At 42.7% G+C, this 57,671-nt stretch carries 49 protein-coding genes (1 of these 49 running past the window's edge); 29 read left to right on the forward strand and 20 right to left on the reverse strand.

The window, feature by feature from the left end; genetic code table 11:
* Positions 1-61: 61 nt before the first annotated feature.
* Positions 62-190, forward strand: a complete 129-nt coding sequence (locus tag F6K52_RS04480) for a hypothetical protein (RefSeq protein WP_293074630.1) — start codon at positions 62-64, stop codon at positions 188-190.
* Between the two features lie 7 nt (positions 191-197).
* Here F6K52_RS04480 and F6K52_RS04485 read toward each other — a convergent pair whose 3' ends face one another.
* Positions 198-1,268: a glycosyltransferase gene (locus F6K52_RS04485; RefSeq protein ID WP_293074632.1), complete on the reverse strand. Its 1,071-nt coding sequence runs from the start codon at positions 1,266-1,268 to the stop codon at positions 198-200.
* Between the two features lie 528 nt (positions 1,269-1,796).
* On the opposite strand from F6K52_RS04485, the gene F6K52_RS04490 reads away from it, so the two are divergent.
* Positions 1,797-2,867, forward strand: coding sequence for a glycosyltransferase family 2 protein (locus F6K52_RS04490; RefSeq protein WP_293074634.1), 1,071 nt, complete (start codon positions 1,797-1,799; stop codon positions 2,865-2,867).
* Between the two features lie 13 nt (positions 2,868-2,880).
* Entirely contained in the window at positions 2,881-5,541 is a 2,661-nt protein-coding gene (locus tag F6K52_RS04495; protein WP_293074636.1) for a glycosyltransferase, read from the forward strand.
* On the opposite strand, the gene F6K52_RS04500 is transcribed toward F6K52_RS04495, so the two are convergent.
* Entirely contained in the window at positions 5,495-5,641 is a 147-nt protein-coding gene (locus F6K52_RS04500; RefSeq protein ID WP_293074638.1) for a hypothetical protein, read from the reverse strand. The two genes, F6K52_RS04495 and F6K52_RS04500, sit on opposite strands and share 47 nt — an antisense overlap.
* Positions 5,642-5,974: 333 nt before the next feature.
* On the opposite strand from F6K52_RS04500, the gene F6K52_RS04505 reads away from it, so the two are divergent.
* From F6K52_RS04505 to F6K52_RS04520, 4 genes are all read left to right on the forward strand, one after another.
* On the forward strand, positions 5,975-6,784 hold the full coding sequence (locus F6K52_RS04505) for an ABC transporter permease (RefSeq protein ID WP_293074640.1): 810 nt from the start codon (positions 5,975-5,977) through the stop codon (positions 6,782-6,784).
* Positions 6,785-8,038: an ABC transporter ATP-binding protein gene (locus F6K52_RS04510; RefSeq protein ID WP_293074642.1), complete on the forward strand. Its 1,254-nt coding sequence runs from the start codon at positions 6,785-6,787 to the stop codon at positions 8,036-8,038.
* On the forward strand, positions 8,019-10,070 hold the full coding sequence (locus F6K52_RS04515) for a serine hydrolase domain-containing protein (RefSeq protein ID WP_293074644.1): 2,052 nt from the start codon (positions 8,019-8,021) through the stop codon (positions 10,068-10,070). The genes F6K52_RS04510 and F6K52_RS04515 overlap by 20 nt, the downstream gene beginning before the upstream one ends.
* A gap of 207 nt (positions 10,071-10,277) precedes the next feature.
* A complete protein-coding gene (locus F6K52_RS04520; protein ID WP_293074646.1) occupies positions 10,278-11,096 on the forward strand; it encodes an FkbM family methyltransferase in 819 nt (272 codons plus the stop codon).
* Between the two features lie 259 nt (positions 11,097-11,355).
* On the opposite strand, the gene hpnH is transcribed toward F6K52_RS04520, so the two are convergent.
* The 3 genes from hpnH to F6K52_RS04535 form a co-directional block, all read right to left on the reverse strand.
* Positions 11,356-12,375 (reverse strand): adenosyl-hopene transferase HpnH, encoded by a 1,020-nt coding sequence (gene hpnH / locus F6K52_RS04525; protein WP_293074648.1) that lies wholly within the window; start codon positions 12,373-12,375, stop codon positions 11,356-11,358.
* Between the two features lie 403 nt (positions 12,376-12,778).
* Entirely contained in the window at positions 12,779-13,750 is a 972-nt protein-coding gene (hpnA, locus tag F6K52_RS04530) for a hopanoid-associated sugar epimerase (RefSeq protein ID WP_293074650.1), read from the reverse strand.
* Positions 13,751-13,779: 29 nt separating this feature from the next.
* Positions 13,780-16,905: an efflux RND transporter permease subunit gene (locus tag F6K52_RS04535; RefSeq protein ID WP_293074652.1), complete on the reverse strand. Its 3,126-nt coding sequence runs from the start codon at positions 16,903-16,905 to the stop codon at positions 13,780-13,782.
* Between the two features lie 154 nt (positions 16,906-17,059).
* Here F6K52_RS04535 and F6K52_RS04540 point away from each other — a divergent pair, with 154 nt between their 5' ends.
* The gene (locus F6K52_RS04540; RefSeq protein WP_293074654.1) at positions 17,060-17,635 is read left to right on the forward strand and encodes a hypothetical protein; all 576 of its coding nucleotides are present in this window, start codon (positions 17,060-17,062) and stop codon (positions 17,633-17,635) included.
* 8 nt (positions 17,636-17,643) lie between these two features.
* On the opposite strand, the gene aat is transcribed toward F6K52_RS04540, so the two are convergent.
* A complete protein-coding gene (gene aat / locus F6K52_RS04545; protein WP_293074656.1) occupies positions 17,644-18,231 on the reverse strand; it encodes a leucyl/phenylalanyl-tRNA--protein transferase in 588 nt (195 codons plus the stop codon).
* 325 nt (positions 18,232-18,556) lie between these two features.
* Between aat and F6K52_RS04550 the strand changes: the two genes are divergently transcribed.
* Complete coding sequence (locus F6K52_RS04550; RefSeq protein WP_293074659.1) at positions 18,557-18,985, forward strand: TerB family tellurite resistance protein; 429 nt, start codon at positions 18,557-18,559, stop codon at positions 18,983-18,985.
* Positions 18,986-19,380: 395 nt separating this feature from the next.
* Positions 19,381-20,631, forward strand: coding sequence for an S-layer homology domain-containing protein (locus F6K52_RS04555; protein ID WP_293074661.1), 1,251 nt, complete (start codon positions 19,381-19,383; stop codon positions 20,629-20,631).
* 104 nt (positions 20,632-20,735) lie between these two features.
* Here F6K52_RS04555 and F6K52_RS04560 read toward each other — a convergent pair whose 3' ends face one another.
* The gene (locus tag F6K52_RS04560) at positions 20,736-22,157 is read right to left on the reverse strand and encodes an ATP-binding protein (protein ID WP_293074664.1); all 1,422 of its coding nucleotides are present in this window, start codon (positions 22,155-22,157) and stop codon (positions 20,736-20,738) included.
* Positions 22,158-22,618: 461 nt separating this feature from the next.
* Here F6K52_RS04560 and F6K52_RS04565 point away from each other — a divergent pair, with 461 nt between their 5' ends.
* A complete protein-coding gene (locus F6K52_RS04565; protein ID WP_070392821.1) occupies positions 22,619-22,936 on the forward strand; it encodes a DUF3155 domain-containing protein in 318 nt (105 codons plus the stop codon).
* A gap of 134 nt (positions 22,937-23,070) precedes the next feature.
* On the opposite strand, the gene F6K52_RS04570 is transcribed toward F6K52_RS04565, so the two are convergent.
* Together F6K52_RS04570 and F6K52_RS04575 are read right to left on the reverse strand one after the other, a co-directional pair.
* On the reverse strand, positions 23,071-23,619 hold the full coding sequence (locus F6K52_RS04570) for a cofactor assembly of complex C subunit B (protein WP_293074667.1): 549 nt from the start codon (positions 23,617-23,619) through the stop codon (positions 23,071-23,073).
* Between the two features lie 250 nt (positions 23,620-23,869).
* Positions 23,870-24,271, reverse strand: a complete 402-nt coding sequence (locus tag F6K52_RS04575; RefSeq protein WP_070396653.1) for a PadR family transcriptional regulator — start codon at positions 24,269-24,271, stop codon at positions 23,870-23,872.
* Between the two features lie 729 nt (positions 24,272-25,000).
* On the opposite strand from F6K52_RS04575, the gene F6K52_RS04580 reads away from it, so the two are divergent.
* From F6K52_RS04580 to rpsN, 6 genes are all read left to right on the forward strand, one after another.
* Positions 25,001-25,570 carry a DUF3611 family protein gene (locus F6K52_RS04580; RefSeq protein WP_293074669.1) on the forward strand — a complete coding sequence of 190 codons (570 nt, stop codon included), beginning with the start codon at positions 25,001-25,003 and terminating at the stop codon, positions 25,568-25,570.
* A gap of 278 nt (positions 25,571-25,848) precedes the next feature.
* Positions 25,849-27,132 carry a serine--tRNA ligase gene (gene serS, locus F6K52_RS04585; protein ID WP_293074671.1) on the forward strand — a complete coding sequence of 428 codons (1,284 nt, stop codon included), beginning with the start codon at positions 25,849-25,851 and terminating at the stop codon, positions 27,130-27,132.
* A gap of 85 nt (positions 27,133-27,217) precedes the next feature.
* Positions 27,218-28,309, forward strand: a complete 1,092-nt coding sequence (gene rseP, locus F6K52_RS04590) for an RIP metalloprotease RseP (RefSeq protein WP_293074673.1) — start codon at positions 27,218-27,220, stop codon at positions 28,307-28,309.
* A gap of 248 nt (positions 28,310-28,557) precedes the next feature.
* A complete protein-coding gene (locus tag F6K52_RS36910) occupies positions 28,558-28,647 on the forward strand; it encodes a PT domain-containing protein (protein WP_364416060.1) in 90 nt (29 codons plus the stop codon).
* Entirely contained in the window at positions 28,631-29,326 is a 696-nt protein-coding gene (gene nth, locus F6K52_RS04595; RefSeq protein ID WP_293074675.1) for an endonuclease III, read from the forward strand. The genes F6K52_RS36910 and nth overlap by 17 nt, the downstream gene beginning before the upstream one ends.
* A gap of 58 nt (positions 29,327-29,384) precedes the next feature.
* Entirely contained in the window at positions 29,385-29,687 is a 303-nt protein-coding gene (rpsN, locus tag F6K52_RS04600) for a 30S ribosomal protein S14 (RefSeq protein ID WP_293074677.1), read from the forward strand.
* 221 nt (positions 29,688-29,908) lie between these two features.
* Here rpsN and F6K52_RS04605 read toward each other — a convergent pair whose 3' ends face one another.
* From F6K52_RS04605 to F6K52_RS04615, 3 genes are all read right to left on the reverse strand, one after another.
* On the reverse strand, positions 29,909-30,244 hold the full coding sequence (locus tag F6K52_RS04605; protein ID WP_293074679.1) for a hypothetical protein: 336 nt from the start codon (positions 30,242-30,244) through the stop codon (positions 29,909-29,911).
* A 138-nt stretch (positions 30,245-30,382) separates the two neighbouring features.
* Positions 30,383-32,077, reverse strand: coding sequence for a cyclic nucleotide-binding domain-containing protein (locus tag F6K52_RS04610; protein WP_293074681.1), 1,695 nt, complete (start codon positions 32,075-32,077; stop codon positions 30,383-30,385).
* A 423-nt stretch (positions 32,078-32,500) separates the two neighbouring features.
* Complete coding sequence (locus F6K52_RS04615) at positions 32,501-32,650, reverse strand: hypothetical protein (RefSeq protein WP_293074683.1); 150 nt, start codon at positions 32,648-32,650, stop codon at positions 32,501-32,503.
* A 501-nt stretch (positions 32,651-33,151) separates the two neighbouring features.
* Between F6K52_RS04615 and F6K52_RS04620 the strand changes: the two genes are divergently transcribed.
* On the forward strand, positions 33,152-34,408 hold the full coding sequence (locus F6K52_RS04620; protein ID WP_293074685.1) for a transposase: 1,257 nt from the start codon (positions 33,152-33,154) through the stop codon (positions 34,406-34,408).
* 53 nt (positions 34,409-34,461) lie between these two features.
* Here F6K52_RS04620 and F6K52_RS04625 read toward each other — a convergent pair whose 3' ends face one another.
* From F6K52_RS04625 to pgl, 3 genes are all read right to left on the reverse strand, one after another.
* Complete coding sequence (locus F6K52_RS04625) at positions 34,462-34,923, reverse strand: FHA domain-containing protein (RefSeq protein ID WP_293074687.1); 462 nt, start codon at positions 34,921-34,923, stop codon at positions 34,462-34,464.
* A gap of 870 nt (positions 34,924-35,793) precedes the next feature.
* Entirely contained in the window at positions 35,794-36,681 is an 888-nt protein-coding gene (locus F6K52_RS04630; RefSeq protein ID WP_293074688.1) for an FHA domain-containing protein, read from the reverse strand.
* A 588-nt stretch (positions 36,682-37,269) separates the two neighbouring features.
* A complete protein-coding gene (gene pgl / locus F6K52_RS04635) occupies positions 37,270-37,992 on the reverse strand; it encodes a 6-phosphogluconolactonase (RefSeq protein ID WP_293074690.1) in 723 nt (240 codons plus the stop codon).
* A 395-nt stretch (positions 37,993-38,387) separates the two neighbouring features.
* On the opposite strand from pgl, the gene F6K52_RS04640 reads away from it, so the two are divergent.
* The 5 genes from F6K52_RS04640 to ftsY all read left to right on the forward strand — a co-directional run bounded on the left by F6K52_RS04640 (position 38,388) and on the right by ftsY (position 44,648).
* The gene (locus tag F6K52_RS04640; protein WP_293074692.1) at positions 38,388-39,206 is read left to right on the forward strand and encodes an HpsJ family protein; all 819 of its coding nucleotides are present in this window, start codon (positions 38,388-38,390) and stop codon (positions 39,204-39,206) included.
* Between the two features lie 52 nt (positions 39,207-39,258).
* Positions 39,259-40,167 carry a glycosyltransferase family 2 protein gene (locus F6K52_RS04645; RefSeq protein WP_293074733.1) on the forward strand — a complete coding sequence of 303 codons (909 nt, stop codon included), beginning with the start codon at positions 39,259-39,261 and terminating at the stop codon, positions 40,165-40,167.
* A 1,014-nt stretch (positions 40,168-41,181) separates the two neighbouring features.
* Entirely contained in the window at positions 41,182-41,910 is a 729-nt protein-coding gene (locus tag F6K52_RS04650; RefSeq protein WP_293074694.1) for a DUF502 domain-containing protein, read from the forward strand.
* A gap of 40 nt (positions 41,911-41,950) precedes the next feature.
* Positions 41,951-42,580, forward strand: coding sequence for a transcription antitermination factor NusB (nusB, locus tag F6K52_RS04655; RefSeq protein WP_293074696.1), 630 nt, complete (start codon positions 41,951-41,953; stop codon positions 42,578-42,580).
* Positions 42,581-42,803: 223 nt separating this feature from the next.
* Positions 42,804-44,648, forward strand: a complete 1,845-nt coding sequence (gene ftsY / locus F6K52_RS04660; RefSeq protein ID WP_293074698.1) for a signal recognition particle-docking protein FtsY — start codon at positions 42,804-42,806, stop codon at positions 44,646-44,648.
* Positions 44,649-44,993: 345 nt separating this feature from the next.
* Here ftsY and F6K52_RS04665 read toward each other — a convergent pair whose 3' ends face one another.
* Positions 44,994-45,416 (reverse strand): helix-turn-helix domain-containing protein, encoded by a 423-nt coding sequence (locus F6K52_RS04665; RefSeq protein WP_293074700.1) that lies wholly within the window; start codon positions 45,414-45,416, stop codon positions 44,994-44,996.
* Between the two features lie 1,038 nt (positions 45,417-46,454).
* Between F6K52_RS04665 and F6K52_RS04670 the strand changes: the two genes are divergently transcribed.
* Positions 46,455-47,387 (forward strand): hypothetical protein, encoded by a 933-nt coding sequence (locus tag F6K52_RS04670; protein WP_293074702.1) that lies wholly within the window; start codon positions 46,455-46,457, stop codon positions 47,385-47,387.
* A 366-nt stretch (positions 47,388-47,753) separates the two neighbouring features.
* A complete protein-coding gene (locus F6K52_RS04675; protein ID WP_293074704.1) occupies positions 47,754-49,979 on the forward strand; it encodes a CHAT domain-containing protein in 2,226 nt (741 codons plus the stop codon).
* A gap of 126 nt (positions 49,980-50,105) precedes the next feature.
* On the opposite strand, the gene F6K52_RS04680 is transcribed toward F6K52_RS04675, so the two are convergent.
* From F6K52_RS04680 to F6K52_RS04690, 3 genes are all read right to left on the reverse strand, one after another.
* Entirely contained in the window at positions 50,106-50,465 is a 360-nt protein-coding gene (locus F6K52_RS04680) for a hypothetical protein (protein ID WP_293074706.1), read from the reverse strand.
* A 1,037-nt stretch (positions 50,466-51,502) separates the two neighbouring features.
* On the reverse strand, positions 51,503-52,024 hold the full coding sequence (locus F6K52_RS04685) for a hypothetical protein (RefSeq protein ID WP_293074708.1): 522 nt from the start codon (positions 52,022-52,024) through the stop codon (positions 51,503-51,505).
* A 559-nt stretch (positions 52,025-52,583) separates the two neighbouring features.
* Positions 52,584-53,006 carry a helix-turn-helix domain-containing protein gene (locus tag F6K52_RS04690; RefSeq protein WP_293074711.1) on the reverse strand — a complete coding sequence of 141 codons (423 nt, stop codon included), beginning with the start codon at positions 53,004-53,006 and terminating at the stop codon, positions 52,584-52,586.
* Positions 53,007-53,061: 55 nt separating this feature from the next.
* Here F6K52_RS04690 and F6K52_RS04695 point away from each other — a divergent pair, with 55 nt between their 5' ends.
* The gene (locus tag F6K52_RS04695) at positions 53,062-53,214 is read left to right on the forward strand and encodes a hypothetical protein (RefSeq protein WP_293074714.1); all 153 of its coding nucleotides are present in this window, start codon (positions 53,062-53,064) and stop codon (positions 53,212-53,214) included.
* A 304-nt stretch (positions 53,215-53,518) separates the two neighbouring features.
* On the opposite strand, the gene F6K52_RS04700 is transcribed toward F6K52_RS04695, so the two are convergent.
* The gene (locus F6K52_RS04700; protein WP_293074717.1) at positions 53,519-54,865 is read right to left on the reverse strand and encodes a transposase; all 1,347 of its coding nucleotides are present in this window, start codon (positions 54,863-54,865) and stop codon (positions 53,519-53,521) included.
* A gap of 393 nt (positions 54,866-55,258) precedes the next feature.
* Here F6K52_RS04700 and F6K52_RS36915 point away from each other — a divergent pair, with 393 nt between their 5' ends.
* The 3 genes from F6K52_RS36915 to F6K52_RS04715 form a co-directional block, all read left to right on the forward strand.
* Positions 55,259-55,417 carry a hypothetical protein gene (locus tag F6K52_RS36915; RefSeq protein ID WP_364416053.1) on the forward strand — a complete coding sequence of 53 codons (159 nt, stop codon included), beginning with the start codon at positions 55,259-55,261 and terminating at the stop codon, positions 55,415-55,417.
* A gap of 225 nt (positions 55,418-55,642) precedes the next feature.
* The gene (locus tag F6K52_RS04710; RefSeq protein ID WP_293074720.1) at positions 55,643-56,269 is read left to right on the forward strand and encodes a type I restriction endonuclease; all 627 of its coding nucleotides are present in this window, start codon (positions 55,643-55,645) and stop codon (positions 56,267-56,269) included.
* A gap of 761 nt (positions 56,270-57,030) precedes the next feature.
* On the forward strand, positions 57,031-57,671 hold the 5' portion of the coding sequence (locus F6K52_RS04715; RefSeq protein ID WP_293074725.1) for a GAF domain-containing protein. It continues 382 nt past the right edge of the window; the window shows 641 of its 1,023 coding nt (coding positions 1-641); the start codon lies at positions 57,031-57,033; the stop codon falls past the right edge of the window.

The raw sequence follows: 57,671 nt of genomic DNA on the forward strand, positions 1-57,671 counted from the left end.
CCTTGTTTAAGGGGGGCTAGGGGGGATCTATTTACCTAATTACAAAGGTGACATGCTCCCCTTGCCTCTTCTCTCTTACCTGCTCCCTGCTCCCTGCTCCCTGCTCCCTGCTCCCTGCTCCCTGCTCCCTGCTCCCTGCTCCCTAACACCTAAATATTTGTACCTCAAAAGTCTTAACTTGCTATTATAATCAGGATTTAATACTGATTATAACCTGAGAGATTAGGCAAGCCTATCAGAGGTTTTAGGTACTTTTTAAACCAATGACGAACTATACCAATGGCAAACGCAAGTCCGCTGTAAAAGTAATACAGCCAGTGCCATGGAACGGTTCGTATAGTGAATAGTAGACCACGCTTTTTATAAAAGAATTGGTAGACAGGTCTGTTGAGTACTAGCAGGGCGAGACTAAACACACAGGTAGCAATAGCAATCAGAGCACTAGACCACCAATAAGTTGTAACTAAAGCACCTAGTAGAGCATAGACCAACACCACACTAATACGACTAGATAGTTTTAGGTTCAAGTCACTGATAAACTCACGACAGTTTTCTGGACTTGCGTCGCGAACCTTAAGAATTATGGCAGTCCAGGGCAAGGCGCGGTAGAAAAAGTCAGCTCTAAGCAGAGAAATTATGCCCCAGCGCTTGAGATGTTTCACCCGTAGAGTCTTACACAGCTTAATTCTGTAACCTTTTTCCTTGAGTCGATAGCCTAACTCAATGTCTTCAATACAAGGTTGACGATAATTTTCCTCAAAGCCACCCATGGCAAGAAAGATGTCACGACGGATTGCGCCACAGGCACCCCAAAAGGTAGATGCTTCTTCAGATGCAGTTTGGTGAGTGTAGTGATGGAGTAAATTTTTGTACTGGGAAAGGAAATTAGCAGCACCGGGAGCATCGTCATAAGAACCAATTAAAGCGGTTAAATTAGGTTCATTGTTAAAGATTTTCACCACTTGACTAATAGTATCCGGATAGATTGCTACATCAGCATCTATAAAAAACAGGATATCGCTCTGTGCTTCTTTCGCTCCCAGGTTTCGGGCTTTAGCGGGACCCCCTGCTGTGGGTAATCGAATTACCGTGGCTCCAAAATCTTCGGCTAGACGCCATGAGCCATCAGTATCGCCATCAGCTACTACAATCACTTGATCGGGAGGGGGTTCAGCTTGAGATAGTCTGGCAAGACATTGGTGAAAGTCTTCGCCTCCGTTGTATACGGGGATGATGACGGAGATAGTGAGTTTAGCAGAGTCAACCATTCTTTAGAGAATTTACCTTCAATTACTAATTGATATTTTGAGATTAAATTCTTACTCTGCATCTCAATAATACCCTCGGATATTATAACATCATTTGAAACAAAAATATCAGTTTATAATAAATTTAAATAACTTCTTGAGGGGCTTTAACAAAACTACCGAATAATCACCAATAGAGATTTTATTTTCAAAAAGTCCTGAATTGACTGAGTAACTCTGTACTTGTAATAGAGGTTGTGTCTACAGGTTGATCAGTCAGCAATCCGCTATCAGCAGTCAGAGGATAATCCTATTTGATATAGCTAAATGCTGATAGCTAAATTAAAAGCTCAGTTTATCGGGAGCATGTCAAATTTGTAATTAGGTACATAGATCCCCCCTAACCCCCCTTAAAAAAGGGGGGAATTAGATTGAAAAGTCCCCCTTATTAAGCGGGATAATGGGGGATCTGAATCAGGGATTAACAAAACTGACATGCACCCCAGTTTATCCCTGTGGAAAGTATAACTATAAAATTTAAATCACCAAATGTCGGTTGTTAAAACAGTTGATAGCTTACCACTGGTTTCAGTGATTATCCCTGCCTATAATACAGAGCAATTTATTGAAATCACATTACAGTCTGTTCTTTCTCAGACCTATAAAAACCTGGAAGTGATAGTGGTAGATGACGGTTCTCAAGACCGCACTGCTGAGATTGTTCAATCTATTGCGGAGGAAGATCAGCGTGTTATATTACTACAACAACCAAATTTAGGGGTGGCTGCTGCTCGTAATTTAGGGATTAAAAACGCGAAGGGAGATTATATTGCTCCCCTGGATGCTGATGATATTTGGTATCCGCAAAATTTAGAAAAGCAAGTTAAACGCTTCTTGGCAACCGATCCAGCGGTAGGGTTAGTTTATGCTTGGTCGGCGGATATTGATGCCGAAAATTCACTGACTGGAGATTTCCGTGCCTCAACTATAGAGGGAAAAGTTTATAAAACTTTGGTATGTCATAATTTTTTAGGCAATGCTAGTGCATCTGTAATTCGCGCTTCTTGTTTTGAAACCGTCGGTGGCTACAACTGTCAATTGAAAGCACAACAGGCTCAGGGGTGTGAGGATTGGGAGCTCTATCTGCGAATTTCAGAACATTATGAATTTGCTGTTGTGCCGGAATTTATGATTGGCTATCGCAAGATTATTAGTAGTATGTCTCGCGACTACAGCCAAATGGCTAAGTCTCATGGTTTGATGCTACATGACGTTCAACAAAGGCATCCAGAGATTCCAGCAGCACTTTATCGATTGTCTAAAAGTAGTTTTTATATGTATTTGGCACGACAAAGTAGTCAGTGTAGTAGCGATCGCAGTACATTATTTTGGCTATCTCAAGCTTTGAAAGCGGATTTTATTACCCCTATTTTTCGCTATGGGTTGTATATCTTGTTCATTAAAAGCCTATTTAGAATGATCACTAAGCTTAAATCTGATAATTATGTTAATAAACCGGGTTTATCAGTCAGTTATGCGGATTTAACGAAACGCCGAGGTAGTCTATATTTCAAGCTCTTGCTTGGAAATTTATTACACCGTTCACTGCTGATGATATAAGAGATTTTTGGTTATGCTTTATCCAATCAAAGTAGTGGACATTGAGTTGAGCCGCCCCCTGACTACTCTTAATGGTTTGGATGGCTATATGGCAGTGCAAGGACTGCTTCGCTTCCATGGTGCGCCCATTGGATATGTTAAAGCACCGATTACTAATGGTCACTGCACAGCACAAACCTTAAGTAAACGTATTCTGGAAGACCATAGCGAGACGATTATCAATCGTCTTTTGTACAATGGATTATCCTTACCCCTCGGACGGGAAAGCTTGTGCCTTGAGGATTTGTTTGATGTGCCACCACCGGAGTATAAGGGCAAGTTGCCGTTAGTAACAGTTGCCGTTTGTACTCGCGATCGCACTCCTAATCTTTCTCTATGTTTAGACGCTATCAAGCAACTGGATTATCCTTACTTAGATATTATAGTTGTTGATAATGCCCCTACCAATGATAGCACAAAAAAACTGGTAGAAACTTATGCTAATATTCGTTATATCTGTGAACCTCGTCCGGGTTTAGATTGGGCAAGAAACAGAGCTGTTCTTGAAGCTAAAGGAGACATTATTGCCTATACTGATGATGATGTAGTAGTTGATTCAGCATGGGTTAAAGCATTAGCGCTAGTGTTTATTAAACATCCTGACGTTATGGCAGTGACTGGGTTAGTTGTGCCTTATGAATTGGAAACCGAAACACAAGTGCTGTTTGAAATGTATGGTGGCTTCGGGCGAGGCATGAGCCGTAAATGGTATCAGGTTAATCGAGGCAACAAAATCCATTGGAGACTCCTAGGTACTGGAGAATTCGGTACAGGGGCAAACATGGCTTATCGCCGCTCAGTCTTTGATGATATTGGTTTCTTTGACCCTGCCTTGGATGTGGGTACCGTCACTAATGGTGGTGGTGATTTAGAAATGTTTTTCCGGGTGCTTAAGGAAGGACATACTCTGGTCTATGAGCCTAGTGCCATAGTGCGCCATCGACATCGACGGAATTATGCTCAGTTGCGTACGCAAATTACTAATAACAGTATTGGTCTGTTTTCTTACGCTATCCGTAGCGTCTTTGCCTATCCAGAGGAGTTTCTGTCTTTCTTCTTGCTTTTGCTCTGGTGGATAGTTTATTGGAATTTAAGACGTCTGTGTCTTGATTTCAAAAACCCCAATCGCTTCCCACGGGATTTAATTCTGGCTGAATTCAAAGGCTGCTTCACTGGTTTAACTCGCTATCACAAAGCTCGCCACACTGCTGCTGAGATTACTCAATCTTTCGGTAACCAAAAACGAGAAACAGAAGTTAATATAAATAGTGATCCCTACCCGATTTTTTCTGACCCTATCTTTCCTGCTCTGACTAAGGAAGAAATACCAAAGATTAAAACCAATCCAGGTATGGCAGTGCGCACTGTCGATCTACGGGAACCTTTACAGGCATTAACTGATGTAAAAGAGTATTCATCAGTACGAGTCTTTGTGAAATGGCATGATCACCTTTTAGGTAGCGTTGATATTGCTAACCCTGATCGAGGGATTAGCAAGAATCGCTTAATTGAAGTTATTGTCAATCAGTTTGGTCATAAGCTGCTGCAAGTAGACGTTAACTTCAGTAGGTATTACTATCATAATCAAGCACTATCTATCTTACATAATCACTATAAATCTAATGATAAAGAGACTAATTTACTAACCTCTTTCCCAAATACTATACCAGTTTCTATTATCATCGCTACCTATGACCGACCCCAAGATTTGCGGAAGTGTTTGTCGAGCCTAGTTGCCCAAGAGTCTACTCGACAATTGGAAATTATTGTAGTTGATAATCATCCCGCTTCTGGTTGGACTCCACCAGTGGTTGCGGAGTTTCCTGATGTTATTTTAGTTAGTGAATCCCGTCAGGGATCAGCTTATGCTCGCAATGTTGGCGTTGTTGCTAGTACCGGGGATATCGTGGTTACCATAGATGATGATGTTACTGTACCACCAGATTGCTTAGAAAAGCTGGTCGCTCCTTTTGCTAGACCGGATGTGATGATTGTCACAGGTAATGTTTTGCCCTTACAGTTGGAAACCAATGCCCAGCAGTGTTTTGAAAATTATGGCGGCTTGGGACGGGGCTTTGAACAGGTGGAGGTTAATGGAGATTGGTTTGAATCCTTTTTCTACAAGCCTGTACCAACTTGGACGTTAGGAGCAACGGCTAATGTTGCTTTTCGTAGCAGTATCTTTCGCCATCCCAAGATTGGCCTGATGAACGAAGTCCTCGGTGCTGGTATGCCTTCAGGAGTTGGTGAAGATACTTACTTATTTTATAAAGTACTTAAAGCTGGCTACACCCTGGTCTATGAGCCAAACGCTTATGTCTGGCATAAGCATCGCACTGAAATGACAGCGCTACATCGTCAGCTTTACAACTACAGTAAAGGTCATGTTGCTTACAATCTCACCACATTACTAGAAGATGGGGATTGGCGAGGATTGGTGCAAATAGTGCTGGGATTGCCACTTGCTCATTTATGGCGCATCTCTGAACGGCTAAAAGGTTCGAGCAATTATCCGATCTCCCTAATCTGCTTGGAAATTACAGGTAATCTCGCTGGAGTTTGGTCTTTGTGGCAATCTCATCTACGGGTTAAACGTGAAGGTCGTATAGCAATGGGAGTAGGGAGTAGGGGGTAGGGAGTAGGGAGTAGGGAGTAGGGAGTAGGGAGTAGGGAGTAGGCAAGAGGCAAGAGGCAATAGGCAATAGGCAAGAGTGAAAAAATCTTGTGTACCTCATAGTTATGAAAAATACTGTAATCTCAGCCAAAGACTGAAACTTTTATTTCATCAATGTTTTACTATTTTTTTAAATAACTAAAAATTGAAAGCACAATTGGTTAAATAAAGCCCTGTCAAGCTTTTATTGACTGTTTTATTACAGTCTAAATAAATAATAATATAGCATTTTAAAAGAGATCATCAAATAATGATATCTATTTCTTACTATTCTCTATTTACTGCTCCCTGCTCCCTGCTCCCTGCTCCCTGCTCCCTGCTCCCTACTCCCTAAAACCCAGGAAGAAAGTATCTAAACCAATTGACAACTGCTAGAAAATGCTATATTACTCCAATGTCTTCAATAAAAAAACGAAAATCGAAAATTAAACCGTTGTTTAAGTGGCGGTTTTATTATCTTTATGATTTGCTACGAGAGCTAGTTAATCGGGAGATGAAGCTACTCTATAAACGGTCAGCTTTAGGAGTAGCTTGGATGCTGCTTAATCCACTACTTCAGTTAGCTGTGTTTACCTTTGTTTTCAGTTTTGTATTGTCGGTTGATATTCCTCAATATACTTCATTTGCATTTTCTGGTTTGTTGGTATGGACATGGTTTAACAGCTCTCTTTTTCAAGCAACTGGCGTGATTATTCATAATCGCCCCCTGATCCGACAACCGGGTTTTCCAAACGCTATTTTACCAGTGGTGACGGTAACCACAGGTCTGATTCACTTTATTTTAGCCCTGCCAGTATTAGTTATCTTTCTGTTAATCGATGGTGTTCAGTTACAGCCAGTAGTTATACTGTTACCCATCCTACAAGCTCTCCAGTTTGCCGTTACCATTAGTTTAGCCTATCTACTAGCTGGTTTTAATGTAACGTTTCGCGACACCCAGCATACTATCGGTGTACTTTTACAGCTACTTTTTTATGTGACACCGATTTTTTATGATATTACTAATGTGCCTAAAAATTATCAGTTTTTGTATTACCTTAACCCGATGGTGCATCTGGTTAATGCCTATCGCACTGTACTAATTAAAGGCACAGCACCGGATTGGCTAGCTCTGCTAGTTATGGCTTTGGTCACGTCAGTATGTTTACCTATCGGTCTTCAAATTTTCCGGTGGCAGAGCGATCGCTTTGTGGAGGAATTATAGATGGTTGATGCAATTATTGTTAAAGAACTTGGTAAACGCTTTAACAACTATCATCCTGACCGACCGTTTACCATTATGGAGGCGGCGCTGTCGGGTTTTCGGCATATTATGGCAGCGGAAAGGTTTTGGGCGTTGCAGAATATTACCTTCACCGTTTCCCCAGGCCAGATGCTGGGCATTCTCGGTCACAATGGGGCTGGTAAATCAACCCTGTTGCGCTTGATTGGTGGGGTTGGAAAACCGGATAAAGGGAAGGTTACGGTTAATGGCTCCATTGGAGCGCTGCTCGATTTGGGAGCTGGTTTCCATCCAGATTTGACTGGGCGAGAAAACGCTTTTGTAAGTGGTGTGGTAGCAGGTCTTACTCGTGAAGAGATGGGGCGACGTTTTGATGAAATTGTGACGTTTGCTGAACTTGAGCCGTTTATCGATAATCCAGTGCGCACTTATAGTACAGGAATGCAGATGCGGCTGGCGTTTTCGGTGGCTGTACACACAGACCCAGATGTGATGCTAGTTGATGAGTTTCTGTCCGTTGGGGATTTGAGATTTCAGGCTAAGTGCTTGGAACGAATTGCGCAGTTGAAAGAGTCTGGCTGTGCTATTGTCCTAATTTCTCACAGTAGCGAACAAATTGAGCAACTTTGCGATCGCGCTTTGTGGCTACAACAAGGACAAATCATGGCTTACGGTGAGCCAAAAGTGGTAGTAGCACAGTATGTCAATCAAATGCGATCGCAAACTCAGCAACGCACTTCCAACGGATCCTCTCAAGTGACTAGGTCTGGTGTGCAACTGCGAATGAATCAAAACCGCTTTGGCTCTCTAGAAGTAGAAATTACTGATGTGTTGCTGTTACCTAGCTTAGAGATTAATAGTGGTGATTCCTTAGCCATTGACATTGAGTACTTTTCACCTCAACCAATTGATGGACTAATTTTTAGTGTCCTAATTAGCACTGAAGATAGTCAAGTTTGTCTTGAGACTAACACAACTACCATGGGAGTATCAGTACCAGGTATTAAAGGTAAAGGAAAAATCCAACTCCATCTATCCCGCTTAGATTTAAACAGTGGCAAGTATTTTGTTGATGTTGGGGTTTATGAACCAAATCGGGCTTATACCTATGACTACCATTTGCGTGTTTATCACTTTTTAGTGCGTTCAAACTATAGTGAAAAAGGTATGATTAGCCCACCGCTTCGTTGGGATGTTGTTGAAGGTTTAAATTTTAGTGAAAACAACAGTAAATAGCTTACTAAAACTGATTAAATCACTAAGTTTAGCTCTATTAATTCTTAGTGTTTCTGTACTTCCCGTATTTGCTGAGGAATCTTTGAGTGTATCTAATCGGTATTTGCCGATGGTATCTACAACCGATGATTCCCAGGTAAAACTAACTAAATTCAAGGATATAGAAGAATTTAGTGACGATTTTTTTGTCAATCAAATGACAGAAAATAATATTCCTGGTGCGGTATTTACCTTAGTAAAAGATGACAAGATTATATTCTCGAAAGGCTACGGCTACGCGAACCTTAAGGATCAGATACCGGTTATTCCTAACAAAACTCTGTTTCGTGTAGGGTCTGTATCTAAACTAGTTACCTCTACGGCAATAATGCAACTAGTCGAGCAAGGTAAGCTTAAGCTAAATGAAGATATTAACCAGTATCTTAAGGAATTTGAAATCAAGACTAATAAATTTAAGCCAATCACAGTTGATCATCTCTTAACTCATACTCATGGATTTGATGTAGCTTGGGCGATTGGCGGAGCAACTCTTTGCCAGTCTCAGCTGCCATCCTTAGAAAAATTTCTCACAGAAAATTTACCAGAGCGAGTGCGACCACCAGGTGAATTATATGTTTATAGTGATGTGGGATTAGCATTAGCCGGTTACTTAGTCGAAGTAGTTGGTGGAATTCCTTTCAGTGACTATATTGACCAAGCTATCCTACAACCTTTGAATATGAGTCAAAGTAGTTTTCAGCAACCATTACCGTCTCAGCTGGCTGCTGATTTAGCTGTGGGATATCAGTACAAAAATGGCAATTATATAAACCAACCCTTTACCTGTAATAAAAGTGTTCCTACTACAGCGTTAAGTACTACTGCTGAAGACATAGCTCACTTTATGATTGCTCATTTACAGGGAGGTCGTTATGGTAGACAGCGTATCCTGAATGACACTACAGTAAAGGAGATGCACCGCCAACACTATACTAATTTTCCCAACCTTCCTCAAGTGGCAGGATCTACTTATGGTTTTTTTGAGCGCTTTGTGAATAATCAACGGATAATTGAGCATGGCGGTAGCATGTCAGGGTATACTAATCTGCTATTTTTAATCCCAGAACAAAAGTTAGGTTTCTATATTGCTTACAATCGTAACACTCTTAATGAAAATTTGCGAGACGACTTGGTTGAACAGTTTTTAGATCGTTATTATCCTGTAAATGAAACCATTTCGTCACCTACTGAAACGATTAATAAAGCTATCCTTGAACCTAATAGTACCCAGCAGTATAACCAGCAATATGAACAGCAATATAAACAAATAAAGGGCGGTTATCGCTTCATTAGATATCCTCGAAACTCCCTGGTTAAACTAGCCATGGTTTTGCTAGAATGGGGTAAATTGTTGATTATTCAAACTAATAAAGACCACACGTTAACTATATTTCCAGGTAGAAGTACATGGGAGGAAGTCGAGCCACTCCTATTTCGTGCTACTGACAGCAGTATGTATATAAATTTTCGGCCAGATAGTCAGGGTAACATTACTGGTATGTCTATGAGTAGTCATGTCCATTTAAGCTATGAAAAGTTACCCTGGTACGAAGCTCCTGTTTTACAGCTTGGACTGGCAGGATTTTCTGTGACCATCTTCCTATGGGGATGTTTAGTTTGGCTAATTAGACCATTAATTACCCGCAAAAATAAAACCTTATCTCTAGTTTCACGACATACTCGTCTGGTGGAGTTGAGTATTGGTCTTATTAGTCTGTTGAATTTATGCTTTTTGATGGGAATAGGTATAGCTATTAGTACAATAGATTTCTGGGAATTTTTCTTCGGAATGCCCCCTGTGATAATTGCGTTACTTTATCTACCCATTGTGACCACAGGCTTGACTACTATAGTATCGATTATTGCTTTACTGGCTTGGAGAGACAAAAACTGGTCTTGGATTAGACGAGGGTATTATTTTTTGAGTATGCTAGCCGCATGGGTATTTATATGGCTCCTAAATTCTTGGAATTTATTAGGATTTAAATTTTAATTTTTGTGATTATAAAAGTGGTCAGGATATCATAAAGGCTTTACCAAAATTATACGATATAAATTCATAATCAATTCATACTTGTATAAAATCTTTGGGCAGCAGTAGATTTAGGGTTGGTCTGTGCTCAATTAGCATCATTTTGTCCGGAAGACCCAAAGTTAGACTGTATAGTAGTAGGTAAGGTCTAAAGCCAACTACCTCGTAATGAAGCAACTAATTCTGGGTACCTTCCTTGGGAAACTGGCAATGGCAAGCCGTGATACAATAGATAGGGTAAAAGGGGCAGTCACTAAATCGGAAAGTTTAGGAACTATAATTAACGATCAGATAGCGACACATTTAGTCACTCAATTATGTGATCACAACAAGACTTTTATTGATGTTGGGGCACATATTGGTTCAATTATAGCTTTAGTATCTGATTACGATGCAAGTATAAAAGTGATTGCTGTGGAGGCCATACCCGATAAAGCTAGGAAACTTCGTCGTAAGTTTCCTGGGGTAGAAGTACATAACTATGCGGTTGGTAACAGAGAAGGAGAAGTATATTTCTATATAAATACCAGAGAATCTGGCTATAGCTCCCTCAGGCAACCTAGTGAAGATAAAAAATCAATTTCAGTTGAAATAAAAGTTCCAATCGCAAGTTTAGACAGCCTTGTATCATCAGATGACATTGACGTGATCAAGATTGATGTGGAAGGTGCTGAATTAGAGGTTCTTCGCGGAAGTGAGACTATCATTACCAAAAATTTTCCAGTGATAATGTTTGAAAGTGCCCCATCTCAAGAGGATGATTGGAAATCTACAAAAGCAGATATAGTGTCCTGGTTAAATGATTATGGTTATGAAGTGTTTGTACCTAATAGAGTTGCACACAATGGGCCTGGATTAAGTCAAGAATGCTTCATTGATTCCCATTATTATCCTAGACGAACAACTAACTACTTTGCCATACCAATTCAGCGCCTAACTGAGATAAGAGATCGAGCACGGACTATACTTGATCTTTCTATTGGCTAATTCTCAAGGTTTGCCTTTGACATTACAGCGGTTTGCAATTGCTGTTAGGTACTTTCGTTCTGGGTTTTTAGGGAGCAGGGAACAGGGAGCAGGGAACAGGGAGCAGGGAACAGGGAACAAAAATTATCACAATTCATTAATGACCTTGAGGTTGATGTCAAGGTCATTTTAATCAAGAATCAGAAAGCTCAGATAAAAGCGATTGGCCGTAGGCCACGCTTCGCGATCGCTTTTATAGTATCGTGCCTATTGTTCAGCTTCAAACCCCTCCTAAAACACTACCCATCGCACGAACCATATTCTGGGGCTGAAACGCATCCATAGCCGCCGTCGGCTCATACCCACAATGGACCATACAATCGGAACACTTAGGATTACCACTAGCGCGACCATACTGATCCCAATTCGTTTCCTCCAGCAATTCCTTAAAAGTGGCATAATGCCCTTCATTTAACAAATAGCAAGGCTTTTGCCACCCCAAAACACTGTAACTAGGACTTCCCCAAGGGGTACACTCGTAATCTTTCTCCCCGATCAGGAAATCCAAAAATAAAGGATTATGGTTAAAATTCCAGGTTTTATTCCCAGCCTTCAAAGGCGCTAAAATTTCCCGGAACATCGCCTTAGTCTGTTCCCGCTTCAGGAAATGCTCCTGATCTGGTGCCCATTCATAACTATATCCAGGAGAAACCATCATGCCGTCAATACCCAACATGGCCAGGAAATCAAAGAACTCCTGGATTTCCTTAGGATCAGTTTCTTCAAACACCGTCGTGTTAGTAGTCACACGAAATCCTCTAGCTTTAGCGGCTCGAATGGCCTGCACCACCTTATCAAATACCCCCTGACGGTCCACACAGTGATCATGCCGTTCCCGTAAGCCATCCAAGTGAACGCTGAAAGTCAGGTAAGGGGAAGGTTGGAACTTATCCAGACACTTCTCTAACAACAACCCATTGGTACAGAGATAGACATACTTTCGCCATGCCACCAACCCCTTGACAATGTCGTCAATTTGTGGATGAAGCAGAGGTTCTCCCCCCGGAATAGAAACCACAGGAACACCACACTCTTTCACCGCAGCAAAGCACTCTTCAGGAGTTAGGTGGCGCTTGAGTATTTCTTTAGGATGCTGGATTTTGCCACAACCCGAACAAGCTAGATTACAGCGGAACAGAGGTTCCAACATCAGCACCAGGGGAAAGCGTTTACGACCCAAAAGACGCTGGGTCACAATATACTTTCCGACATCAAGAGCTTGTTGTATTTGAATAGCCATAATTGTCCTCACACCATATAATTAACGCTAATCATGGAGGGTAATCATGATTACCCTACAGCTTGAACTATGATCAGCTTCGCCGATAAATTATACCGAGTTGCATTCAAAGAGAGTAGATTGGTTGGATAGGGAGATAGGGAGATAGGGAGATAGGGAGATAGGGAGATAGGGAGATAGGCGGAAGAGAAAGTTGTACGTTTGACCGCAACTTGGTATTAATAATACTGTTCGTGAATTGCTTAAAATCCTAGACTTTGCCGCAGTTGTCAGTTTCCCTATTTACTGGAGCCAGCGGTAAGTACCTAGAGATAAATAAACCCAACTGTGTTAACTTGTGTAAAGCTCCCAAAAGTTTATCTATTCCCTGTTCCCTGTTCCCTGTTCCCTGTTCCCTGTTCCCTTACCTAAACCAATCAACAGCATCCTTGAGCGCTTTCCTAATGGAAGATTGGGGTAACCCTAACTCTCTAACTGCTTTCGAAGCATCGTAATACATCGGGTGTTGTGCCATCCGCACCCCATTGAGCGGAATAGAAGGGGTTTTCCCGAAAGCAGTCAACACGCACTCATCAATCCAAGCCATACTCAACGGTAGCCAGACCGGAACAGTTTTTTGAGGCGCACTCAATCCAGTAATTTCTGCAAGTTGCTCCAATAAGGATTTGAAGGATAGATTTTGGTTACCTAAAATATAGCGATCGCCTTTTTTCCCCCGGTCCAACGCCAACAGGTGACCCTGAGCCACATCCCGCACATCAATAAAATTTAATCCCGTATCCAAATAAAACGGCATTTTCTGCTGTAAGAAGCGCACAATAATTTCTCCGGTAGGAGTTGGCTTAATATCCATTGGACCAATGGGAGCGCTAGGATTAACAATCACCACATCTTGACCAGATTCAGCGGCCTTGATCGCTTCCCGTTCAGCAAAAAACTTAGATTTTTTATAGTCACCCACCAATTTCTCAACAGGACTCTGATGGGTTTCATCCACAATTTCCCCAGGTTTACCCACACCAATAGCCGCTACTGAACTGGTGTAAACAGTGCGTTCAATCCCAGCTTTAGCAGCACTTTGTAGCACATTACGGGTTCCCTCGACATTGTTACGATAGAGTAAATCTTGATCCGCTTGCCACAGGGAATAATGGGCAGCGACATGAAATAATACCTGACATCCCTGCATCAGTTCGGACAAGCCTGGATCGTTTAAGTCACCAATAACGACTTCTATATCTAGACCTTCGATGTTATCGAGTTGGCTAGTAGGGCGCACCAGAGCTCGCACGGAGTATCCTGCTTCAAGTAGCGATCGCACAACATGAGCACCGATAAATCCTGTTCCTCCAGTGACGAAAGCTTTGATTGCCATTGACGCACGCTCCTCTGTTTCCCGATTCCCTATTGCTTACCAGAAAATAATCCTAGCCAGCAATCTTCCAGCAGACTATACAATACTGGTACAACAATCAAACTCAATAACGTAGAGGTAAGCAATCCACCAATAATTGCCACAGCCATCGGTTGTCGCAATTCTGCTCCTGCGCCAAATCCCAATGCCAAGGGCAACATCCCCAAAATTGTCGAAGCAGTAGTCATTATAATCGGTCGCAAACGCACCACTCCCGTTTCCAGAATTGCCTCAGTGCGACTTAAACCACCTCGACGAAGTTGGTTAACATAATCCATCAGCAAAAGGGCATTTTTGTCAAGTAGTCCCAGCAAAAAAATTAGACCAATCAGGGAAATCATGCCAAAATCACTCTGGGTGATCAGAAGTGCTAGCATTGCTCCCACAATAGATAAGGGCAACGACAAGCCCACCACCATCGGTTCTAACAATCGACCAAAAGGCAAAATCAGCACTAACAGCATACAGGTAACAGACAAGGTCAAGGTGCCAGCAAAACTCCCCAGCACATGACTACTCAGAGCCGAATCCCCCCACAGTTGTAACCTCACACCATCCGGTAAAACTGATTTGGCAAGCTTTACCACCTCCTCAGTCGCATCTCCCAACCTTTGACCCTGGTTAAGGCTAGCACGAACATAAACCCCTCGCTGACCATTAACATGCTCAATCTCAGTAATCCTATTCCCTCGATTATTCTGACCCGTTGCCTCTACATCCACTAATCCTGGTAATCTCTCAATCCGAGTTTTGAGATCCGCAGCCGTATTGCCTAACACCTCTAAATCATCACCCAATAAAGCAACTTGAACCGGTTTTTGAGTAGGTAGTTCAATAAACTGAATATCTTCAACACTAGTAGTTACACCAGAGATCTTTGGCAAAGCAGCCCGCATTTTTTCCTGAACCTGAGCAGTAGTATATTGGCGATTACGTTTAAGTTTGACCTGAAGGTTTCCTTTGTTGGGATCACCCTGTACCCCCACAACTGTATATACCGATTCCACTTCAGGGAAAGCCAGCACTGCCTCTTCCAACTGCTTAGCTACCTGCTCAGATTGCTTCAGTACCAATTGCATCCCACTTTTAATTGGAAATAGACCATTAAACCCTGACTTTGATAGTTGTGGTTTTGATAGTTGTGGTTTTAGCTGCTTGTTAGTATCTGAATTAGTATCTGAATTACTTAATGACTTTGACTTATCACTATTAGTATCAAACCCTCCTAAATTCAGAATATTATTAATTAAATCACCAAATTGAGAGGCACTAGGTATCTGAGGCAACGGTGCCCGATAGGTAATCATAAATTCCCCTCGGTCTAGGGTAGGAATAAACCCCTGAGGAATTAGGGGAATCAGAGAAATCCCAGCCACAAAGCTCAATACCGCTAATGCCACTACAAATTTCCGATGCCCCAGGGACCAGCGCAGCAAATCAGGGTACTTAGGATTAGACCTCAACCAAAAGTCGAAAACTACTCTTGAGAATCTTGCCCAGTTCCCTGTTCCTTGTTCCCTTTTCCCGTCTTGATGCAGTAGCGAGTGGGGGAGACCCCCAAGACCGCGCTGCATCGCTGTTCCCTGTTCCCTGTTCCCTTCTTCTCTCAATAATCTTTCCCTGCTCCCGTCTTGATGCAGTAGCGAGTGGGGGAAACCCCCAAGACCGCGCTGCATCGCTGCTCCCTGCTCCCTGTTCCCTGCTCCCTGCTCCCTGTTCCCTGTTCCCTGTTCCCTATTCCCTATTCCCTGTTCCCTTTTCCCCTGCCTAGGTTTAAGCCAATAAACCGCAAGAACTGGGCATAAGGTTCGAGCAACCAACAAAGAGGTAAGAACTGCTGCGGAAACCGTCAGACCAAAAGGTTTAAAGAACTGTCCTAAGTTACCACCCATTAAACCAACCGGTAGAAATACCGCCACAATGGTCAAAGTAGAAGCAGAAACCGTCAGACCAATTTCATTAGTAGCAGCAAGAGCAGCTTGTCGAGGAGACTCCCCAGCCTCCAAGTGCCGAGAAATGTTCTCGACTTCTACAATGGCATCATCAATGATAATCCCAATTACCAGAGCCAAAGCTAACAGAGTAATGGTTTCGAGATTGAACCCATAGATCGCCATCACTATAGCGGTTCCGAGCAGGGAAATTGGAATTGCCAAGGCAGTAATTAGGGTGGCACGCCAGTTACGCAAGAAAGTAAAAATTACCAACACTGCCAGAACAATTGCCAGTACTAAACCATCAATAGTAGATTGAGTCGCTTCGCGGATATAGTTAGCTTGAGTTACTGCTAAGACTAACTGCACCTCTGGCAAACTACCTTGTAGTCTTTGCACTGCTTCCTCTACTCGACTAACCACATCTAAAGTGTTAGCATCACCCCCTTTGATTACCTGAAAAGCCAAAGCTTCCTGTCCATTGAAGCGAATCCGAGTCGGGGTAATGGGTATGGGAGATTCGGGACTATCTCGCTGCTGTTCCTCCTTAATAATTTCTGGTGCTTGTTTGGTCAACTCTGAGCCAGAATTGAGAGCCGTAAACGTAGTTTCCCCCCCTCCCAACAAATTGACTTTCAGAACTCCTGGAAGTTGAGCAATCTCTGGTAAAATACTAGTCTTAGCAATTTCAGCTAATTCCTTCAGGTCTTTAGTATCACTCTTGATGGTGTAGCTAACCGCAGAGGATTCGTTCAAATTGAAGGGAATAACCTGAAACGTTGCACCTTCAGGAAGAGCAATTTGCCACAGTGTCTTTTCCACCTCCATTGAAGAGGAGTTGAGATTGGTTCCGACATCGAAATAAAGGGTAACTACTGTTCGACCAGGGTAGGTTGACGAAACCATCTGATCGAGTCCTGCCAAAGGCAAAAGCCTTTCCTCAATCGGTTGAGTCAGTTTCTGCTCCGTTTCCACGGCAGTCTCCAATGGCACTTGAGCATTGACCACCACCACCGGAAAGGTAATATCGGGGAATAGGGCATACTTAAGGGAACTGAAGGCCAAAAGCCCAGCCACAACCATTGCGATCCAAAAACCTATGGTTACTCGGGAATACTTAATGGCTAACCGAGAAATATTGAACCGCTCTCTTAAGACCTTGAGGGAACTCAACTTGACCATTGAAGAGAATTATGTTATTTCACTGCTTCCTTAGGATATACTTTGAGCGATCGCCTATAAGAAAGGCCGTAGGCCACGCTACGCGATCGGATTAGTATCAAGACATGGGAGTGTCAACCAGTAGCGCCACACTTCACTAACGCATTTGCTAGCAATGGATAAAGCTTTAGATCAAGCGATTGAGTTTTTAACAAGCCCATCGGTTACACCACCGACCTCATCAGCTGTAGTCGAGGCACTACTTCAGGCAGAGAAAACAGCTAAACGAACCAAAGTCAGCCATGCCTATTCACAACTGATCGGAAATTGGCGATTAGGGTTTATTACAGGGACAAAGCGATCGCGCCAACGAGCAGGGGTGATCTTGGGTAGCGGACGATTTCTGCCAAAGTGGATCAAAATTTACCTATCCTACTCCCCATCAGAGTCTTCTCAAGACCAAGGCACGGTTCAAAATGCTGTTCAATTCGGACCGCTTCAAATAGTTCTCACCGGTCCTACGAAGTTTTATCCTAAGACCAATATCTTAGCTTTCGACTTTAGTCAAATCAGGATATCGTTATCTGGTCTAACACTTTATCAAGGTTACATTAAAGGTGGACAAGACCGGGAAACTAGGTTCTATGAGCAACCCTTAAAAGAACAAGCATTCTTCACCTACTTTTTAGTGGAAAACCGTTGCATTGCTGCTAGAGGTCGGGGAGGAGGTTTGGCTATTTGGAGCAAGTAAGCCCTAGCTCAGTTAGACTGCTCATCAAAGGAACAGGTTTGTGCTATTGCTTGCTGTAACAGCAGACTATACTCTTGCTCATTTACCGTACAGGCACCAAACCGTTCTAGGTGAGAATTCATCATCTGAGCATCAAACAGCAAAAAGTTGCGATGGCGCAACCGTTCTACCAACTTAACCATCGCCACCTTTGAGCCCTCCGGAATCCGATAAAACATCGATTCACCAATAAACGCTCCACCAATTACAATGCCCAGAATTCCTCCTGCCAGCTGATTTCCCTGCCAAGTTTCAAAGCTGTAGGCCCATCCAGCCTTATAAAATTGCCAATAAATCTCCTTTAGTTCTGGAGAAATCCAAGTAGTTTCACGGTCAGCACAACCAGTCATTACCCCTAAAAAGTCTCGGTTAATGCTGACACTAAATCGTTCCTGATTTAAGACACGACGCAGAGATTTAGGATAGCGAAACCGCTCATCCAGAGGAATTATAGCACGTTTGCGGCTTGAGTACCAGCCTAAATTACCAGTATCATCTGCCATCAGGAAATAGCCTTGAGCATACCCTTGAATTAAGTAATCAATATCGATTTCCATTAACAGAAAGAAGTGTGTAAGGAAGAACTAAACTAGTTAAGTAAAATTAAACTTAACATACTAGCGGTTAACACTTCTGTACAAAAAAATTGGCTTTAAAGAAATCAGGTTTATTACCTAGATTAAGGGGTATAACTAAGTTAGTTTTAACAAACCCGGTTTTTTAACAAAGTTCTCCCCCGTCTGCCCAATCTGCCCACTATACACCCCTCTTCCGTTTCCACTTTCCCTTTTCCCCTAATCGTGGCAAGCTGTTGATGATTAAAGGTTGATTGGCAACAAGTGCTGTATTGGTTCGGTTCCCCCCTACTGGAGAGATAAAGTCATGGTTACAAATTCTAATGTCAAACAGTTGCTCAAAATTTTAATCGGTGCCGCCTGGATAGACGGTAAAGTTCAGGCAGAGGAACGGGAATATCTGTATAAAGTCGCCAAGGAATATGGAGTTGCTGACGACCCAGAGATTAAACCGTTACTGTATGAACTCAAAGCTGTGTCAGCAGATGAATGCTACAGTTGGGTGGAACAATATTTAGGCGATCGCCCTAGTCCAGAAGACTATCAGCGCTTGGTTGAAGCCCTCAGTGCCTTAATTTATAGCGATGGGCTGGTAGACACAGAAGAAGCGAAACTTCTCAATCGCTTGCAGTTACTCGACCCCAGCAATCCATCTCAGCAGTCGAGTAGTCAAAAAGTACTCAAAGCAATTCAAAAAATTTACCGCCGGTGGATTAATAAGCAGTTTACTGATTGATTACTGGGTCAGTAGATCAGTGGGTAACTGTGTCATAGCTTACTTCTGACTTCTGACTTCTTACTTCTTACTTGCCCGTAGCGCTATACCCAGCAACTCTAGCTTTAGGGTCTCGCTCCGTACTCTCCTACTACACTCCACACGCGGTTAACCGGTCACCCCACCCCCTTGGGCTAATGTGACAATTTTTGATCTGGCAAGTGGTTGGCAACTCATGGAATGTTACTAGCGTCAAATTACTCAGATTGTGCCGAAATGATTGCTATTAAACAGGCATAATCTGGTTTTTTATGCTTATTTTTAGCAAAAAAAACAATTTTATTGAACCTAGGAACATCTAGCATCTGATTGGTTCTATTTACTTAAGAACACATTAATTTAAGAGAATGCCTTCCATGCTTAACCTAAATCATTTTCAATCAGGAACTGCTGCTGTTTTAGCCCTTGGACTCACCGCCACCACCATGGCTCCCCTAGTCGCACCTGCTCCCTCCTTTGCCCAAAGCACTAACTTTATTGATGTTTCATCCAACTACTGGGCAAGTGATTTTATTGGGGAATTATCCCAGCGCGGTATTATTGCCGGATTTCCTGATGGCTCCTTCAGACCAAATGCACCAGTGACCCGCGCTCAGTTTGCAGCAATGCTGCGTAAAGCAAATCAAGATTTCAATAAACCCGCCATTCGCGGTGGCAACAGTTTCGTGGATGTTGCTTCCAACTACTGGGCAAATCCTGCCATTCAGGAAGCCTACCAAACCGGATTTCTGAGTGGTTATCCTGGTAATATCTTTAGACCTGAACAAAATATTCCCCGTGAACAAGTTTTAGTTGCCCTTTCTAATGGACTGAATTTCTCTTCCAGCGGTTCTACCTCAGAACTGGTCAGTTTCTACCGGGACGGCAACCAAATTTCTAACTTTGCCCGTGCTCCTATCGCTGCTGCTACAGAAAATCGTTTGGTGGTTAATTATCCTAACGTTGCCTTTCTCAATCCGACTCGGAATGCAACTCGTGCAGAAGTTGCAGCTTTTATGTACCAAGCGCTGGTAGCAACAGAACAAGCCCCAGTGATTAGCTCCCAATACATTATCGATCCCAATCCAGCACCTGTAGCCTTCACAATTCCCGCAGGTACTTCTATTCCGGTTAAGTACAAAAAAGATAAAATTCTCCTGGCCCAAGAGGAAACTATTCCCCTAACCCTGACAGTGGATTTAAACATTACCACTGCTGATGAGGGCAAGTTGCTGATTCCTGCTGGTAGTGAAGTGGTTGGTGAACTGCGTGCTACAGAAAAGGGAGCTCAGTTTGTAGCTCAGCAGCTGTTGATCAATGGTGAAACCCTATCCTTTAATGCCACCTCTGAGGAAATTACCACCACTGAAACCATTCGCAAGGGTAGCAATCCAGGCAGTATCCTAAAAGATGCAGCAGTTGGTACCGCTGCCGCCGCTGCTATCTCTGCCGTTACCGGTGACCGTGCGATCGCTACAGAAGAAATCTTGATTGGAGTTAGTTCTGGTATCGCTTTAAATATCGGCAAACGTTTATTCGGTAGCAGCAGTGTTGACCTATTTGTGGTTGAACCAGAAACTGACTTACAGCTTACCATCGACTCTGACTTGGTAATTAGCAGTCGGTAACTAGAGATGTGGAGAGTTAACTGTTGAGAGGATCATAAATTCACAAATCACAGCCAACCTCTCAACGCTCAACAACAACTATCTACTGAGCAATTACTAAAGGTCTACTGAGCGTAAGTCAACCAAACGATAAAGGTTGTTCCAATCCTTGAGTTATCTTGACCATGACTAATGGATAATTCCCCATTTTCCTCAGTCGATAGTAGTTTGGCAGGACTCAAAACTTCAATATCACCCTGCATGTATGCCATCAGTTCTTTTGCGATCGCTAATCCTAAACCAGTGCCAGGGATAGGACCATTAGCTTGAACTCCCCGATAATGCCGCTCAAACAGATGGTCTAAGTCTTCTGGAGCAATACCTGGACCAGTATCACTAATTGCGATCGCTATGGCATCACCATGTGAAAGCCATTGTCCAACACCAACTTGGATATCAATTTTTCCCCCTGCTGGGGTATACTTCAAAGCATTGTCAATCAAATTACTCAACACTTCCCGTAAAGCCTTAGGATTCCCTTTCACCAAAGGTAAGTTAGGGGCAATAGAGCAATGCAACTCCAAATTAGCCTCTTGAGTAATAGCGTCAGCAGATATAAGCAAGGGTTCTAAGACATCCTTGACCGCAAATGGTTCCAACGGAAGAGTTTTGTCCGTTAGTAGGGGAAATTCCCCTGGGGTGGAGTGTGGTTCGGAGTGACTAGTTGGGTAAATCTCCCCAAGATCATCTGATTCTCGGGATGAGGAAGCCTCAGCGGTAGTTACAGGTAACGTGAGGGATGCTGTATCGGTTTGGTTCATATCCAGGCAAGCATCAAACTGTTGCAGCAACTCCTGTAAGCGATCGCTTTCTCGTATAATGCTCGAAGCCACTGGATAGTTTTTATCTCCTGGGACCAGTCGCTTCAGCAATAGCTTACCAAAGGTACGTAACGCCATCAGGGGATTACGAAATTGATGGAGCAGATCATCAAGCATATCCCGTTGTTTGGCCTGTAGACGTCTTTGCTGAGTCAACTGCTGCTCAAACCAACCTTGACGCTGTTCTATGACATATGCGATCGCTAAGGTTCTAGCAATGCGTTCTACACTTGCCTGTTCTGTGTGATTCCAAGGTCTATCATCACGAACACTCACCAATAATCCCATCACTATCCCTTCATGGATTAGAGGTAAAACGATTTGGTGCTGCTGCTGTAGAGAATTTTCAGATCCTACAAAAGAGGTTGAACCCAAATCTTGCTCTTGGTTATTTCCCTGAGGCAGTAGCCGAGGTAAGCTGCTGGATAATCGAGGAATCTGATCAATCTCACCTATTTTCTGTGGCAAAACCCAGTCAGGATCACTCATATCCCGCACAGTACTTGTTTCCGGATAAACTACCACAGGAATTAGCTTTGCCTGATTGCCCTCAAGGAATTCTTCCGTTAAATATACAGCACCACTAGCTGCTCCCAGTCCTTGGGTTAATAAAGCCACTTGGTTTCGACACAGGGAGACAAATTCTGAACTGACGCGAGTGAACATGAGCAATAGATGAGTGATCTGGGTTAATCCTACTGGAAGTTAAGCCACTATCAGCTTTACTTCTATAATGTCGAACCCCTTAAAGAATTGACTATTATGCTAAGCATGAGCTTTAGTCATCAGTAATCAGTCATTAGACCTCTGGCAAATATCTGTTACATCCGTTCGCCTATCATCCCATCACCCCATCACCTGATCACCCCATCAGTGTAATTGTTGGATGAGTTTAAGGCTATTTTTTCTAATTATATTGAATTTTTATTAAATATATTAAATTTTTGTATTAATTTTCCGGAGGTAATCAGGAAAACAAAAATCCCCTAACCTATTGGTGTCAAAGGTTTCAGCCTGGTTGTTTAGTTCTATGACAAGAGCTTGATCTTTTTAGAAAGAGTCGATATAATTTCGACGGCTTTTGTAACTATCTTTACAATTGCCAGCAAAAAGAGGAGGTAAAAAGGTTGGCAAGAAGACGTAAGCGTAAGAGTCGCCGCCGCCAAGAAGGGCGCAAGATACTTGAGCATGTACCTCAGTACAATCTAGAAAGTGGCGAGTATAAACCGGTTACAGCAGCACGCGCATACATTCGGTCACAAGGGATAGTTCCACCTGCCCTACTACTGGTCAAACGTAACGAGCATACCACAGACCGTTATTTCTGGGCAGAAAAAGGGCTCTTCGGTGCCCAATATGTGGAAGAGAATCATTTTCTGTTTCCCAGTTTGCGATTAATCAACTCTCCCTTAAAAAAGGTAGGGGTTGTCGCTCGTAGCCGCTGAAACCTTACTGGTAATATTTATTGAAAGTGCTTTTACTTAGCCCTCCTCAAACTCAAAGGCTTGAGGAGGGCTAAGTATCTTGGTAAAATTACCTATTATGGTTATAGTGTGGGAAGATGTCAAACCCTGCTTGCTTACGACAAGGGTTTTAGTTTGAGAGACTGTTGAAGTTGTATTAGTTCATCGCGATGGCCAGTGACTATAACCAAACATTGCTCCGCAGCGGCTTGATCCCCAGGGGCTTGGGTAGACGCTGATTCTAATTTTAGAGATACCTGTTCGAGTCGCTCAGCTTTTTTCCAATAAAAAACCCCTGCAGCGGGAGCTAGTGCCACTAGCCCCAAAAAGACCTTAGTCAAAGTCGGAAACAAAATAGATAGCACTAGGGATAAGCAGAGTATACCGCAGGCAGCCAGGACGGTTAAAAAGATAGCCATAAACCAACTCGCTCGGACTATCCCCTGGAACGTGACTTGATTAGTAGCAGCATCGACCGCCACCACCTGGTAGGCTCTTTGATAAAAATATTGCTTCAACTGGTTTAGAAGCGATTCTTCTGTTTCTGGGGAAGCTAACTTGACTTGTTGTATTCGGTCTTTGACAGAGGCTCGAATAAAGAAAAACAAACCTACTGCCAATAAAAGGGTTAGCCAAACTGTAGAAGCAAGAATAGTTGTATTCACTGAATATTAACTATAAAAATACACATCCTCTGCTACTACTTTACAATTTATTAGACACGCTTTGGTCAGGTAAAGCTACTCCGTACCCACTAGCTAGAGGCTGTAAGATGCTGGTATGGGTAGATGGCTAGCAGCTAGCATGTCCTGAATTCACCTGAATTCACATCTGGGCAAGACAATGCATCACCTGACTTCTGTTATGCCACCAGGGTTTTGACGGGAAAGCACCCTGGAAAAAATTGCTACTTCCCTACCTAACTGACTCAACAACAGACTGGTGGCAGGGAGTCCTTGATTGAATTTTACCCACTGTTTCCTCAGCCATATAGTCATGCCAAAAACTGGCAAGTTCTATAGCTTTCTCCTGCCACTCTGGGCAGATTTGATACATCCTGCGTGGGCGTCCTCTTCCTTCTACTTTTTGCCAGTAGGCTGAAATTGCCTGTTTTTCTTCAAGAAACTTCAGTGCACTGTAGAGGACAGTATCTGAAAGTCGATAGGTGGGGTATTCTTGTTCTAGTTGTTGGATCAGTTGTGTTCCATAAGATTCTCCTTGCAACAACACCGAGAGAACATAGCATACGGCTAATTCTTTATTGAGATAGTTGGGTGGAGGATCTTGGAAAAAGCTATAGATATCTTCGAATTTCATCTGCATATATAGTTGGAATTCCCAGTTCTTCTACATGGGATTAGAGGGTTTTCTGGCAAATACTCATGGTTGGAGGCACCCTGGGAAATTCACGCGCGTTTTGCAGTGAGTTTTATTTAAACGACTAACCTGTGTAGGTACATCGCTATCACACTTTATAACTTAAAAATCTCTGGCGTAGGGTTTAAATACCTCCCTAATTTGATGAAAGTTTAATGAATTTTGGACTTAACACACCTAAAAAGTAAAGATCAACTTTAATAATTGCTCGAAACCCTAATCCTAAACTTCTGACTATCAAGGGGAACATCGGGAAGGAAGACAAGACAACGATGGGAGCTAGAGACAATGATCGAGGATGGATGGAAGGATGGGGGGATGGAGGAATTAATATCTAGCAATCTTTGTGGGGGTTGGTATAAGTGGGGGTTGGTATAACACAAAAGTAAACCATTAATGTGGATTATCTCACATACCACCGATTCAGGCAGGTTTTTTAGAAAATTAACGGTTCCGCTAAGAAGTCCCTCAGCGCTTTATCTGGGATTTAGCTGGGGATGAATTGCGAGTGTGATCAATCCTTGTCACAATAAAGTCGTTGGTTGCTGACCCTGCCCGACCGACCACAAGGGTGTTTAGCTTCCAGCCCAAGATTAGCCCTACGTCTTTTCGCGTTTTGGAGCGCGTGGTAGGCGGTTCAAAAGTGATTACTCAAGGGACACAGCCCCCATGCGAGAAATATCTGACACTTCCATCCCACCAGCTCGTCAAAAAATTGCCCTAACCCTGCGCAGATTCGGTTGGATTTCCTTCTGGACTCAGTTAATCCTAGGGGTTATTTCTACCCTGATTTTAGTATTTGCAGGGTTTACCCTTGCCACCCCTCAACCTGACAATCAAGCGGGTCAAGGAATCGGCTTCGGTCTTTTTTTCGTAGTTTGTGGACTAGTGGCTTTAGCTATAGGCATTTATTTTGCCTTCCGTTACACTGGAATCGCTAGTCGGCTGCTAGCTGCCAATGGGTCAGACATACCAAGCAAAGCTCAAACCCTTCAAACGATTAGGCTGGGCTTGATTGTCAGTTTAGTAGGAATGTTATTGACCATCATTGGCTCATTTGCAGTCATAGGCAGCCTTGTCGCCCTAGCTCTAGCTGAGCAACAAAATCCAGTTGGGTTGGCTTGTAATGATGTTCCACCGATAGACCTGTTTGTTGTACAGGCAAACATCAACACTATTTTTGCTAATTTTGTTGGCATAGCCATTTCCCTGTGGCTATTTAATCGAGTCAGTCGCTAGGGAACATACCCGACTCCCGACTCCCGACTCCCGACTCCCGAGTCCCGAGTCCCGACTCCCGACACCCGACTCCCGACTCCCGACACCCGACACCCGACACCCGACACCCGACACCCTACTCCCTACTCCCTACTCCCTACTCCCTACTCCCTACTCCCTACTCCCAAGAAAACTTAATTGCCGTTGGCAAGAAAACTGTGGCAAATTGGTGAAGTTAGATCCATGTTGCTCAGATGAGTACCGATCATGCGATCGCGCCATTTTAGTAGAGAAAACTCGTGCTTGACCTAAAGCAAATTCGGGAAAATCCACAAAAGGTTCAAGAACTACTAGACCGACGTAGTATCAATCAATATGACCTACAACCTATCCTGGAACTGAACCAGCGTCAGCGGGAGCTGGAAACATCCCGCACCCAGTTGCAGGCTCGTAGTAATGAAATTGGTAAGCTGATTGGTCAAAAAATCAAATCGGGTAGTCCTCCACAAAGCCCAGAAATTCAGTCGCTCAAGGAAGAGGGTAACCAAATCAAAACTAAGTTGAGCGAACTCGAACCCGAAGAAAAAGACCTAAAAGACCAGTTGAACACCCTCTTGCTATCCCTGCCCAACTTGCCCTGGGAATCCACACCGATTGGCAAGAGTGAAGCCGAAAATGTAGAAGTCCATCGGTGGGGTGATGAGTACATTCCCAAGGATTTCCAGATTCTCCCCCATTGGGAAATTGGCGAAAAACTCGGCATTCTTAACTTTGAGCGAGGGGTTAAAATCGCTCAGAGTCGATTTGTGACATTGATCGGGGCTGGTGCTGGTTTGGAACGAGCACTGATTAACTTCATGCTTGACCAGCAAATTGCTGCTGGCTATACCGAAGTGATGCCACCAGTACTGATCAACAGTGAATCCCTAACCGCTACCGGTCAGTTGCCCAAGTTTGCCGAGGACAGCTTCAAGTGCTCTGATGATGATTTGTGGTTAGCACCAACAGCAGAAGTCCCATTGGTCAATCTCTACCGAGACGAAATCCTCGAAGCATCCCAACTTCCCATTAATGTCTGTGCCTTTACCCCCTGCTTTCGCCGGGAAGCGGGTAGCTATGGACGGGATACTCGGGGTCTAATTCGACTACACCAGTTTAATAAAGTTGAGCTAGTGAAAATTGTTGAGCCGAGTACTTCCTCCGAAGAGCATCAGAAGCTGCTTAAGAATGCTGAGGTGATCTTGGAAACCTTGAAATTACCCTACCGGACTGTAGAACTGTGTACAGGGGATATAGGTTTCTCAGCCGCTACAACCTATGACCTAGAAGTTTGGCTGCCTTCGCAAAGGACATATCGGGAAATTTCCAGTTGCTCTAATTGCTTTGATTTCCAGGCACGGCGGGGTAGGATTCGCTTCAAAGAGTCCGGGAAAAAAGGCACTAACTTTGTTCATACTCTCAATGGCTCAGGCTTGGCAGTGGGGCGTACTATGTCAGCCATTCTGGAAAATTATCAGCAACCCGATGGAACCGTTAAGATACCAGAGGCTCTACAGCCTTATATGGGGCGCGATTTGTTGTAATACCATGAGCCTAGAGCCTAGAGCCTAATTGCAATGCCTATACAATAGAAAAATGAAGTTAACATTACATTAAATAAATTCTTATATGTCAATTTTGGCGGCGATTGCAGTTTTGGCAGTCTTGATTCTTGTTCACGAGCTTGGTCATTTTATGGCAGCTCGTCTGCAAGGAATCTATGCCAATCGCTTTTCTCTTGGCTTTGGTCCAATTCTCTGGAAATATCAGGGTCCAGAAACTGAGTATGCAGTGCGAGCGATTCCCCTAGGGGGGTTTGTGGGTTTTCCTGATGATGACCCCGATAGCGATATTCCCCCCAATGACCCCAATTTGCTCCGCAACCGACCGATTCTAGACCGGGCAATTGTGATTAGTGCTGGTGTCATTGCTAACTTAGTCTTTGCTTACTTCCTGCTTGTGACTCAGATAGGAATGGTTGGCATCTCCCAATTTAACTACCAACCGGGTGTGGTAGTGCCTACACTTGCCCCAGAAAGCAGTTTAGTGGCTACAGAAGCAGGCATCAAACCAAGAGACTTAATTCTCGCCGTAGATGGTCAAGAGTTGGAAGCAAACCGGGAAGGGATTACTTTCCTGATGAAAGCGATTCAAAATCATCCCAACCAGCCCCTCCAAATGCGGATTCAGCGTCAAAAACAAACGCTACTGTTGAAGGTGGTTCCGGAACCAGGGATAGATGGGAAAGGAAAAATTGGTGTACAACTTTCTCCCAATGGAGAGGAAGTGCGTCAACGTGCTGGTAGTTTGCTGGAGGTATTCAGTCGTGGTGCCGAAGAATATCAACGTATTACAGTCTTAACCTTGGAAGGCTTTGGTCAGCTACTGAGTAATTTTGGCGAAACGGCGGAACAAGTGTCAGGTCCAGTGGCAATTGTGGCGATTGGAGCCGATATTGCTCGTTCCAATGCTGTCAATCTTTTGCAGTTTGCAGCTCTGATTAGTATAAATCTAGCGATTATTAATATTTTGCCCCTACCAGCCCTTGATGGTGGTCAGCTGGCTTTCTTACTGATTGAAGGACTTCGAGGTAAGCCCTTGCCCATGGAAGTACAGCAGAATATTATGCAAACTGGGCTAGTGCTGCTTCTGGGTTTAGGTGTCTTCTTGATTATTCGGGATACAGCTAACCTGGGTTGGGTACAAAACTTATTCCAGTAACCCGTGTTTGGTTGTTACAGGTTGCAGGTTATAGGTTGCAGGTTATAGGTTGTAGGTTATAGGTTTCAGGTTATAGGTTTCAGGTTATAGGTTGCAGGTTATAGGTTGCAGGTTATAGGTTGCAGGTTATAGGTTGCAGGTTATAGGTTGCAGGTTATAGGTTCAAAGATTTCTTGACCTAGGGAACGTTTATCCTGTGGGTTTTACTGGTATAGCTTTAGAAGAGATTTACCCGAGATCTTCTCAACATTGAACCTTCCAACCTTCCAACCTTCCAACCTTCCAACCTTCCAACCTTCCAACCTTCCAACCTTCCAACCCATGAGTATTACCCGTAAATCGTCTGCCAAGCAGCAACGATCCCTAGAAATTCTAATTCGCCTGAAGCAACTCTATCCGCACGCTACCTGTACACTGAATTACGAAACGCCAGTACAGTTACTGGTGGCAACCATTCTTTCAGCTCAATGCACTGATGAACGTGTGAATCAGGTCACACCAGGGTTGTTTGGCCAGTTTCCTGATGCTGTTGCGATCGCTAGTGCTGATATAGAAGTCTTGGAAACTTTAGTGCGCTCTACTGGCTTTTATCGTAATAAGGCGAAAAATCTTCAAGGTGCCTGCCGCATGATTGTTAAGGAATACGGTGGTCAGGTACCGAAACAAATGGACAAACTCCTCAAGTTGCCCGGAGTTGCTCGTAAAACCGCCAATGTAGTACTTGCCCATGCCTATGGTATTAACCAGGGAGTCACTGTAGACACTCACGTCAAGCGCCTCAGTCAGCGTTTAGGATTGACAGAATACACCGATCCCATCAGGATTGAGCGAGATTTAATGGGGCTTTTGCCCCAGGAGGATTGGGAAAACTGGTCGATTCGGCTGATTTATCATGGTAGAGCAATTTGTAAAGCCCGAAAACCTGATTGTGATGCTTGTGTTTTGGCGGATTTATGTACCAGTGCAGATCTGCCTCAGGTAACGACTACTAAAACAGATACCGGGAAAACTAATTAAGGCGATCGGATAAGATAATAAGGCAGTGTCTTGTTAAAGAATAGAGTTTCGAGAATTAATGGCTAAAAAATCAATGATTGAGCGCGAAAAAAAGCGCAAAAAAATGGTAGAAAAGTACGCAGCTAAGCGGGAGGCGCTCAAGGAAGATTTTAAAAATGCTGCGACTCAACGAGAAAGGTTAGAGATCCACCGGAAAATACAACAGCTTCCCCGCAACAGTGCCCCCTGCCGTGTGCGGAACCGTTGTTGGGTTACAGGGCGTCCTCGAGGTTACTACCGAGACTTTGGACTATCTCGCCATGTTTTGCGGGAATGGGCGCACCAAGGTCTATTGCCAGGTGTAGTTAAATCAAGCTGGTAGATTAACTGGTTGCAGGTTTTAGGTTGCAGGTTACAGGTTGCAGGTTACAGGTTGCAGGTTACAGGTTACAGGTTACAGGGTAAAAGATTGTCTAACTTACCGTAGTCTACCCTTCGGGTTTTCCTACTGAAGAGCAGCATAGCCACTCTCCCTTAATCTTCAACGGGCTCTTGCATGACCCTCTCGGAACTTTCAACCTTAAAACCTTTAACCTGAAACCTTTACTGCCCACAACAGCGGTCAATGCCAAGACTTTGTAAGAGTAGGTCACTGACAGCGTTAGCGATCGCAAATTCCCCGTAAAAACTTTCTGTAAAGTCAAACGCCTGCATTTCTGTAACAATAGCAATCACAAGTGAACCCAAATCATTTTCTCCTTCCATCCGTTGACGGACGAAAATCTGGGCGGCGCGTTGTGCAATCGTTTGATTAATTGCTTCTGGGAGAAACTCTTGATCTAGCCATTGCGCAAGAGTTTCTCGTAACCATTCACCTTCCTGCTGAGGATTTTCAGCCGGTGGCAGAGTAATCGCTGGAATTGGTTTCGGTTTAGCCATAAATAAGGTTTAATGACGGCTAAGCTAAATAGTTTTCTGTTGACCTTTGATTCTATGATACTTTGACACTCAACACTTAACACTCAATACTCCACACTCAATACTCCACACTCAACAAACTGATCCTGGTCTTTGCTATTAAAGAGCAAATAGCCTCTTGACTCGCTTGCGAACCCAAACTAGAATATTTTTGTCATCTTCTGCCGCATCCAACAAACCCATTTTCCGCATCTGTTTTTGTCGCTCAGCTAATTCTTCCTGATGTTTGCCTAATTCCTGGACAATAATCTCCGATAGATCTGGATAGTCCTTCAAGAGTTGTTTAAAACCTTTATTGCTAATTACAAATAATAGTGACTCTTCTAAGGCTCTAACTGATGCTGTTCTTGGTACGCCTAACATTAACGAAAGTTCGCCAAAAAATTGACCTGCCTGAAGACTATTAAGAGTTTTGTTAATCCTCTCTACAAAGACTTCGACAGAACCAGCTAGGATAATATAAAATGCATCTCCAGGGTCTCCTTCATGAAATAACATCTCTGAGGGACGTAAGCGCTTTCGGTATCCAATTTCAATTAATTGTCTTAGTTCTAATTCAGTAAAATTTTTAAAATAATCGACCTGCCGCAGTAAGTCACGTAAAGCTAAAGGTCTAGGTGTTTTAACTTTGAACGACTGCTGATTTGATTCTTCAATAGTTTGTTCAACAGTTTCAATATTTTGGCTGTGAATCTCTTTCCCCATCAGGGCTTCAGGGTTACGCAGCCAAAAATCCCTTTGAGGGAAAGGAATTGAGATTCCCTGCTGACGTAAATTATATTCAATAATAAAATTCAAAGAACTTCTTATCAAAGGTTCTTGATCAATTCGATTGACCCATACCCGAAGTTCAAAGTTTAAGGCACTATCACCAAACCCTTTAAAAAGAACTCTTGGTGTCGGCTCAGATAAGACAGATGGTTCTAAATAAGCAGATTTTAATAGGACTTCTGTCACTAATACTGGATCACTATCGTAAGCAACTCCTACAGGTATGTGTATACGGGCTTTATAGCTGTCAAAAGTCCAGTTAAGCATTCGGTTTTCTACCAAATGAGAGTTAGGAACTACTACATCTCCCCCCTCCCTTGTGCGGATGATTGTAGACCGCATCGAGACTTCTTTAACATATCCGGATAACCCATCAAATTCAATAAAATCACCAACTCGTATTGTTCGTTCTAATAGTAATGTCACACCACTGATAAAGTTTTTAGTTATATCCTGTAGTCCAAAACCAATTCCAACCCCTAAGCCACCAGCAATAACTGCTAATGACCCCAATTCAAAGTTATTATTCAGAACAATTACAATGCCTAATATCCCAAATGCGTAGCTGATGATTGTAGCGATGACTGCTCGATTAGCTTCGTCAATCCCCATTTGGGGAAGTAGCTCTTGTTTTAAAAAGTTTTTTAGGGTACTAGCCAGAAAAATTACTATCATTAAAGACAGTACTAGCTGTATTAGTAATTTAATAGATACTTTAGTATTACCTACTTCAAAAATGGTTAATTTAATTAGATCTAAACCACCTATAAAATAGATAATATATACCAATACAGTGAAAATTGTATAACTAATTAATTTAGCAAAAAAATCTCTTTTTTTTGGATCATTTACTAGCTTATTAAGCAGTTTACAATTCAGGAATTTTTTGAAATCTTGAATGAGAAATTTAGCAATTAAAAATAAAAAAATTAATTGAAGTATGGTGAGAAGAGAGACAGGCACTTCTCCCAGTTGGAAGAGAGATTTTTTTAAAAATTTTGGAACTAATTGATCAAGAGGCATAAATAACTGCTTTTCAGCTATGAATCTATATTTATACCACTTAATCTTAGTATTATTTTAGGATTCAGATATCAGAGTTGCTATTTACCACTTTTCCATTTGGCAACTCCTAGACCAGTTAAATTCCTTGCAAGACCAAGGATGAAGCGCTTTGAGGAACACAACTATTGTCTTGATGCAGTCGCTCATGGGGGAAACCCCCAAGACCGCGCTGCATCGCTTTTTCTTAGTCAAGCACAAGTAACAAACCTGAGAACAAACCTGACAACAAAGCCTAAAAAGCCCTTGCCACACTTACACAACCACTAATCAGTAGCTAATCAGCACTCAGCACTAGCTTCAAGTTAGCTTTAGAGGTTATTACATATAATACCATGTTTGACAATGATGTGACGGTCTCCGTCAAATGTAATCATACCACGGTTATGGAGTTTTCCACTCCATCACAGAAACATGCCTCCAGATCACATGAAGCTCACCCAACACCAGTCCCAAGATAGTTCCTAGAGGAGAAATTTGCCAAAACCAAGGCACAAACATTAAATAAGGAAAGGCACCTGCGTGCGCGATCAAGGATTACCAGGGGGTTCTTAGTTAATACAGCATAGTGAATGAAACTACGATTCTTACTATGGTGTACTAGCGCATGGAATTTACCAAAAATGTGCTCAGGGACATGGTAAACAAAAGTAGACAGGAAATCCCAAAGTAGTAGCTGCACGCTTTGCAACCAATAATATCTTAATGATGAACACATCTAACTCCTCTTCCTATTCGCTGATCTTAGCTGTCCGGTAAAATTCATCCCACATCTCAATCCGTAAGGATGAGTGTGGGATGAATTTTACACAGAGTCTTCTGGGATAGGGAAGCGAGCTATCAAGCTTCTAAGTAGTTCAGATGAGGTCATCCCCCTGGGATTGACCGTAGGTCACGCTACGGGAACGGCCTCCTGTTTTAATTGTCGTTTCTCAAAATCAGTCAACCTAATCATCACTGTTTTATCTTTTATTTTGTATTAACATATGTTACGTGTGTTACTATTATGGTAGGTCGATAAGCAGGAGATGACAAGTGAGAGCAGCGTATCAGTACAGACTCAGACCAACTAAATCGCAGATTGCCAAGATAGAGAAATGGTTGGATATGTTACGCCACCAATACAACTATTTATTAGCTGACCGATTTAACTGGTATGAACAAAACTGTTGTCCAGTAAATTCTTGTCCTCTTGTTTGTCATCTACCGGAGTTAAGAAACAAGCCCGAATACTTCTCGCAAAAGAAATCTTTGCCTGACTTAAAGAAGGATAGGCCGTGGTACGGAGAGATTCATTCTCAAGTCTTGCAGGATTGCGTTAAAAGGGTAGACCTGTCTTTTAAGCGGTTCATTAAAGGGGATTGCAACGGTAACAAAAGTGGAAAACCGAGATTTAAAGGTGAAAATAGGTACAAGTCTTTTACTTTTCCATCTCTTTCTAAGGAACCGGTAAGCGGAAACATCTTGACTTTGCCTAAGTTTGGTAAAATCAAGATGATTTATCATCGACCTATTCCAGAAGGCTTCAAGATTAAGACAGCAACAATAACAAAAAAAGCTGATGGGTACTACGTTACACTGTCAATTCAAGATGATTCTGTTCCGGACATAATTCCAATAGTAATGGTCACTAATCCTGTCGGTATTGACATGGGACTCAAATCTTTCTTGATTAAGTCTGATGGTACAGATATCCCTATTCCTCAATATTACAGGAAAGCTCAAAAGCGACTCAAAAAAATCCAAAAAGCTGTTAGTAGATCCAAGAAAGGTAGTAACAACCGAAAGAAAGCTGTAACTAAATTAGGGAAAGCTCACAAAAAGGTTGCTGACACCAGAAAAGACTTTCATTTTAAAACAGCGAAGGGATTACTAGATGATCACGACCTAGTCGCTCACGAGAAACTCAATATCAAAGGTTTGGCCAAAACAAAAATGGCTAAGTCAGTTTTAGATGCTGGCTGGGGACAATTCCTGTCTATCTTATCAACCAAAGCCGTTCGCGTAGCGTGGCCTACGGCCTTAAATGCTGGGTTGGTTACAGTTGCGGTGAATCCCCGAAATACTAGCCAAAATTGCTCTAATTGCGGTAAAAAAGTACCGAAAAAATTAAAAGACCGCATCCATTCTTGTCCTCATTGTGGTTACGTGGCTGACAGGGATGTAAATGCGGCAATTAATGTATTGAATTTGGCGGTGGGGCATCCCGTCAGCAGTAAAGCTTTCCGAGTATCCGAACCAATGGGTGGAGTTGGAAAGAAGCCTACACTGAACCTGAAAAGGTCAGTGTAGGAGTATGTCACTCAACTTACCACTTAGTAATTAGCATCAATTACCATAAAAGTTCAATCTTCCATTTCAGTTGACTCAGTTTGATCGGATTGGGTGCTTTCGGCATTTATCAACGTATTATTGAATGAATTGATGTTCCGCTTTCGTTCAGAGGCACGCTTATCCAAAATTGTCTTCAGCCTTGCTGAAGGCATTTCTCCATTAATATGAATCTGAATTTTCGGACCGGAACTAGCTAGACGAATAATCATCCCATCGATAACCGGCATTTGGGTAATCCGCTTGCCATCCATATACGTACCATTGGCACCTAAACTGATAATTTCCCAACCATCAGGATTTCGCCGTAGTTCTACATGGTGACGGGAAACTACAGCGCTATAGAGAATAACATGATTATCGGTTGACCGGCCAATCCGAATCACTGATTCTGTTTCAAAGGGCCAACTTTGAACAGGCACAGACTGGAGAGGATGCAGTAGGGTTAGGGTAATCGCCGGTGTCACATCTTTCAAGGATTTTGTCCTCACGGCCTGATACTGTTAACTATCCCCCACCGACACAACGTGGGATTTCCTTGCTTATACAGCCAAAACGGCTGCCAGAATTAGTCATATCTGCTTAGATTAGCAAGGACTGACATGCACCCCAATTAAGGCACACCTATATTAATATATAGTTTGCTGTAAATACTATGACTATAGACGACCTTAGTAGAAGGGGCAATCTAGGAGAGTGCCACCATGGTGAATTATTAATTTGAAGTACCCCAACCTGCTTGGCTGAGCTGGCGTTCGCATAGCGTGGCCTACGGCCATGGGATTGCTCGCCACCTCAAGCCAATCAGGGACGGTCTTATTCGTCTTTAGAGTTTCCCGCTTCATCCGCCGAAGCCTCAACCAGAGGCGCGCCTGCCGGTTTTGGTCTTACTCAGCGTCCACAGGCAGACATCCGCCTTCTAAGGACGTATTTTGCGACAGACAAACCTTGGAATCACAGCATATAGGCTAACCAGCCGGGGCTTGTCTCTTCCCTGAACTCCGAAGCGTACTTTGTAAACCTAATGGTCTAAGTTAACCAAATAAGACTGTTTTTAAGGTAGCCTTTTAGTCGGTCAGGCGGGTCATCAACCAGCTCTATTTTAGTACGATTCGTCACAAGTTGTCGTCTCGCTATCCATCTCGGAGACGAAACCGTAAGAGTGGACTTTCGCGAGTTTTGTTCAAAGGAAGGTCTGCAATTGTCCATAACCCCTAGCAACGAAACATCCTCACGTAAACTGCCCCGATAGTAAACTGCCCCGACCTAGCTAGCGCTTTAGGTCGGGGCTTTGTCCCAGATCAATTTTGCACAACCAGCTGTCACACCCACCTAGTAACGAAAACTCAAGAACTTTGGAACAAAAATGTCACTTTATCACCTTTCCCCAAGCTAATGCGATCGCCTGTTCTTAGTCGATGCCGATTGCCTGGTGCTAGAGACGTGTGGTTGACATAAGTGCCATTGGAGCTGCCTACATCTTCAATATAATAGATATCCCCTTCAACTCTGATATCGGCGTGAATGCGAGAGACAATGTCTGAGTCAGGAAAACCAGAGACATCAATATCCGGGGGAATTTTATCATTGGGCTTACCCATATGAATCACTGATATATGCTGCGGTAACTCAATTGTTGTATTGGTTTGCATATGCAACAGTTGAGCTGAGATTACCTGCAACTGAGTTTGGGCACTACCTCTATCGGGTACAGGGAGCGGTGGCGGGTTCTCTAAGTCAGCTTCTGGTATTGACGGTGAGGGTACGTTTTGGCTAGATTCTTCCTGAGAAAACCCTAAATTACCAACGGTAGGTAGGGGCAATGGTAGGGTTTCTAAGTCAGGATTCTGTGGTTGATATGCTTCTGTGTTGAGGGCTGGATTAACAACCGTAGCTGGCATAGGGGTGGTAGATTCAGCATCATCAGAACTGATAGGATTGGATGCTGGATCGGGGACTTGAGTATTCATAGCCATGGATATAGGTTCAACAAGTGGGTCTGGGGATACCAAGTCGGGTATCTCTGGGGTAGAGTTTGACCCTGATTTCTCCCCTTTTTCCATATTGGCACCCACATTCAAGTGAAATCCACACTGACCACAGAAGCTTGCGTCAGTCTGAACTGTTGCACCACAGTTAGGACAGCTGGTAGTGGAAGGTAAGGGAGTGTAGCAGGCTTCACATTGGGTAGCCCCTTCCGGATTTTGGTGATTGCAGTTAGGGCAAACAATCATATAACTTTAATTTATTATTTTTAACAGCTATTATCTAATTTCAGATAATGTGACGATCATACACTTCCCGATCGGGCAAGTGTAGGCTTAATGCACCTCTTAAGGCTACCAGAACTTCTTATCCTTTGGAGACTCTGCGCGAACGAGGCAATCAAGTTATAGAACTATCAATAACTTGATTGCCTCATGGCGCGTTTTCTTGCCAGGAAAACGTACTGCCCCACTTTTAATAGACTTGATTGAAGTTACTTTTTGGTTCTTTTTGCTGCTATCTAATTCAGCAACCTTCTCGCTGATTAGACTACAGTAGACTTTGGCTATTTTCGGTTAAAATCGAAATTAATTCCTGTCCCGCATCCAAGCACCACTCCCCTATCTGAGGAGACCTGGGATTGGTGCGGGTTTTAGCTAGAGTGGGAGCATATAAGGCAAAAGGCTTCCACACAAAAGGCTACCAGGCAAGTCACCCTAATGAATTATCAAAATCCCTAAAAATATAACATAATCCCCTAAAACTATAATAGTTTCTCAGTAACTGGATAGAACTGTTTCGCACTTCATCGTTCACACTTGACACTTCCGTGCTTGTCAATGTTTCAAATCTTCACCTGCTGATTGATCTAGAAGCCACCAAAGTTCTCCTTGGGGCTGGATCAACCGAGCTGGATAGGTTTGTGGATCAGCTTCGGGGGCAAATATTTGAGCTAAGGCTGCTCTTTTGCCAGCACCAGCAACCAGAAACATAACGCAGTTGGCATGGTTAATCAAGGTGGAGGTAAAGGTGATTCGTGGTTGACCATCTTTGTTGCCAACTGTAACGAGTCGGTCTTTTACTTGCAGAGCCTCTGTATGGGGGAATAGGGAAGCAGTATGGCCATCATCACCAATGCCTAACAAAATTACATCAAAGCCAGGAAACTCTCCTACTGGTATGCCAAAAAACTCATACAGTTGAGCTTGATGTTTATCCGCGTCAGCAGCAGGGCTAGAGCCGTCGGTGGGCATCGGGTGAATGTTAGCCTCTGGTATATCGACTTTGTCTAACCAGGCCAGACGAGCCATCCTTTGATTACTATCCGGGTCATCGGGACTAACATAGCGTTCATCACCCCAAAACACATGAATGTTATTCCAGGCAAGGTCAAAGGTAGCGATCGCTTCATATAAAGGCTTGGGGGTGCTACCCCCAGCAAGGGCAATGGTACAACGACCTTTAGCCTGGATTGCTCCTTCGATTTTACTGAGGACAACATCAACAGCTCGCCTAATCAAAGCTTCTTTATCCGGTACAACTTCAACCACTTTGTTCATAAAACCTTTCTGCCGAGGAACACTACATCCACAAGACTACCGTTAATCAGCTATTGTGCGATCGCTTTACCTGATTCAGGAAGAATACCAGAAATTATCCTAACACCTTGATTAGTGGTTAATGGTTAATGGCTAAGGCTGGTGACGCTCACCTAAAAGTTAGAGGGCGGGACTTCCCATCAGCACTTTAACACCAGGAGCGGATGTTGGAGTTAGGATTCTCGATTGCCATAGGTTAATATGGGCAAAGCGCCATGGTTGGCCTTCGTGCTCTTCTATTTTTCAACTTTACTGAGTACTCTAAAAACTAGTAAGCCAGTAAGTTTAGGAAGGATTACTCAGTAAATTCCCCAAGTCGATGATTAAGTTAATCTAATAATCGCGCTTCATAGCCCATGAATACTAATTCTGTTTATTCGTCGTTTACTGCTCTGACTCTTAAAGTTGTCGGGCTGATAATGATCGTTTCCTCTCTTTTGGATTACATCATTTTGGCAATTCCCACACAGGGAGCTAGCCTGTTAAAGCCAGAGTGGCAGTTGAACTTTGCTACCCAAGTTGTTGACCGAGGTATTATCCCTATGGTTGGCATTGGGTTTTTATTTGCTGGATATTGGATTGCTCAAAGTTCTGCTAGCGGTACTACAGAGCCAAAATCTTCGGTTCAAGATCTCCGATTTTGGGTGCTGTGTCTGTCTAGTTTTCTAGGGTTGGTCTTTCTGCTAATGGTACCCCTACATCTCAATAACCTTCGTTTGCAAAGTTCCCAGGCTCTAGAACAAATTAACCAAAGAGCCAAGACCGCCGAAGTTCAACTGGAAAACCGCACTCAGCAAGTCACTGAACTTCTCAAAAGTCCTCAAGGTATAGCCCAGGTAGAAAAGAGATTGGCCGATTTAGACGCAGCTATTAAAAGTGGTAGGATTCCAGCACAACAGCTTGAGCAAGCAAAAGCTCAGGCTAACAGAGTTAGACAACAATTGCAGGCAATTAAGGAAAACCCTGATGTGCTCAATCAAGAAGTAGAGCAAAATATTAACCAAATCCGTAGTCAAAAACTTCAATTAGAGAAACGAGCCACCACAGAAGCTTTCAAACTGGGCATTAAAACGGGTTTGAGTAGCTTACTCCTAGCAATTGGCTATATTGCCATTGGCTGGACCGGATTACGAGGGTTGGGAAGTACACCAGTAACCCGTCGTGGGCAAGCTTAGTAGGGTGGAAACTTTTAACCCTGACCAGATTTTTGATAATGATCCCCTTGAGATGTTCTCGATTTATATCCTGACCTACAACGAAGAACTAGATATTGCTGCTTGTATCGAGTCAGCCCTACTCTCGGACGATGTGATTATCGTAGATTCAATCAGTAGCGATCGCACTGTAGAAATTGCTAGTCAGTATCCGGTGCGAGTTGTGCAGCACGCCTTTGAAAGTCATGGACGTCAGCGCACCTGGATGCTAAAGGAAGTGCCCACCAAGTACGAATGGGTCTATATCCTTGAAGCTGATGAACGCATGACCCCTGAATTATTTGCCGAATGCCAGGGAGCAATACAACGAAAGGAGCATGTGGCTTATTACGTTGCTGAGCGGGTCATGTTCATGAATCGCTGGATTCGCTACTCTACTCAGTATCCCCGTTACCAACTACGGCTGTTTCGTAAGGACAAGGTTTGGTTTGATGATTATGGTCATACGGAACGGGAAGTATGCGATGGACAGACTGGTTTTATAAAAGAAACATATCCTCACTACACCAACAGTAAGGGATTTAGCCGCTGGATTGATAAACACAATCGCTACTCTACCGACGAAGCTCTCGAAACTTTGCGCCAGTTGGAGCAAGGAACTGTTAAGTGGCAAGACTTATTTTTTGGGCGTTCGGAAGTAGAAAGACGCCGTGCCCTGAAAAACTTGTCCTTACGCTTGCCCTGGCGACCTGTATTGCGTTTTATATATATGTACTTCCTACTCGGAGGCTTCTTGGATGGTCAAGCCGGGTTTGCCTGGTGCATGTTACAAGCATTTTATGAGTATCTGATATTGCTCAAAGTTTGGGAACTTAAGCATCCCATGCCCCCTCCGAGTAACCGTGTGATTTCCTCAACTTCCCCAGGCTCAAAAGACTCTGATGCTACCCAAGTAACTTCGCAGTCACTAAGCGAGGATTAAGTGGCGAGGCCTGTCGGTTGTTTCCTTGAACAGCTTGCTCGACAACCCTTTGACTGTAGTCTTTCTGCCAGATTAGGGTAGGATCAAGGGATTTAACTATACCATTGGCTAACTAACCGATAAATCAAACATTTCATTTTTGATTTTCTATCTTTGTTAATCTATCTCTGGTAATATGTAAAGAATAATACCGATTGATCTGGTCCAAGGGAAAAAACTGGTCTGGTCTTAGTTCATGCCAGTAATAACCCTATAGCTAGTCCTGGGTGAAATCTAGTCATGGGTATAACTCCCTAATGGCATCATACCTAATGGCATCATATGGTCAAGCATTAACTAGCGCCAGACTTCGGAAGTGGTATTTTAGATTGATGCAAACGGCCTACCGTTTTGTGGCAGTTTCTAGAAACCCGGTTTGGAGTAGCTAAAGCCAGCTCCCAAGTCTGGAGTGAAAAGGGAAAACAGGTTTAATTCCACTGTTAAAACTTACCTTATGATATCAGTTAATGGGTGCAGCGTAGGTTTTTCCTATGATATAGCCTCCCATGGGTCAAAGCAACCTCACTTTCCCCCCACTCCACCTAGTTTAAAATTAGTACCTATTGGCGTAGAATAGCTGAGTTCGACATAACCAACGATCCGACCATTGAGGAGTCTAAAGTCAGGAACTTCGAGTCAGACTAATTGATTGTCAAGGAATTTTTACCTTGAAATCCTCCCAAGAATCCAACAATCGTTCTGTCTAGTCCCACTAACCATAGCTGAATTATGATGATGAAAACTGAATTATGTATCCTGTATCCTCCTCATAGGCGAGTAAATTGATTAGATTGTGCATAGGCGCACGATACGCTAACAAACTGAGATATACTAGTCTATAAGGGCTATATCCACCTTGGAATTTTTTTAACCACTCGAAAAAAAAAGTGGCTAGGAAAATTAGGAAGAATAGTAGGGAATTGAGGTGGGTAGTCAAAAATTTTATTCAGTTATACAAAGGAGAATCTGTGCTCTGTGTTCGAGGGCTTGAAGCAGGATATAAAAAATGACCTAATTGCGGGAATTCTAGTGGTAATTCCCCTGGCTACCACAATCTGGCTGACGATTACAATCGCCAACTGGGTGATAAATTTTTTAACTAGAATTCCTAAACAAATTAACCCTTTTGATAATCTACACCCCATCTTAGTAAATCTGATTAATTTAGGAGTGGGTCTGACAGTACCACTACTATTTATTATGCTGATTGGCTTGATGGCACGCAACATTGTGGGACGGTGGTTGCTAGATTTGGGTGAGAAACTATTGCAGGCGATTCCCTTAGCTGGCGCAGTCTACAAAACCCTTAAACAGATTTTGGAAACCCTTTTACAGGATTCTAAAACTAAGTTTAGTCGGGTGATTTTGGTAGAGTATCCTCGCCAAGGAGTCTGGGCGATCGCGTTCGTTACCGGTGTTGTGAGTGCACAACTCCAATCCCACATGAATCGCCCGATGTTGAGCGTTTTTATACCTACTACTCCTAATCCTACCAGTGGCTGGTATGCTATGGTTCCTGAACAGGACGTGATTAATCTTTCGATGTCCATCGAAGATGCCTTTAAAGTATTGCTCTCAGGTGGAATTGTTAGCCCAGATAACCCGGCAATCCCAATTAATCTACAGCAGCCTCCGGAAAAGCAACCATTAGAAGAACCATTGCCTGAGATGATACAGCAGGTTTTGCCAACAGAAGAAACCTAATCTTTTTGGGTAAAAGAACAAAATTAACTAAGGACAAAAAATGCAACCTCGCAGAATTGCCCGTGAACTGGCTCTTTTGGGCATCTCTCAGATGCCCAACTCACCAGAGCGGTTGGATACACAACAACTGAATAATCTGGTGCTCGCGGCTGTTCGTACCCTGACAGGAGAAATTCAAGAGGCTTTAGAAACGGCGGCGGCTGAACTGAAACGGGGTAGCGATCGCATTCTCGAAAGTGAAACTCGTGCTACTGATGTACGTAGTGCTAGAGCTATGGTAACCGATGCAATTGAGTTAACTGAAAAAGCGATCAATCACTTGGGAAGCGCGGTAGAGATTCCCGAAATTGTCCAGTTGTCTAATACGGCTGAAGTCCGTAGCTATACCCTAGAAATCCTCAAAGCTGTTAGTCGTAGACAGCTTGAGATTGATCAGATGTTGAACCAATCCCTGAAAGATTGGCAACTGAAGCGCTTGCCTCGTATTGACCGGGATATTCTGCGGATGGCTGTGGCGGAAATTTCGTTTTTAGATATCCCAGACCGAGTCGCAATTAATGAAGCAGTGGAACTGGCTAAGCGCTACAGTGATGAGGAGGGACACCGTTTTATTAATGGTGTTTTGCGTCGTGCCAATGAGTTGATCAAAACTCAAGCTCTACCACAATAGCGGAGGGAGTAGTGAGTAGAGAGTAGGGATTAGAGAGTAGGAGTATCGGGAATAGACTAAAATTCGGCTAATACCCAAGGCTACATTAGAAAATTAATAATATTAAGTCAAATATCGATAAAATTAAGGAAACGGTTAGGGATTAGCCTAGGGCTAAGCACTCAAAACCTAAATCAAATATTGAATATATATAGTGAATTGACGCCATAGTCAAGTAAGGGTAATGGTCTTTAATTGGTTCCAACGAAAGTCTGATGCTAGGGCAGGGTCTGCTGAGAAAAAGGACTCTGATACATCTCAAGTAGAATCGGAACAAAAGGCAACACAACAACAACCAATAGACCAAGCTGATTCTAAGTCCCAAGAAGAGTCATCTTCGGCAGCAGCTGATGATTACCTGAGTTGGGCAAAAGCTGCCTACAAAAATGTTCAGAAGCAACAAGTAGATCAATCCCCAGAGACAGACACTACTGACAGTAAGCCAGTAGATGATACAACCGCTCAGCCAGCAGCAACGGCTACACCGGAAAAACCTCAAGAATCACAAGAGACTGAATCTCCAGCGGCTGAAACATCGGAAGGGTCTGAGGAAACTGACACGACAGTTGCAGCTGAGGTAGCTCAGATAACTGTTGAAGAAGAATCACAAGCAGAACCGGAATTAGAAGAGTCTACGGTTAGTGAAGCTTCTGTAGATACTGCTGAAACCGTGGAACCAGTAACGGAGCAATCCTCTGATCAGATGGTAGAGGAGGTAGTATCAACACCATCGGATTCAGTAAGCTCTAATCATGACTCATCTATAGCGATGACCTCGGTTGAGAATAAACCAATCCCTGAGTCAGATGCCTTGACAACTGATATAGCTCCATCAGTTGAGACAACAGAGGAAGAAACCCTCGCTTCTGGCCCAAGTTGGGCGCGTCGATCAAGCACTAACCGACTAGCACGACTGGAACGTCTTAAGGAAACAGCTATTGAAACCCCTGAACCGGAACCCGAAGTGGCAACTATGATCGGGGATGAAGGGGAAGCAGAGATAGATCAAAATGTGGGTCTGGCCTTTGATGATGGGTTCTTGTGGTCAGCAGAAGTGTTGGCATCTCAGGGAAGAAGTCCTGAGGATATCTCCATTGAGGAAATTAGCTGGCTCAAGCAACTGCGTCAGGGATTGGGCAAAACTCGTCGTGGGTTGATTAACCAACTAAAGGCGATTGTGGGTCAAGGCCCGTTGAATCAAGACGCGGTAATGGAGATTGAGGCACTGCTGTTACAAGCAGATGTAGGAGTTGAGGCCACTGACTATATTATTGAGACTCTACAAGCTAGGTTGCGGGAGGAGTCTCTACCAGCAGAAAAAGCGATCGCATATCTCAAACAAATCATCAGAGATTTGCTAGAGCAACCTTACAGTAACAATTACAGCCGGACCTTTGCTCCAGAAAACGATACCTTGAATATCTGGCTGATGACTGGAGTCAATGGTGCTGGCAAAACTACTACTATTGGTAAACTCGCTAACTTAGGTCAGAAGTCAGGCTACCGTTGCCTAATTGCAGCAGCAGATACCTTTCGAGCTGCGGCAGTGGAACAAGTTAAGGTTTGGGGAGAGCGCAGTGGCACTGAAGTGATTGCTAATCCTGGTAAGAATACTGATCCAGCTGCTGTTGTGTTTGATGGCATTAGTGCTGCCCAATCTAGAAATACCGAATTACTGTTGGTGGATACAGCAGGACGATTGCAAAATAAGAAAAATCTAATGGAGGAATTGGCGAAAATTCGGCGAATTGTCGCTAAAAAAGCCCCAGATGCCACAGTTGAATCCTTGCTAGTGCTGGATGCTACCTTGGGTCAAAATGGTTTACGTCAAGCACAAGTCTTCTCAGAGGCGGCAAAACTGAGTGGAGTGGTATTAACAAAATTGGATGGAAGCGCCAAAGGTGGTGTCGCTTTAGCAGTGGTGCGGGAACTGGGCTTACCGATTCGCTTTATTGGTGCAGGGGAAGGCATTGAAGATTTGCGGCCTTTCTCTAGTTATGAATTTGTGGAAGCGTTGCTTAGTGGCTAAGCTGGTCTTGATTTAAATTGCTGGTTATGACAGCAAGGGAACAGGGAACAGGGAACAGGGAACAGGGAAGAAAAATTATTACCATTCCTACACGGATCCCTATAGTCATGGTCTGATCAATGATGATGGGATCATAAAAATATAATTCCTAAAAAACGCGATGAAGCGAAGCTTCCGCGCTTATGCGATCGCTACTGTCTCGCTCATCTAAAAAACGCGATGAAGCGAAGCTTCCGCGCTTATGCGATCGCTAAAGTTTCGCTCATCAATGATAAGGCAGCTTGTAGTTGATTCGATTTTAATGGAATTGGCGGTAGGCCAAGCTACGCGAACGCAAATTCCTGATCAAGCCGATATCACTTCAAAATCAGAAATCGTCTCAATCCACACCCGTGCTCCACAATTTAGTGGATTGTCCGGGCGATACATCACCCGACAAGGGCCATTGACCTCCACCGTATGACCGTAAACATTTTTAGAGCCTCGCTTCACCGTAATCACAGGATTACGCTCCCCGGTCTTGAGATTTTGGCGAATGACTTTCTGATTAACGTGGATCACAGCCTTAGTGTAATTTGTGCGCTTTGACCAGTTCCGTTTTGGTCCGCGAGTGCCAGGAGTGACCACCGGCATACCATCAAACAACGGAATCACCCAAGTTCTACCCACCTTATAAGCCCCTTTAACTCTGCCTTTGCCCAGAAGGTAACGGACGCGAGTGGCAGAAACACCAAGTAATTCAGCGGCTTGTGCAGTGGAAATCATCATGGGGAGTAAACCATTGCTTTGACGATATCATTACCTTAACACACTTGTTCTGAAAAGGCAAGGGTATAGTAAAACTATTGCATTAGCGTAATTAAAAAGAAAAAATGGGAGTAGTGGGTGTAGTGAGTTAAAAAATATAAAAGGGTGCTATAAAAAAAACTATTGCATTATCGCAATTTCTCATTTGGTGGGATATTTAGGATATGTGGAGTATGTGGGAGTAGTAGTCGAAAAGGGTGCTATAAAACTATTGCATTGTCGAAATATCAACTCTTAGCTGTTGCCTGTTGCGTAAGTTATCAGCTATCAGCTTTGAGCCTGTCTGTGGCCAACGGCTGATAGCTGACAGCTGACGGCTGACGGCTGACGGCTGAATGCTTACCCTGTTGCCTTTCTTATGGAAAAGCGATTGACATATGCACACTTTAGCTTTTTTGTCAATTCATAAGTCTTAAAATTGATCGATTGTTTAGGGGAAATTAGAGTTTTTAAATGAGATGTAAACAGAAGATGGCTCTAACCGGAAACAATAAACAGCTAAAAGAGAATAGTAGGAAAGGGCTCCCAGATTTTTTGATGTGATCAGAAATCAGCCTTAGTGTTCATGACCTATTTGGAAAAGGGTTATTTTCTCTGATGAAAGAATAAAATGTTAGACGAAAATTGTCTCTATTTTGTTCCTCAGGTTCAGGATTGTGATATACTACTATCAAATAAACTCTACTAAAAGTAAATAATCTTAAAAATGTAGCTAGTTGTTATGGCTTGGCTAGACAATTTTTTGTGAAGCCAATTACAACTTTCATAGCTCATCATACTAGATATTAAGATAATACTAGTTTTTATAATTTATAACTCTGGTAAAATTACGGATTTAATTGAAAAGGCGGGTTGTAAACTTCTCTAACTTCCCCCTTATCCATGGAAGCTGTAGATACAGCTTGCCAGTAACCTGATCAATAATTATGTGATTGTGGCTCCTGCTATACGTCCCTGCCATGTGTAGTAACTTTGTCAATCTAAATAGAGCTGACGTCAATGACCGATAAAAACATTCCGCTACCGAATCCCCAAGATGCTGAGACTTTATTGGCTGACCTATTTCAGCAAGTAAACAAATGGGAAAGTAACCTAGATGAAAGTACAAACCTTGGTGTAGCTGCAACTGCCGTTAAAAGCTTGCTGGAAAGTAGAGTTAGCTTTGGCAATCCTAGGGATAAGTTGATATTACTTACCGAAGACCTATTTGAAAAAACTGAAGAGGGATTGACCAACATTTATCGGCAGCAAATGCGTGATGTATTTGATTTCTATTATATGACTGTGACTGTCGATTTGCGTCCTAAACCAGGGGTTAGATTTTGGCGATTGTGCTGTGAGCTTGACTTCAGTCCCAAAGGAGAAAAAGAGCCCATCATTCAGTCTATTTTCCCCAAAAGCCAATGGCGACCTGTGATGAACTTCGGGGTGGGCATGAATTTAGGTATCAATAGCAATCTTGATTGGAGTATCGGGATTGATAGCACTGAACTAGCCGAAGTTACCACTATTCCTGGGGAGCTCAAAGCTAATGTAGCAAAAAAGAACGAACTGAAGGCATTCATTGTCATTCCTGAGTATACTTACGAAGCTGGTCACTTTGAAATGATTTCCCAAGGTGAAGGTAACTCAAAGTGTTACTGGCGCATTGAAGAGCCCGAAATCCAAAACATACCGACAGTGCAATTTGCTATTGTCTTTAAAGTGCCCAAGGAAATAAAGTCTATTAATTTGCGCGGTATGGTTTGGGTTGAGCCGGATATAAACTGGTTAACTGCTGATATCCGTGATGTTTTCAGTGATCTGGCAGATAGATTAAAAACGTTAATACTAAATAAGAATCAGGCGGCAATTAAATTTAGTCGTAGTGATGTCAAAGAATGGATATTGAAGCTACCGAAAGCTAATCTTCAACAGGATTTAGCTACTTAAATCGGGTGGATCTTTTTATTGTAAATCTATGGCGGTCAGCTTAAGCGCTACGCGCACGCTACGCGAACAGCTTAAGCGCTACGCGAACAGCTATCAGCAGTCAGTTATCAGTTATCAGGGATCAGTTATTAGCGGTTAGTGATTTTATTCAAAAGCTGGATGCTTATGGTGGGCTTTTTCCCAGACTTTCAATTCTCTAACATCTCTAACTATTCAATTATCCCAAATGAGTTTTATTTTAAGCTGACCACTGACTACTGACCACTGACTGCTGACCGCTGACCACTGACCACTGACCGCTGTTCGCGTAGCGTGCGCGTAGCGCATATGCTTAGCAATTAATCAGCTTTATCTGATCAGACAGCTATGACTAGACCCTACTACACCTATCGCATCTACGTGACAAATCCTCATATAGTGGGGGTTGAAAAGAAAGAACCTGGAAAGCACCATAATCCAATCTTTACAGCATTTCGCTATCAGGATAAGATCACCCCAGAAGTCAAGAAGCTGATCGAGGAGGTCCATCAAAACGGACCCAAGGATGCTAAACAGTCGAGGTTACTCGGAGAAGCCTTGTTTGATGCCTTGTTTGATGATCGACTTTGCGATGATTTTGTTGAATTTTACCACGAAGTTGTTCACAAGCAAAAGCAACTGCTACGGGTAGAACTAGATATAGACGAGCAAAATATCCCTGAAGTGGCAGCGTTTCCGTGGGAATTTATGTGTTTGCCTCAGAGGAAGAACTTAAGAACAATGTGGTTCGCTACTGCACCTCGCTTGGTCTTCTCTCGCTTTTGCTCACAGCCGATTTCAGCATCACCGATTCAGTTAGGCGCAAATGAAAAAATGCGGATTGCCTTAGTTGTCTCTGCACCCAAAGATTTAAATCCAGTTGCCTACGAAGAAGTGCAGGCGGCGATAGAGACACTAGCCGAGGCACAACCAGAGCAGGTGCAATTGTTACCAGTAGTGAATCCAGCTAGCGGCAGTGCTATTGATAAAGTTCTTAGGAAAAAGCCTCATATTTTCCATTTCATCGGTCATGGTCGTTTCGAGAATGAAAATGGTGAAATTGCCTTGGTGGATCAATTCGATCAGGCACGGTGGATTAGCGCCAATGACTTTAGTGAACTCTTTAATGAGCATCGACCTGGAATTATTATGTTGCAGGCATGTCAGGGAGCAATGGAGTCTACATCGAAACCATCTGTAGGGCTAGCTTCCAAGGTTGTGCAGCAAATTATTCCTGTACTCGTGGCAATGCAGTATCCTGTGTCTAATAGCACAGCTAGCCGATTTGCCTGCCATTTTTATCAACAATTAGCTCAAGGGAAGCCAGCAGATATAGCAGTACAGGAAGGACGACGAGAAATTAGTCTCCATGAATCAACAGGTTATCGGAAACGGGATTTTGCTACACCTGTGATTTTCATGCAAGTGCAAGATGCTCAATTATTTCAACGTCCAATTGAGTCAGGATTTCAAGGTCTAAATCAGCCAGTTGTGCGAGAAAAGCCAAGCCATAAACAGTTCCATGTAAAGGATGCTGGCCAATCAAAAGGGCTAAAACGAGCGCTGTTGATTGGAGTCAGTGAATATGGACAGGGCTTAAAGCCACTACCTGGCGCAACCAAAGATTTAGAGGAAATCAAACGAATACTGGGTTCCCCACAACTGGGAAATTTTGTTGATGTCAAAGCTCTCAGCAATCCTGATCGACAGGAAATGGCGGAGGCTATTGAAGAGTTATTCACCAGTTCTACAAAAGATGATTTGGTGTTACTGTTCTTTTCAGGTCACGGTGTTAAAGATAGCAGCAATCAACTGTACTTAGCAAATCGTATTACTCGTAAGAATCCACAGGGGGAACTAGTTAGGACAACCGCAGTTTCCGCTAAGGCTATCCATGACATTATGAAAGGTAGCCGCTCCAAGCGACAAGTGGTTATCCTCGACTGTTGCTTTAGTGCAGCTTTTCGTAATGGCCTACTGGTTAAAGATGATCGCTCTGTCGATCTTCAAAATCAATTAGGAGGAGAAGGGCGTGCTATTCTCGCCTCTTCAACTGACTATTCCTTTAGTCAATTGGACAAACAGCTCTCAATTTACACTCAGTATTTAGTAGAGGGTATTGAAACGGGAGATGCTGATTTGAATGGGGATAGGGTGATTTCTCTGGATGAGTTACATAAGTACATCGAAAATAGGATTCGAGAAACCCTTCCTGATATGAAGCCTAAAATCTATACTGATCAGGAAGGTTCTAAAATCCACATTGCTAATGCACCAAGGGATTCTAGCCCTGTTTCAGATACTCATTTAGTTAACCCAGAGGGGATAAATACAAGTTCAAAAGCAGATAGTTTGATAATACTTAGCTTACTTAAGAAACTGCTATCAAAGCCTGTTATAGTTATTGTTGTTGTGGTGATTTTGGTCTTTCGTATATTAGATGGGGTAGTGTACCAGAAATGTCTGGATATGTATGAAAGAACTAAGAAAAATGAAAAAGCTAGACAAGAGGTAAGGGATAAGCCTTGGCTTAAAGGGCTATGTCAGGCAGTAAACGTTCATTTGATAGAATAACTTCAATTTTTGGATATTTTTAATTTAAGCTAATATGCATTTAAATTTCAGATCGATCCACTTGTATAAAAACATTCAATACCTCTTCCCATCTCCCAATTAGCCCAAATTCACAATTTAAATGAGTTACAGCTTAGTTTTACAATCGTTTGGATTTTGTTCCTTGCATTTTAATTGTGTTTCCTTAATCAAAAATTTATTATTAGAATCTCCTTTAATTTCTACTAAGGAATAAACATCACTTAAATCTTCGATCCTTAAATTTTGGATCTTATTTACCTTAAAATTTTTCTGAAGATAACCTAGAACATTTCCTCTTTTAAGATTATCATTTTGATTATAATATTGATATAGGATTACATTGGATTCTGTGCACAAAGACTCATTACAACGATGACCAAAAGCTTTTGTGAATATACCGAGCAAGAAAACAAGGCTTACTCCAATAACAATAATAACAAGGGAATTTAAAAATTTTACTTTCATGACAAAGAGAAGAGTAATGGTTGACTACTATACTCTTCGCTAGCTCTAAATTAAATCAGGATATTTGACTAAGAAAGCAAGAAATATCTCCAAAAATTCATGAAATGGCGGTAAACTCGCACAAAATAGTGTTTTACACTACTCAATGTTTATGCTAGGTTAATTCTTTGTTTGAAGAAAAAGGTAAAAGGCAAAAGGCAAAAGGGGACTGCTGCCAATGTCGCAGAAGACAGCAATCGGGATAGTCTGGTCTTTGCCCGAAACCAAGAGTACAGACCTAGTTGACTAGTACTTATAGCTGGGTGGTTTGATGGGATTGACCGTAGGTAACGCTACGGGATTGGCTTACTGCCACCCTATGCGATTGACCTGCTTGTCACGCGGGGCGCGATGAAGCGAAGCTTCCGCTAAAAGCGATCGCAAAACATTGACTGGTTTGATGGGATTGACCTGCTTGTCACGGGGGGCGCGTTCGCAAAAGGAGGCCTTGTGATACCAAATCCGGAAAGCAAAAACAGGATTAGAATTAGGCTCAAACAACCGTATAGTCAGAGGAAGACAAATATTTTTTACTGTCTGTACTAACCGGATTTGATATTACAGCTTACCGGACTTATTCACCAAGCCTATTTAACCTCTAACTCACAGTAAGTTTGATGTTGCTGTAATTGGCAATTTGAGCAGTTGAAGCAACTCAGAGCATTCTTGCGAAATTTCTTTAAAAAGCTTTTGTTGAATGAATACAAAGTCTGAAAACCCTTGTAAAGCCCATTCTTGAATTTGTTGCTCTGATTCGGTTCTATATTTTGCGACTAGATCAAGTGCTTCAAGGGCAAACTTAAAATGTTCAGCTTCAACCCCAGAACCCTGGTGTTTACCGTGAATTACAATCCAATACCAAGGACTAAACTGACCTTGCTCAACTTCAACTTTTCCATTGATTTTAGAAAGGTATGAATTGAAACCACAATTTGAGTGATTGTACCTAATAACCTTATCAATAATCGAGTATTCACGATGGCTCGAAGAGCCCGCTTTTAGCGATCAGCAAGGACTTCAGAAGCTGCATGAAATCCTATGGCACGAATCAGGGCAACAGCATTACCAGGTATACCCTCATATTTTTTTACAGTATCATCTAAAATTTCGTGCATCCAATCTGGGAGGATAGAGAAATGGTTTCGCTTGTCTACAGTTAAACCAGCATAGTCGCCAATAGATTTCAGTGTTGCTTGCGCTAAAGTACGATGGGGTACAGATTTAGCACCTTTATCCGAGTGTTCATCAATCGTTGCTGCTAATATTTTTGCTGCTATTTCTAATCCCCGATCAGCTTCATCTATAACAGGATTTGAAGAACTATTGAATAGGTTACGGGACAATCCAACTGAACTTGCCAAACGAGCGACTAAGCTACCTGCATAGCCGTTAAAATGAGTATATCGCTGCATGAACAAATACAGTGACTTAGGATCTTGTACTGCTAATTGGCATGATGATTCTACAGATTTATCAAGATTGGCAAAATCAAATAAATCATCAAGAATTTCTATGGACAATATGCTAGTATAAATACTCATATTTTGCGGTTTTTATTGACTATTAAAGTCTACTAGATAATCTGGGTACGACATAGGAATTGAAAGGATTAATACAGAATATCATGTCAGCTTAAGTACACATAATATAGGAGGTAGCATCTACTGCGTTTGAGTATGCCTAAACGCCTTACTATTAGCCCCCACCTAACTATTGATGAATAGGAGCAAGGTTATCGCCAAAAACAGTAAAGGAACGCTCACATTAGCAAATCCTTTGGTAATTAGCCAAAGGAAACAAGAGCAGGGAAGTGGCTACTGTAACAGATTATACCAAATCCGGAAATCAAAAACAGGATTAAGATTAGGGTCAAACAACCGTATAGTTCAGACGCAAATATTTTTTACTGTCTGTACTAACCGGATTTGATATGTTTAATTCGATGTCAATGGGATTGACCTAAGGCCACGCTACGGGATTGACCTGCTTGTTACGCTACGCGAGTCACGGGATTGACCTGCTTGTCACGCTACGCGATGAAGCCAAGCTTCCGCTAAAAGCGATCGCATTCACATCCCATCAAGCCGATATTACTTCAAAATCAGAAATCGTCTCAATCCACACCCGTGCTCCACAATTTAGTGGAGCATCTGGACGATACATCACCCGACAAGGGCCATTGACTTCTACCGTATGACCGTAAACATTTTTGGAGCCTCGCTTCACCGTAATCACAGGATTACGCTCCCCGGTCTTGAGATTGTTGCGAATCACCCTCTGATTAACGTGGATCACAGCCTTAGTGTAATTTGTACGCTTTGACCAGTTCCGTTTTGGTCCGCGAGTGCCAGGAGTGACCACCGGCATGCCATCAAACAACGGAATCACCCAAGTTCTACCCACCTTATAAGCGCCTTTAACTCTGCCTTTGCCCAGAAGGTAACGGACGCGAGTGGCAGAAACACCAAGTAATTCAGCGGCTTGTGCAGTGGAAATCATCATGGGGAATAAACCATTGCTTTGACGATATTATTACTTTAACACACTTGTTCTTGAAATGCCAGTATTTGGTAAAACTATTGCATTATCGCAATTTAAAGCCGTGGTGTTAATTGGGATTAATGGTAGTAATAAGGTTAGTGGTATAAAAGGGTTTTATAAAACTATTGCATTATCGCAATTTAAAGGTGTAATAAGTGCAATGGGTTAAATAAAGTAATACAGAGAAGAGGGTGCTAGAAAACTATTGCATTGTCGCAATCTCAAGTAATTGAATAAAAAAATTCGGTCAAGGATTGCAGTTAAGCAAAACTTGACCGAATCATGAATTGTACTTTTCGACGAGTACAGACTAGCTGCACTATCCACCGATAAGTGGATCAGAATCATTACATTGTTATCAAGTTAGTCAGCACATTCTCCTAATCAATAACATCTCAACTGATCATTCATCCTTCTGCTTGATAATTTGCCAGGGAATGAAGCTTTCACCACCTGAACGAGGTGGTGGTGTCCTATGCTAATCTAAGGTTATCCCTAACCCAGAGATCACATAGACAAGCCCAGCTTCTAGGCGGTCGTCCAGGTCTTTTGCTGGAACGACTCTCACTGTCATTTCTGCGAGTGAGTTTAATGACACCTCTAGCACCGATATTGTAAGCGCCGTTTAGGTCGGCATTGAATCGCTTACCTGAAGTGAAGGTAGCTAAGGCATAATTTTTTGAATCACGTTTAACAATGCCCGTACCATCGTAGGCGAGTTTAGAAGTGTAAGCTGCCACAACCTCTACTATTTTACCGCCTAATTCAGTCCATTTCATTTCCGTAAAATCACGAATTTTTGCCTTGAGCCATCCGTGGAATCTTTGCCTTAGATTGGAACGTTTCCTTCCGCCCTTTGGCTTCCATCCTTTGAGATTCTCAAACACGATCGCTTCAGAATTAAACTTTTCAGCAATCTCGACAATTCGCTTGGAAACAATGTGGCCAATCTGATTGTTGATTCTTTGACATTTTTGATAAGTTTTAGAGCAAAAACCTTTATGTAGTTTCCCTCCTTTACCCATCGTCTTAGATGCTCTTACGGATACGGATTTTAGTCGCTTGTCCCGACGGTCTATGTCTCTTCCTGGGTGAATAAACTCCCGGTGGATTACAGTGCCGCTGTGGGTCACAACTGCTATTGTCGCGGTGGTATTAATTCCTAGATCTACCGCAGTCACATTGGCCTCCGGTTTCCGTTTTTCTGGCTTGCAGTTGAACGGAACCGATAAATGACAGTACCTTTCATTGAAAATCAAAGAAGGCGACATCATTTTGTTACTGGCTACCTGATGCCTTTCCCTTAACCCAGTGATTTGGACAGTAGTCCAGACCCAATCGAGACCATTGAAAACTTTAATTTCGACTTGATCGAAGCCGTGCAGTTTATAACATTGGCCTTTGTACAGGGCGGGATAACAGCCAGTATCAGCATTTAGCTTTGGTGGTTTAGTGTCTCGCCGTTTCCGCGTACCCGACTGCCATTCACTATAACAGGTCACATAACTACTAACTTGACCAGCGGCAAAGGCAATGGCGGCACGACGGTAATAGCTGGGAAATTTGTAAAAAGTTTTGTTGAATTGCGGGTATTTAACATTAGGACGCTTGGCAGTTTGGTGCATCAAACGCTCAACAGCAGGAGTTAGCTGATCGGCAGTCAAACATCCTAGTTCAGCCCAGTGAGTATAAATGATTCCAACCAAATACCGACAAGCATGGCGATACACCTTAATAGTATCCCCGAATAGTATCTTTTGATCAGGGGTCGGATTAAGTTGCCATTTGTCAGTTCGTATAACTTTGGTCGGCGTTTTCACTGCTATAACAAGCTTTCCTGTACTTAATATTTTATCCTACAAAAGATTGGACGACAATTCGGCAAAGCCGTTCGCGTTCGCGCAGCGTCGCCTACGGCGAAAGCGTGGCCATAGGCCTCCGCTTCTTAACCCGAACAATCATTGTTCCAGGTTTTTAGTAATTACTGTTGGCGTGGACTAACCCCCACCTGGCAACCCGTTCGCGTAGCGTGGCCATAGGCCAGGTGGGGGAATGCGTCACACGGGTTGTTCAAATCCCCGGCAAATTGCTATCTTAATCGAGCAACAGATATCGAATCAAAATACTGATCACCTCACCAGGATTTTCAGTAGGTTGAGGAATGCTCCACTCATCAACATTGGCATAGCCAAGGGAATAAAGAGTGTAAAGCGATGCAGCGCGGTCTTGGGGGTTTCCCCCATGAGCGACTGCATCAAGACATTGTTGTCCGAACAGCTTTGGGAGAACCAATCAATATATGTTTGATTTCCTCTCGTCCTGGACGTGCCTTGCTAGACCGTTGGGGAAGATTAGGATTTTTGGGATTATGATCAGGATTTTGAACGAACTCTTGGCTCATAATGATTCTTCGTGGTTACGTGTAAATTTATTAATTTAACCACTTATTTGCCAAAAGTCAAGGGGTTATGAAAATTTTTAAAAAACTTAATATTTTGGCTCTCATAGTAATCAAAATTGCTATAAATAATTCAGAGACTGTGTAATAAAAATATCTCCGATTACTTAAACTCTAAACTCTAAACTCTAAACTACCGATGGTTCAAACAATTCCTGCAAAAGAGATTACCTTACGTCAATTAAGACACAGATTTAATCTAGAACGAACCGATGATGAACAGTTTTTCCGAGAATGGCAAGACGATTTACCAGAACTGACAGATTTTGAGAAGCAATTGCTAGGGCAAGTCAAAGAAGAATATCTTTACTTATCTGAGTCTCCGTTATTGGAAGTGATCCTGAAAATGGTGATAATATCGCCATTACTCAGACTAGCAGGATTTTATCGTTATCCCTTTGAAATCACAGCAGAAAAAGAAGTTAAAATTACCTCAGAGGATGAGGGAATAATTGTTAATGGACGTATTGATGTTCTAATTTTTAAACCAGAATTCTGGGTTACTGTTATTGAAGCAAAAGGCACAAAATATGCCTTAGCAGCGGGAATTCCCCAAGTCTTCGCCTATATGTTGGCTAATCCTAATCCAGAGCAACCTATCCTGGGCTTTATCACCAATGGTAATGAGTTTAAATTCCTAAAGATGACAACCACAAAGCCACCTCAATATGCTCAATCCTATACATTTGCTCTTGAGAACAAAGATGACCTTTACACTGTGCTGAGAATCTTAAAACATATTAACCAAACCATCCAAACTCCCTAGTCAGTCTCCAGTGATAACGGTCTTGTGGGAGTTGTCCAGGATAACTGATCTACTAGCGCCCCTCAGCTAAATGTCCAAGTTTTCCTGGATGGTTTAGCTTACTGCTCATAACCAGTTGATGTAGCATGGGCGTAGCGTATTAGCTGACTGCTTACATTTCCTGGAAAAGACTTTACCTTTTTCACAAAAAGCACTATTATACTCATACTGCTGCCCAAAACTTACTGGAAGCAGCACATGATACCCAAGTAAAACAAGCGATTACCTGTTTATTGATCAGGTTATTGATCAGGTGTCACAGCTGCAGACCAACTATGGTATCTTCACCATAGTGGTAATTTAGGTCAGGGTAACTTACCCTATATAACTGATACTGTGACTGTTATCAATAACTTATAGGTTATTACAAAGCACGGTTAATTGCCTAGTAAGATCTAACCGAATACACTACTGAAAGCAGCAACTAGTTTGGTAAAACTACCTAGGGAGTATAGTTAACTAATGGGATAAACCTATTAGAGACTAAGAGCAGTAAGATGAAGTGTCCGGAATATCGATGAAAACCAATAGATTGACAGCTGGGACTTCCGTAAAAAAAAATACCAATTAAAGTAGGGTGGGCAACCTAATTTAATCTAGAAAACTGAAAATAACCAAACTTTTTTTGCCTATCCGACAAGCTAAAAGCTGGTATTTTATTTTTTTGCTGCTCCCTAATCAGTTGGAGTTGAGATAAGCAGCTTTCCCCAAATCACAGAAGAATGGAAAAATTGTATAGTGTACACCCTAAGTATCTCGAAAAAGTCAAATTAGTTTGGAAGCGTAAGCGTCGGGGAAGAGATATAGACCTAGCTAATGAATTAGATTTAGACTTGCCCATTGTTAATCTTTTTCTGATCGGGAAGCCCATTAAAGGTCTTTTCTTTGTAGAAATTTGTCAAGCATTGCACTTAAATTGGCGAGAAATTGCTGGTTTAGAGTTACTGGAAACTCCGGTGAAATCCTCAGAAATTGAAGTAGATAGCAATGACGTAGATACCGTCGATACCAGTGATGGGATTAGCCGTAGGCGAAGCTACAGGAACGCAAAACCAAAACTTATCGAAGAGGTAAACACCGTTGATGACGCTTTAGGGGAGTTAGTGGACACCCTCAAAGAAATGTTAACTCGCCTGACTCGAAAAGCGGGAAATATCCTAAAAGCAGACCGAACCAGTATTTTTTTACTGGATCAGCACAGTAACATCCTCGGTTCCATTGACGCTGATGATGGGAAAGGTGGCTCCCTAATCATTGATATTCCAGCAAATAAAGGAATTGCTGGTGCAGCAGCTACCTCCTTAAGTATTATTAATGTTCCCTTTGATGTCTATGACGACCCACGCTCTGAAGAAGCGAAAAG

The organism is Moorena sp. SIO3H5, assembly GCF_010692395.1.
GTDB lineage: Bacteria > Cyanobacteriota > Cyanobacteriia > Cyanobacteriales > Coleofasciculaceae > Moorena.

What these genes read in the sequence shown, in the direction of transcription:
- rseP (WP_293074673.1), top strand. Translation starts at nt 27,218, where the DNA reads ATGTCAATTTTGGCGGCGATTGCAGTTTTGGCAGTCTTGATTCTTGTT.
- ftsY (WP_293074698.1), top strand. Translation starts at nt 42,804, where the DNA reads ATGGTCTTTAATTGGTTCCAACGAAAGTCTGATGCTAGGGCAGGGTCT.
- F6K52_RS04630 (WP_293074688.1), bottom strand. Translation starts at nt 36,681, where the DNA reads ATGATTGTTTGCCCTAACTGCAATCACCAAAATCCGGAAGGGGCTACC.
- F6K52_RS04605 (WP_293074679.1), bottom strand. Translation starts at nt 30,244, where the DNA reads ATGGCTAAACCGAAACCAATTCCAGCGATTACTCTGCCACCGGCTGAA.
- F6K52_RS04575 (WP_070396653.1), bottom strand. Translation starts at nt 24,271, where the DNA reads ATGAAATTCGAAGATATCTATAGCTTTTTCCAAGATCCTCCACCCAAC.
- F6K52_RS04560 (WP_293074664.1), bottom strand. Translation starts at nt 22,157, where the DNA reads ATGTTCACTCGCGTCAGTTCAGAATTTGTCTCCCTGTGTCGAAACCAA.
- F6K52_RS04510 (WP_293074642.1), top strand. Translation starts at nt 6,785, where the DNA reads ATGGTTGATGCAATTATTGTTAAAGAACTTGGTAAACGCTTTAACAAC.
- F6K52_RS04490 (WP_293074634.1), top strand. Translation starts at nt 1,797, where the DNA reads ATGTCGGTTGTTAAAACAGTTGATAGCTTACCACTGGTTTCAGTGATT.
- F6K52_RS04640 (WP_293074692.1), top strand. Translation starts at nt 38,388, where the DNA reads ATGAATACTAATTCTGTTTATTCGTCGTTTACTGCTCTGACTCTTAAA.
- F6K52_RS04610 (WP_293074681.1), bottom strand. Translation starts at nt 32,077, where the DNA reads ATGCCTCTTGATCAATTAGTTCCAAAATTTTTAAAAAAATCTCTCTTC.
- F6K52_RS04500 (WP_293074638.1), bottom strand. Translation starts at nt 5,641, where the DNA reads ATGAGGTACACAAGATTTTTTCACTCTTGCCTATTGCCTATTGCCTCT.
- F6K52_RS04520 (WP_293074646.1), top strand. Translation starts at nt 10,278, where the DNA reads ATGAAGCAACTAATTCTGGGTACCTTCCTTGGGAAACTGGCAATGGCA.
- F6K52_RS04535 (WP_293074652.1), bottom strand. Translation starts at nt 16,905, where the DNA reads ATGGTCAAGTTGAGTTCCCTCAAGGTCTTAAGAGAGCGGTTCAATATT.
- F6K52_RS04580 (WP_293074669.1), top strand. Translation starts at nt 25,001, where the DNA reads ATGCGAGAAATATCTGACACTTCCATCCCACCAGCTCGTCAAAAAATT.
- F6K52_RS36915 (WP_364416053.1), top strand. Translation starts at nt 55,259, where the DNA reads ATGCAGCGCGGTCTTGGGGGTTTCCCCCATGAGCGACTGCATCAAGAC.
- F6K52_RS04485 (WP_293074632.1), bottom strand. Translation starts at nt 1,268, where the DNA reads ATGGTTGACTCTGCTAAACTCACTATCTCCGTCATCATCCCCGTATAC.
- F6K52_RS04710 (WP_293074720.1), top strand. Translation starts at nt 55,643, where the DNA reads ATGGTTCAAACAATTCCTGCAAAAGAGATTACCTTACGTCAATTAAGA.
- aat (WP_293074656.1), bottom strand. Translation starts at nt 18,231, where the DNA reads ATGGAAATCGATATTGATTACTTAATTCAAGGGTATGCTCAAGGCTAT.
- pgl (WP_293074690.1), bottom strand. Translation starts at nt 37,992, where the DNA reads ATGAACAAAGTGGTTGAAGTTGTACCGGATAAAGAAGCTTTGATTAGG.
- F6K52_RS04675 (WP_293074704.1), top strand. Translation starts at nt 47,754, where the DNA reads ATGACTAGACCCTACTACACCTATCGCATCTACGTGACAAATCCTCAT.
- F6K52_RS04680 (WP_293074706.1), bottom strand. Translation starts at nt 50,465, where the DNA reads ATGAAAGTAAAATTTTTAAATTCCCTTGTTATTATTGTTATTGGAGTA.
- F6K52_RS04665 (WP_293074700.1), bottom strand. Translation starts at nt 45,416, where the DNA reads ATGATGATTTCCACTGCACAAGCCGCTGAATTACTTGGTGTTTCTGCC.
- F6K52_RS04695 (WP_293074714.1), top strand. Translation starts at nt 53,062, where the DNA reads ATGCCAGTATTTGGTAAAACTATTGCATTATCGCAATTTAAAGCCGTG.
- F6K52_RS04505 (WP_293074640.1), top strand. Translation starts at nt 5,975, where the DNA reads ATGTCTTCAATAAAAAAACGAAAATCGAAAATTAAACCGTTGTTTAAG.
- F6K52_RS04645 (WP_293074733.1), top strand. Translation starts at nt 39,259, where the DNA reads ATGTTCTCGATTTATATCCTGACCTACAACGAAGAACTAGATATTGCT.
- F6K52_RS04690 (WP_293074711.1), bottom strand. Translation starts at nt 53,006, where the DNA reads ATGATGATTTCCACTGCACAAGCCGCTGAATTACTTGGTGTTTCTGCC.
- F6K52_RS04550 (WP_293074659.1), top strand. Translation starts at nt 18,557, where the DNA reads ATGGTTACAAATTCTAATGTCAAACAGTTGCTCAAAATTTTAATCGGT.
- nusB (WP_293074696.1), top strand. Translation starts at nt 41,951, where the DNA reads ATGCAACCTCGCAGAATTGCCCGTGAACTGGCTCTTTTGGGCATCTCT.
- rpsN (WP_293074677.1), top strand. Translation starts at nt 29,385, where the DNA reads ATGGCTAAAAAATCAATGATTGAGCGCGAAAAAAAGCGCAAAAAAATG.
- hpnA (WP_293074650.1), bottom strand. Translation starts at nt 13,750, where the DNA reads ATGGCAATCAAAGCTTTCGTCACTGGAGGAACAGGATTTATCGGTGCT.
- nth (WP_293074675.1), top strand. Translation starts at nt 28,631, where the DNA reads ATGAGTATTACCCGTAAATCGTCTGCCAAGCAGCAACGATCCCTAGAA.
- F6K52_RS04670 (WP_293074702.1), top strand. Translation starts at nt 46,455, where the DNA reads ATGACCGATAAAAACATTCCGCTACCGAATCCCCAAGATGCTGAGACT.
- F6K52_RS04540 (WP_293074654.1), top strand. Translation starts at nt 17,060, where the DNA reads ATGGATAAAGCTTTAGATCAAGCGATTGAGTTTTTAACAAGCCCATCG.
- F6K52_RS04495 (WP_293074636.1), top strand. Translation starts at nt 2,881, where the DNA reads ATGCTTTATCCAATCAAAGTAGTGGACATTGAGTTGAGCCGCCCCCTG.
- hpnH (WP_293074648.1), bottom strand. Translation starts at nt 12,375, where the DNA reads ATGGCTATTCAAATACAACAAGCTCTTGATGTCGGAAAGTATATTGTG.
- F6K52_RS04555 (WP_293074661.1), top strand. Translation starts at nt 19,381, where the DNA reads ATGCTTAACCTAAATCATTTTCAATCAGGAACTGCTGCTGTTTTAGCC.